Below are 57,671 nucleotides of genomic sequence, written 5' to 3'. Positions count from 1 at the left end.
GCTCCTTTTTCACTATAAGTCAATCAGAACTATGTACATATACCACAGACGTTCATCTCTATTTGTTCTCCCTCAAAAGTCCTTGAGTTGACAATTGAGTCAGAGTACTAGCCAAGCAGACTCTCCTCAAGGTACCCTCTGGAGTAAGCTTAAGAGTTCACTTACAATAATGACCCTCCCAAAGAGTTGAAGCTTATCAGTGAACCTCTCAAGCCCTTCTCTGGAGTTTGTTTTGGAGTTCCCTTCTCAGAATAAAGGATGCAAAGAGAGCGAAGAGCTTCCTCTGGAGTTAACTTATTCAAGACCATTGGAGCCAGCTTCTCTTCTAAATTACTTTTCCCCTTGATTCTGTCACCCTCTGGAGCTACCTTCTGATTTTATTCTTCTAAAAGCTCTTCTTGTTTCCCTTCTCGTTCCCTCTTCCAGAACGATTTCCACCCTAGAACACCAATCCGGAATAGTCGCTCCTGAGTCCGCTCAAGCGTTGGACGAACGAGGAGAGCCTTCCAGATTAGCGCAACTCTTATTACATAAGAGAACCCTTGTGTGGTGTGAGAATGAAGCGGAGAAGTTAATACGTATCAAGAGAGAGGAGGTTGCTCTGGAGTGAACTTACATAAAACCTTCGAGTCAGCTTTCTGTTATTTCCTTTTATCCTTTATTGAGGGAGCCACTCTGGGCCTTCCTCTGGAGCTTGCTATTGAGAGCCCTTGAGAGAGCCGCTCGGGAATAAGCCAGCAATAAAGGGGGCTATGAGTAAGCCTTCTCAGTAAAGTCATGAGAGAGCCTTCTCAGGAGCGGTTGCTCTGGAGGTAGCCATATAGACCAGCCTCAGGAGAGCCCTTATTTTAGCCGCTCTGAGTACGCCCTAGAAGAGGGCTTATGAGTATGCACTGAGGGAAGAGATAATAAATAATGATGAGGTGGCTGGGTGAGTGTACCGCATAGACCCTTATACATTACGCAAGTTAGACAGCTCAAGGGATAGAGGTCTCTAATGTATAATGTATAGCGTACTCATAGTACCACTTGACATATGGTGGATGAGGTGTGAACCATTGGTGTTACTGAATTTGTTTGTCATAAGTAGTTTACATAATTATGTTTATCGGAAGTTGATTAGACTTAAAAGAACTTGTTTTACTTATATTTATACATATTTATTGTATGTTAAGGATGGCGAAAGTATTTTTTTGAGTGTGACTAGTGAGCGCACTCGGAGAGAATAGTTAAGCGAAAATTACAAGGGGTAGGGGGTCTCTTGGAAGCGGTAGCGAATGTTTTTACAAACTATGAAAATTAAAAAAAAATTTTCTCCCTAAAAGTCACCTCTGGAGGAAGTAGTTCTGGATTTGGAGCTTCCTTCTCATGGGAAAAGGGGAGGGCGGCCCCATATAGAAGTAAAAAACCCGTTAGTTCTATAAAAAAAATCACTTAGCTGTAACTCAAATACAAATTATATTAGGCTCAAACTTATTCTTTTGTTTATTTCTTTAAGAATCAAATTAAATATTTAAAATTTAATTTTGTATTAGTATTTCGTTAAAATAGCTTTCTTTCAAAAACTTGTTTAATGTTTTATTCGAGCTAATCTTATATACTGCCTTTTCTACATAATTACTATCTAGTAATTTATTCGCTAATCCTTTAGAAACTTCCTCTTTCAAATTACATAGATTAAGTAATTCTTTATAACGGTTTTCTTCTAAATATTTATCAATTTCACTTGAAATATTTGTATATTCTTCATGAACATTAACAAGTGTATTTAGATTTTTATATTCGTTAGTAAGTTCCTCTAAAGAATTTGTGTTTTGGATCCTATAATTTTCTAATTTGGAGTCAATTATTTTTTTTATTTTGGCTACTATAATTTTTTCTTTATTTCTTTTAATTGATTTATAAAACTCTGCTTTAAATTTCTGGATCTTTTCATCAGCTGTGATTTGTCCCAGAACATCCTTAAGATAACTTTCCATCACTTCCTCTGAGAATAAAAGTATTTCAATTTCATTAAAAGGCAAAGTAAAAATATTTTCTTCCTTGTATTTGTGAATTATCTCATTAGTCAAAAGGTCTCCATCTATAATACCCACTGCTTTATTATTATGTAGGGAATTTAATTCATTGAACGCTTTAACGTACTGGATAACTTTAGTATGCCCACCCGCTGGAATAATTGTGTAATTTTCCAAAAAGATACTAGAATATATTTTAAAATCAATACTATTTTTATCATCACCTTCACAGAACAATACTCTTTTTCTGCTTCCTAACAGCTCCGCTAATATGGAAGTAGGAAGTGATGTATTATGAGGTACATATTCAATATCCCAATTATTAGGGAAGCTGAATTTTTTACTCCACACTAATGTACTATTGATTCGAGATGTGATGAAATCTACAGTGTGTGAGCAAAAAATAAATTGACAATCTTCTCTGTATTTAGATAACAGATCCCATAATTTATTGTATATTGATGGATTTAGAAAAGTCTCAGGTTCATCCACTATGATATAGCTATTTGAAGGAGCTAGTAGTATATTACCTATATAATAAAATATACACTTTTCTCCATCACTTAAAGAATTTATATTGTATTGGTTCCCATCTACAACCGGATATATTGTCCGTGATGTCGAGTCAATTTTTAAATCTATATGTGGTAATAAAATTCCCCAAATTTGTCTCAATTTATTGAAAGTAATTTTATCCTTCGGTAGAGCATCTTTATCTTGTTCAGCAATTTTCATTCCATGTTGTATATAATCGTTTGTTAAAGCAGTTACTAACACAGGAAAATTTTCTAGATACTCTTGTCTAAGAGTATATCCTTGCATATCCCCTTTAGAAAAAGAGATAAAATCTTTCCTTTGATAATTTTCGACATCCTTAATAGATGTTTTGTATAACGTATTATTAGACGCATCTGGAAAATAAAATAATGATTTTTGTGCAGGGATAACAATCATATTAGATATTGAAGAATTTAAAAGGGAACTGACAAAAGAAGATTTTCCAGATCCATTAGCACCTATAATTACTATATTATTTTTAGTCTCAGCTAGTTTATCTAGTATTTCAATTATATTGAATTTTGAATTACAGGATTTGATAGTATCCATTATTGATATTAAATTACTTAAATCAACACTTGCCAAGGAAGAATTAACTTGGTGAAATATATCATTTAAAGCTTGCATATATTGTGCGGATTTATTTTGGTTTCCTGTACTTATTTTCTCCTTATAAAGCAGAACCTTTCTTTCTAGTTTTTTTATTTCGTCTTTAAAATCACTTGTATCAAAACTAATCTCTAATCGCTCTTCGTCCGGTATATTTTTAAATTTTTGTATATTACTTATAATTACATCATAGATATTCGTATTAGTATGTAGCATCATTTGCTCCTTTATTATCGCTTAATATAATCCCTACTATATTATATCGAATAGTCACACTAATTTTACCACATTAAATAGAAATAAGTTCCAACTCTTATTGAACTAACTGCCCCGTTTCTTTTAACAGAATCAAAAAATATATTAAGGTTCCTACTGATTCACCTTGATGACTGATTCTTTTGTTCCTTCGTCCGCGGGATTCAATGGAGTTTACTTTATAGCTTACTCCCAGATACCACTCAAGAGCGTTCTCGGAATGTCCTTCCTCGGCAAAGCGAATAGAAATGGCAAGGATAGTTTACCTTAAACGAAAACTGTACCAGTTATTATTGAAATCTGTACTAGTTTTATTTCCTCTCCTGAGCCTCCTCCAAAAATGATTAATAAGTCCTGGAAGTTCCTCTCAAGTCCTTGGTGCTATTGAGTTTCCCTTCTCAGTAAAGGGCGAAAAAGACAAAAAAACATGTCGCACTCAAGGGAAAGACTAAAAGAGCTTTACTAATAAATACTACTAGTAAACACTTTCTCCAAAAGACTAAAGAGCTTTACTAATAAGCTTTACTAATAAGCCACCTCTTGTATTTATTTAAATTAAAACAAAGTATTAAAAGATAAGGTGTCTATTAGTTTACTCCAGAGCCGCCCTTTTGTTTATCCTTGAGACAGCCAAAATAAAATATAGATAAGGTTCCACTTGATTCCTTGAGGACGGATTCTTTCCAAATTGTATATAAGAGTAAGAGAAAACTTTAAGGGTTAAAGTGCCTTGGAGCTTACTCTCCCTAAGATTGAGGGCACTTTTGATACCGCTGATTTCATGGTCTCAGAGTGGCTGATACCGCTGATTTCATGGTCTCAGAGTTCAATTTGAGGACGGTTCTTTTAATCATAAGAAATAAGAGCATTTCTGAGGTGAAAACGCTTGAATCCCTTGGGGATCTAAGGCTGAGTGCTGTTTTAATTGGCGCAGGATATGATACTGAAGCTCGTGAGATTTGGAGAAATACCGGAAGTTTCGAGTGCATGTCACCAAAATCAGGATGGGGTGGGAGTGCTTTTGAGGCGGTAGCTGGCATTTTTCCAAACTATAAAATTAGAAAAATTTTTTTCTCCAGCAAAGTCCTCACTCTCTAGAAGCCCTCAGGAGGCTCTCTGAGTGTTCTTAGTCATTTTACATACAAATACCCTAGTAGGTAATTTAGTGAGCTAGGAGGACCCTTCTAGAGCTTCTCAGACCCATTCAAACTCCTCTTTGTTTTAGCATTACTCCTGAGAGGCGTTTAAATCCCTCTCTGAGCGTTCCTGGTCAATTGGAATACAAAATACCCTTGAAAGTCATTCAAAGAGCTAGGAGAGCCCTCTGAGAGCTTCTCAAGGGTATTCAGACTCCGGTGCTTCACTCTCGGTTGCACTCGGAGCAAAACATGAGGCAGTCGCTCCTCAAATAGCAGGACCTCTCTATAAGCCCTCAGAGCGCCCTCAGGGAGCTTTCAGTATGTTCGAATACAAATTATCCCTTGAAGGATAATCAAAAAGCAAGGAGACGCTATCAGATCCCTCTCAGGTTACTTAATTCGTGAAAGGAGTGATAAGGTTCATTCCTTCTCTTGAAGTTGACTCGTGAGCTTGACCTTACAAGTGAGCAAAACAGAGAAAAACCACCTGTTTGACAGCCTTTTAAAAAAGGTACAAAAGACCCATTATCTAGTCGTACCAAGGCTTGAGAGTACCTCGGAGGATAAAAGAGAGCTTTTTTATGAAAAATTATGTCTCACTCATCTAATAATGTCTAATAAGAGCTTCTTTTTTAAAACTGAGCCGGAAGCAAGAAATAAGGTTGCTCAATAGTCTCCTCGAATAGATAAAATGAGTGTGATTTTAAGAAAACTTGGAAAAAAATTTAAGCCAGTCGTACCAAGGGTTTGAGGTACTTCTGAGGACGGAAAACAGTGTTTTTCTCTCAAAAAAGGTAATCAAAGCTTGATATTATACTTATGAGAGCTTCTTTTTTAAAGTTGACAACCAAAAGCAAGGAATAAGATTTCTCCATATTCTCCTCGATTAGACAAAATGAGTGTGATTTTAAGAAAACTTGAAAAAATTTTTTTATTCAGTGATACCAAGGGTTCAAGGTACTTCTGAGGACGAAAAACAGCGGTTTTCTCTCTGGTGAGTAAACAGGGCTGGCACATAATTAATAAGAGCTTCTTTTTTAAACTTCGTTTATCTGGCTCCTAGAGCCGCTCGTACTTTTTTGCTCACCTCCTGCTGGGTGCTTCAACCAAGCTTTTCTCTTTTACTTCTGTCATTTAATACACAGGAGCTATTAATTAGCTCCACTCCATCAGTCTCCCCTCCACAGGAGACACTCAGAAATTCCTTGCCATGACCTCCCCAAGAGCGAGCGAGGGTTTCCCCTATCATTCAAACTGATACAGGCACTAAGAAACGACTAATACAGTTTGGAAGAATATCTGGTTCTCTCAATTCTTTCTTGATTTAATAAAACTCCATTTAGGGAGCTTCCAAGTGAAGCTTCTCTTTTTGGCGAGTTTGTCTTAGATGTTAGAAAGGTAATAAGAACCAAAAAAAACTGAGGAGGTAAGAACTTATGAATGGATATAGATTATATTTTGATGTATTCCAAAAGCAAAAAGGGCTTTCTGATAGTGAACTAGCTCAAAGGTTGAACAAGAGCCGCTCAAATATTAGTCACTTAAGGAATAGACGTTCAATTGATTTTGATACGCTTTACAAACTTTGTGCAATTCTTGAGGTGGAACCAAAAGATATTATTGTCGAATACGAAATTAAATGAGCTCTGATGAAAGGAGCAGGGGGAAAACAACGTGGGAAAAATAAATTTGGAGTCAACAGCTAAGGATTTACTGGAAAGTGGCTATACAATAACTTCTCCAGCACAAAAAGAAAGAAATGAGCAGTTCAAGAGGCTTCATAAGCCAAAGGAAAAGGGGTTTGTTATGTTGCAAAGAGATAATTTCAACTCAGTAAAAGGAAACTTGAAAATTGGTCAAGTCGGCATGTATTTGTTCTTAGTTAGCTACATGAAATTAAACGAGGAAGGCAAGCTTTACAAGAGCAAGACTGACAGACTTTCAATGGAGGACGTTTCCAAGTTGGTTGGAAAGAAGCCAGCTCAAGTGAGAGCGATTATTTCAGAACTAGAAGCAAACGGTTTGCTAACTCGTGAGAAAGTCGGAAAGAATGTTTATATTAACATTTCAGAAGGCTTCCTTGTATGCGGAAAGAGCCGGAATGATTCAATGTTTGTAAAAGTATTCAAGACTAGATTGAGTGAGATTGCTAAAAAATTGACAATGAACGAGTTGGGGCTGTTTATGCTGATGCTTGGTCACATGCATTATAAAACTCACATTCTTTGCGACAACCCAGACCAAGAGAAAACTAATGAGCTGGTGATTTGGAAGCGAAAAGATGTTGAAAACGAGTTTGGTCTTTCAAAGAACTTTGTTGGAACAACTATTCGGAAGCTCAGAGAGGTAAGAGCAGTTGCAGAAGTGAGAACAGTGAATGAAGCTATTGTCCTTCACCCAAGCGTTGTAAGCCGGACAGAAGCTCCTACTTGGGATAAGATTGTTGACGCAATTGACAACGGACTCACTAAGGACAACTACAAAAAATAAAAAGCAACCTTTCCAAGCGCTTAAGGCGGTTGGCTATTTGAGTTGCTCAAAAACCGGAGGTTTTATTAAATGACGAAAAATATTGAGACACACGAGAAGGGCTTTGAGTTTACTGAGAAGGTAACTGTCAGAGGGAGAGACAGGTACTTACTGAATGGCGAAATAGTTGGTCTCAGTTGTACGACTTGCAAGGAAGCTTTTGGGTTGGATGGATTCAACAAGAACAAAACTAGAGTTGCTGGAAAGGACAGTACTTGCAAAGGGTGTAATGCAAAACGATTAAGTAGCTGGGCGAAGAACAACCCTGAGAAGAGGAAGGAAGGAAACACCCGCTGGAATAACTCAGTTCAAAAGCTTGCTAGTACCCACAACTTGAGAGCAAAGCAAGCAGGCACTCAAGCTAAGCTCAAAAGTGACCATATTGACATTCTACTTGCAAGTGCTGGGCTTAAAATTGAGAACGGTAAAAAGATGGCTCGTTGTCAAGTAACTGGAAAGTGGACTAGTGATTTTCACGTTTGCCACGTTCAACCACTCAACGCTGGAGGTAATTCTGAGAACGGAAACCTCTTCATTGCAACCTGCCAAGTCAACATTCTCCAAGGAAACACTCACTTCTTTGAATGGATTGTCTCAGATAAAGCGAAAGAAATTGTCAATAAGGAATATGTTGAGTGGCTACTCACAGACCTTTCTCACAGGAACATGAAGGATTTAAAGACAATGCTTGTCGTTGAGGTGGGTCATGAGACTACTGACAAGATACTGAGAACGTATTTTCCAGAGCGCTCTAGAAACACTCTTAATATTATTAAGTAAATACCACTAAGCAAACAAGAACAAAAGGAAGCACGCTTGGAGCCACTAGCTCGAAGCTTATTTGTATTGGTCAAAAAAAAACACGCGCCCTCAAGGGGTAGCATATGGAGGTTTTACACATGGGATTATTCAAAAAAGGTAACGAGAAGGAACAACTACAAGGACAACAAGAGAAGTTAGCTCAACAAATTGCTGAGGTGCAAAACAAGCTTGCTCAAGTACAAAGTGCGAAAGTATTCGCTGACACTGATTTAATGCTTGAGGACAACGCAACAAACAAGAAAAGGGTTGATAAGTACGCAAAAGCAATTGAGGGCTTCCAAGGTGAGTTGGAGAAGCTTTCAAGCAACGCTCAAGAGGTCGCTTCTCAAATTGAAGCAATTAACCAAGCTGAGAAGCAAGCTGAAATTGATGAAGCCGCGAGCTCCATTGAACAAGAGACTTACCTAGCTCACAAACGAAGAAAAATGGAAATGAAAGCTGAGCAACTTCAAAGCCAACTCTACGGAAAGTCCGGATATGGCTACAACACTAAAATGAACCGCTTGGCTGGCTTAGGAAGCACTGACCAGCTTGACCCAACAAACCCAACTCACGAGCCATTCATTGAAGCGTCAAACAAAGCGTCAGCTTCCGGAGTGGCGAAGGCTGAGAGGGAATTTGAGAAATTGATGGCTGAAATAGAAAAATTCGTTGAAATGAAGCTGTAAGAATTAAGACATTGAGGGAGCTGAAAGGCTCCTTCTCATAAAAACGAAAAAGGGGAAACTAAAAAAATTCTGAGGTGATTTTTGTGGAGAGGAGACTGGTGGATTTTAGAAAAGAAATGTTCATTCAGCAATTACGATTCGATGAAAAAATGTTGGAGCTGACTCTTAAGCAAAACCATAATGAACGCATGATTGCCAGCATGAGAAAAGAAGTAAATAAAACCAATGAGCCGGCTTGCTGGCTCTTATTTAAATTCAAAAAATGAGGTGAGTTGCTCAATGGAGAACGTTATTGGAAATTATAAAAGTTTACTTCTGGACTACTCGGAAGCGAGTAGGATTGCACTTGAGACAGGTCGAATGGGGTTGCTTGCTCTTGTCTTGGAGAAGCTCGAAGAGTTTGAACGCTCTTTTATTAATGCCTTCTCTTTTGAGAAGCTTCTGGAGCTACAAAAAGAGCTCAACTCTCAAGGTTTACTTATTGCTTAAGAGCAAACAAAAAAATATGAGGTGATTTAATATGAAGGGTTCATTTAACAATTATTCAGAAAGATTTTCAACTGACTTCAACGGTCAGAGTTTCAGCGAAGTAATTAATGGAGCGCTTTACAAAGACGCTGAGTTGTTCTCGGTAGGTACTCACAGGGGAGTTGAATACACAGAGGAAGACCTTCAAGTCTTGGTTGATACTTTCTTCCCTGAGGATGACATTCCGGTTCAACTTGACCATTCGGACTCAGCAAAAGATACGGTTGGCTTTCTCCAAGAGGTGAGCTTGAGTGATGGAAAGCTATTCGGAAAGCTCAAGATTATTGACGAGGAAGCTCAGAAAAAGGCTAAAAACGGATTGTATAAGAAGCTGTCTATTTCCTTTTACTTGGAGAACTTCAATGGAAAAGTGAAGCCTTACCGGATTCGAGAAGTTTCCTTGGTGGCTTTCCCACAAGTGAAGAGTGCTCAGATGTTCACTGAGGATGGAAGCTTGATTTCAAACTACGAAGAAAATGGAGGGAGCAAGATGAACACTAAAACTGAAAATAAGAATTTGGAACGGTTGGGATTTTTACTAAACAAAGCTCTTAATACAAACGAGCCGCTCAGTGTAGCAGAAGTGAAAGAACTACACGCTTTGTGGGCTCTGATGGAAGAGATTGAAGAGGAAAAGAGGGAGAAAGGTGAACGAGAAGAGCTGGGTGAGAAGATTGAGAGGACGATTAATAAGTCAATGATTCAAATGGCTTTGAAAAAGAATGAGAAGGCGCAATTCGATAAGCTTCCTCTTGGAGAGAAATTCAGCAAGCTCAAGAAGGACGTTGAAAAGCTTCAGAACTCACCTTCAATGAAGGCTCTCCTTGCTAAGAAAAAGGAGCAGGAAGAGAAGGAAGCTTTCGAGCGTTTCTATGAGGAACATGCCAAGAAACATGGAAGAAGCTTGTAATGAGGAGGGAACTTTATGAGCAAAAGCACTGAGGAGGAAATGATTTCAATTCATGCGGAACTCATGGAGCTTCTAAAGTTGAAGTGTCAACTAGGGAACTATGAAGAGAAGAAGAGAGAGCTAGAGGAACGATACGACCAGCTCCAAAATAAACAGAGGTGATAAGGAATGGGGAACAAAAGAAGCAAGCTCCCAAAGGAACTGAGAGAACTCATTGCTCAGACTGAGGGGGAAACTAATGAGGACGCGGTAAAGATACTCAAGAGCAAGCTCAAGAAAGAGCCTTCAATTTGTGGAGCTAAACAGGGGAACGGTTCAATTTGTGTTCGCTCTCCTCATATTAAAGAGGACGGTTCAACAAACGGAAGGTGTAAGACCCATGGAGGCAACTCTACAGGACAAAAAACTGAGGAAGGGAGGAGAAATAGTATGAAAAACCTGAATAGCAAGGCGGCTCTAATTCATGGAATTTATAGTCAGAACTTCAAAGACCAGCTCACAAAAGAAGAGGTTGAATTTTACAATGAAACTGTCGAGTGGTTCCTTGAGGGTAACGAGATTGACCCAGTGAACCTTGCAATGCTTGACCGCTACATTTTCAACTTCATTAAACAAGCTCGAAAGGACTCAGCCGACTTCTTGAGTGAGTCTCCAAGCTACAACGATTTCGAAGTCAAAATGGTTCGACTAGCGGAAAGCTTGGGATTGAACAGGAAGTTTACCTTGAGCAAGGAGAACAAGGACAACGCTTCTATACTTTCTCTTACTGACTTATTTATGGATAACGAAGAAGACAATTAATAAATAATGAGAAGCCAAGCTTGAGAGAGCTCATGAGAAAACAACGAAGAAGGAGCTTCCTTTTGAGGACGCTTTGGAGTTGAACTCTTGGGAGCTCCTTACTCTTGGCTTCCTTATCGGTTCGACTATAAATGAAAAGGGAGCTGGTTCTTTAATGATAAAAGGTCATTTTATGATGGGTCCAAGATTGGTCATACTAATAAAGGGGATTGATATTGATTCTCCTCAGGTACTCAATGAAGTGAATAACATTGCTTTTGGTCAGTATAGTGGGAAGTTCGCTGAATTGGCTGTCATTGGGGACGACCAAAGCTCCAGACTTTTCAAAGGCATATAAATAGGAAGGACCTAGGCTGGCTCTCTGAGCTGGCTTTTTTTTGTCTATATCAGTTGGAAGAAAATGTTTAGTATTATATAATTATTAGATGTAATGAAGGGAGAAAAACCATGTCTACATATTCTATTGAACAAAGTGCTGAACAAATTTATCACCCAAACATAAAAGAGTATTTCAATGAAGTTCTTCAATCATATATAAATGGAAGCTACCGCTCAGCAGTTGTAATGCTTTACTCTGTTGTTGTTTGTGATTTAATTTATAAATTAAAAGACCTTAAAGAATTATACGATGATGCTACAGCCAAAGATATATTGACAAAAATAGAGGAAGTGCAAAAAAAAGACCCCAAAAGTGGTGGCTGGGAAGGAGTGCTTATTGAGGAAGTTAAGGAAAGAACTTTTTTATTAGAGCCCGCAGATAAAATAAGTATAGATGCTTTAAGACTTCACAGACATTTGTCAGCTCACCCAGTTCTGACTCAACAAGATTTACTCTCTACACCAAACAAAGAGACAGTAAGAGCGTTGATTAGAAATATGCTCGAAGGTTTACTTGTTAAAAACCCAGTTATGTCTAAGAAAGTTTTTTATACACTTCTGGAAGATTTAGAGCAACATAAGAATTTCTTCTCAGATGATTCATCACTTGAAAAATACATTGAGTCGAGATACTTGAAGAATACTAATGAACAAATGATAAATTCAATTTTTAAAGAACTATGGGGTATTACTTTTAATTGTACTAGTGACGAATGCAAGTCAAATAGAAAAATAAACTTTCGTACTTTAAAAATTCTTTATAAAAGATACAGAACAAGCTTATTAAACTTTATAGACCAGAATAGAATTCCTTTTAATAAGTTCGCTGAGGATGACGAAAATATTATAATAAGAATAACTGAGTTTTTTGGTGATAATGCAGAGTTGTACAGCTTTTTTGAGAGTCATAATCGTACCAGATTAAAAGAGAAGATAGAAAGTAAATGGAAGTTTAAAGTTCGTTCTCCTTTTTTACGAGAAAACATGGAAAAGCATTTCGATTACTTGATTGAAGAAATACACTGGACTGAACTTACTTCTGAAGAAAGGTTTTATGAGCAACATATACTAGATAAAGAGGAAAGAGAATTATTGCTGAAGTGGGCTACAGAGAACGATTGCGTAGATAAGTATTATGACTTGCTCATCAAACAATTTGTACATAGCAGTAATTACGATACAGCAGACCATAATTACGATGTTTTTATCCAACCAAACTTGAAGCAATTTAATCGAGAACAATTTCTTGCTATATATGAGGGTATTAACAGAAACCGTCAATGTTATGCGCATAGATTTGCCAAAAGCAACAATACAGGTATAAAAAGACAATCAGACTTAATACTCGGTTCGGAATTTGATTACAAAGGGAAATATCCATATGTTCAATTCAATGACGGTAAATAATCGTGAGAAGGTAAGATTTAGGTAACAGTCCGTTTGTTGACCTATTAAAGATTATCCATTAGAAGCCAGCTTAATGCTGGTTTTTATTTTCTCTGAATTTTATTTCATAAAAGTGAAAAACTGAGGAGGACTCATAGTGAAATTCGAAACCATTGTTTATATAAATTCCAAGGAAACTAAAGAGCCGCCATATTTCAATGTAAAGATTAAGCTCGGTGAGGAAGCTGTTCTTTTTGCAATTAACGAGAAGGAGCACCCCAAGCAATTTAAACAGCTTGAAAAGTTCTGGTTTATAAACAACCCTCCAAAGTTATACGAGGAAGAAAGCTCCTGAGGTCTCTCTGTTCGAACTGAGGAAGCGCAAGGTTGAGCCGGCACTTACGAGTGGAAATTGTCAAAAAGAAAAAACTTCTCAAGACCACTTAACGAGTATTTAATATCTTATTTTATAAAACTACTTGTCTAATTAGAAAGACCACTATATAATGAATCTTAAATTCAAAAGAGAAAAGTAGTCAACAATTAAGTAAGGCTTAAAAGTTAGCTCTAATAGCCAGATATGATACGACTTGTTAGCTCAGTGGGAGAGCACTTCCTTGACAGGGAAGGGGTCGTGGGTTCGAATCCCTCACAGGTCATCAACTGCCAAAGGCTCAAATCCTTGATATCACAGGGATTTGGGCTTTTTTTATTTATTAATACTGGATGCGATGAGAACAACTTGTAGAAATTTCAACACTTCATCATCTTCGTTTGGCATCAAATGGACGTGATTTGTTAACGTGATTGTAGAATCCGAATGTCCTAAACGTGCCACAAGACGTATCTCCCCCTTCAGAAATCAAGATGGAGTGCTGGATATCTTGAGACCTTGAAACCTAAAACTAATGGATGTACATATGCCTCTTCAAAATGAAACGTATCATTACGCGTAACATGTTCTCCGTGGATCTTGTAGGGTCCCGGTCTCCGTAAAGCTTAATCTCTTTATCTGTAAACATCTTTATACACATTGAACATTTCCCCAACTTCTATTTTCTTCATTATTAAACTACCTATAAGAAGCCTTTTTTTAGTGTCTGGACTATAAATGAGTAATGAGATGGGCTTTTCTTTTTAATTTTCCCTTTCTCTCGTTGGGTTGCAAGAAAGGAATCAAGTATTGCAGCAAAGACGATATGCTCCTTTTGATTCAAGTATCGGTGGCTTCTTTCACTATAAGCATCTGGAGGGATAGGCTTTTTTCTCCTCTTTCTCATTCCATTACATACCACGGGTTCTCAGTTCTAAAAAAGCACTTCAATTAATAAGATTTTATAGTTGTGTGTGATAAGAGGAGGGGTAAGAAGCTCACTACGATCGAAGGATTACATGACGATCCTATGCAGCATGCTTTTATTGAGAAATGGGCTTTTCAGTGCAGGTATTGTACATCAGGATTTATTTTGAAAGCTCGTGCGCTAGTGAACCAATATCCAACGTTAGTATTCCACTGGTAAAGTACATTAATTATGAAGTTAGGTTATTTGGTTCCTAAAGAATAAGGCAATGGGTGATCAGATGAGTGAATTCTATCGATATATAAAAAAACTGAATAAACAAAAAGAGGATTACTTCGTAAGGGCAACTGTCTTTGAGGTATTGGGGTCAGCCTATCGGCATAAAGGAGCAATGATGTTCTTCGGAAAAGATGGTAAACAGTATGGTACTTTAAGTGCGGGCTGTTTAGAAGAGGATTTATCTTATCATGCTACGGAAGTGATGACTACTTTACATTCTAAGATTGTTGAATATGATCTATCTTCTGATAACGACATACTGTGGGGAATTGGATCAGGCTGCAATGGGAAGATCAAGGTCCTGCTTGAACCATTTGGGTGGAGCTATGTACCACCGAACCACAATCAGCCAGCATTGCCCGTAATAGAACGGCTTCTTGATGATGGAAAATCCATTTTTATTGTTAAAAGCATAGGAGGGAAAGTAGCAGCAGGGACTATGATTTATTGTTCAAATGATGAAATGGTGACCGGTCATATGGACCAAGGCGTTCAGCAAAGATTAGTATCCCATTTAAATGAGTTTTCTGATTTAGGTACCGAATTTCAGTATACAGTTGTACAGGATTTAGAAAGTGAATTTGTTTTCGAAAGAATCAAACCTAGGGATACGTTATACATTTTTGGTGCAGGTCCAGATGTGGAGCCTGTTGTTAAACTTACCTCGGCTTTCGATTTTGAAACGATAGTTATTGATCCAAGAAGCGTTAGGTGTAATCGAAATTTCTTTCCATCTGCCGACGTTTTAATCAATGAGCATCCCGAAGTTTTTTTAAAGGAAAACAGACTACGAGAAAATAGTTATGTCATAATAATGACCCACAATTTCTCTCGGGATAAACAAATATTACCGTTATTATTGGACCAATCTCCTCCCTGCTATATTGGAATATTGGGCTCAAGAGTCAGAACAGAACGTTTACTCCCTCCAAAACAATTGCTTGATAAAATCCATTCCCCAGTGGGCCTAAATATCGGTGCAGAAGGACCAGAGGAAATTAGTATTAGTATTATGGCTCAGCTTATACAATTCAGAAAGCTTATTTGTTGAAAAATGAAAAAGGAATATCTTTAATGCCCATCTTTATTGTTGGACTATAAATCCATGGTGAAAAATTTATGAATGATAACATTAGAATTTCTGCTGTAATTCTTGCGTCAGGTATGTCAAAACGAATGGGCACCACTAAACAGCTTTTAATGTTTCAAGGAGTGCCGCTCTTGGAATATACAATTCGGAAACTCCTTTTTTTCCCCTTTATAAAAATTTATGCAATTATCGGACACAATTCGAATGAAATCATGAATTTAATTGATATAAAAGATCGGCGGTTTGAATGGATTTTTAACAATATGTATCAAGAAGGACAAAGTGCGGCTTTAAAAAAAGCCATAATGACTATAGAAGATGCGGATGGGATGATGGTGTTCTTGGCGGATCAGCCATTGATTCTTGACGAAACAATCAGGCAAGTATTTAATGAAGCTGCAAAACGAATGAAAAAACAGGAACCGAAATGTGTCGTACAGCCTTCCTTTTCCGGAAAAAAGGGACATCCGGTGTTCTTTTCAACTACATTGTTTCCTTTTTTTAAGATGCTGCAAGGTGATGAAGGTGGTAAACGTATCATAAACCACTCCAAAAACCACCATATTATAACAGTAAGTGATCCAGGGATTTTGTTCGACATCGATACTCCGGAAGATTATCAGATCCTATTAAGTAAGGATAGTTCAGCACCCTTTCCTGAATAGAGGGATAATTTTTTTTTCTATTGGAATGTAGTCATTGTATAGGTTAATTGTTTACGTTGGAAGTACTGTATATGTATAGATCTATCGCAATTCAAATTTCATGCTAGATTCTTGAATTCTTAAATAGAGTCCGCTTTGGCTTCTAATGGCTGGCCGCCGTTTCTGATCCAATTCCACCTCTCTGTCCGCGATTTTCAACATAAGCATAAGGTGACATCATATCTTCGGGGCCTGCCATTTATGAAATATGACACGTATACAAACGAAAATCCCTGTTAATGAAAACGTATACGATGAATGTTACGGAAACAAGAAAATGTGGTCATTTAGGGCTTTGTAAGGTCTTTGGTTACGGTCTTCGGTCTTAACGGGATTTCTTTTTAAAAAAACAGGACCTTATGAAATGGTCCAAGTTCTTCTGTAGTAAATTGGAATAGTTCCTATTGGAGTAATCTGGATTGGAGAAGGGTCCAATACAACAGGTACAGGAGGAAGATGAGAAGGACCAACTTTTTTACATCTTAGACTTTGTTTATTTCTTTGACCATTATCTAATTTTGGAACGTGTTCGTTAAAGTAGTGGCTCTGATATTGAATGCCATCAATTTCATCATTACGACCCAATAAAAAATCATCAAATTTCCTTTTAGAAGTCATTTCGTCACTCCTGATTAAAAGTTTTTCAATTTGTATACCCGATATATACAAAAAATCGATTAATTGATTGGGCCAGATGGAGAAACTATTAAGAGTGTTTTCAGTTTTTAAACGTTTTAACAGGGAAAGGGCCGTGGGTTCGGGTCCCTCACAGTTCATCAACTGCCAAAGGGCTTAAATCCTTGATATAACAGGGATTTGGGCTTTTTTTCTGAATTTCCATCGATTTATTCCTTTATGTTTATGCATTGACCAAAGACTTCACAGTATCGGCAGGTGACGGTAAATCGTTCGTTGCGTGACGTTAGCCTCTTTGGTACACTATGCAGAAGTACATTTCACTTCGATTGCTAGGATTTGCTATCGAATGGCATAAATATGATGGATGATCTTTACATAAATCATGGTCCTTGTTAGCAGAGGGGTGCCCCCAAACAAAACCTGAAAGTGGGGAGCATATTATCCGGTTACTGCATTCGCTCTTAACTTGTGGAACTAGTAATGAAGTGCAGTTTAATCTGATATTCAAAGAGGAATGATGGGGCAAAAAAAACATTAATACAAATCCAATCTTACCTTAAACAAAACGTGTTTGGTAAGAAACAACCATATCTTCCCTCATACAGCAGGAGTTGTATGGGGGCTTGTATTATATGAGGAATTTTCTGTTTAGATACTATAGGAGGAAGCAATGAACAATTATAAATTGACCATTCAATATGATGGCGGGCGCTATAAAGGCTGGCAACGACTCGGTAATAGTGATGATACGATACAAGGGAAAATAGAAAATGTATTAACGGAAATGGCAGGGGAAAAAATTGAAATCATTGGTTGCAGCAGAACGGATGCCGGTGTACATGCCTTTGCTCAAATCGCCAATTTTAAGATCGGTGAAAATCTGACTGAAGCTGAAATCATGAATTATTTGAATAGATATTTACCAAGAGATATCAGCATTGTCGAGGTTAGGCTTGTTCCTGATCGTTTCCATGCCCGTTATAATGCTAAGGATAAAACTTATTTGTATAAAATCTGGAACGAGCCATATACAAATCCTTTCATGCGAAAGTACAGTATGCATGTAGAGGAAAAGCTGGATATCACAAGAATGAAAAAAGCATGTCAATATTTTATAGGTGAACATGATTTTACTTCTTTTTCAAATGCAAAGTCCAAGAAAAAATCCATGGTGCGTGAAATATATTCCATTGATATAGAAGAAAATGCCGGTTTCATCGAAATTACAGTGAGAGGTGATGGATTTCTTTATAATATGGTTAGAAAGATTGTCGGGACATTGATTGAAGTTGGGTTGGGTGAAATCGATGCTGAAAATATACCGAGTATTTTAGAGTCAAAAGAAAGAATCCAAACGGGCCGTATGGCGGAGGCAGCTGGGTTGTACTTGGTGAAGGTTGATTTTTAGACTAAATATTGCTGCATCGGTTAATGTATGTAAAGTGGGCAGGTAGTTGAAATTACGAAAGAAGGGGAGATTCGATGAGGTTAGCAGGAAAGAAAATTATCAGTCTTGTGCACCATGATTTTGAAGATTTAGAGCTCTGGTATCCGATCTTACGATTAAAAGAAGAGGGAGCGATCGTTCACCTCGCTGGAGAAAAGGCGAATGAAACATACATTGGAAAATATGGTGTACCAGCCGTATCCGATTATGAGTATGGCAGTATTAAAGCTGAAGAATATGATGCCATTCTTGTACCGGGGGGGTGGGCACCTGACAAAATTCGTAGATTTCCTGAAGTGATATCACTTATCCAAAGCATGGAAGAAAATAAAAAACCCATCGGGCAAATTTGTCACGCTGGTTGGGTATTGATTTCCGCTAAAATTTTACAAGGGAAAAATGTAACGAGTACACCTGGGATTAAAGATGATATGGAAAATGCAGGAGCAACTTGGATAGATAAGCCCGTCGTAGTTGATGGAAACCTTGTATCAAGCAGACGTCCGCCTGATCTACCGGACTATTTAAGGGAATTGATAACCGTGATTGAAAAACGTTAAAACATATTAGGGTGAAAAAGTGGTTTTTTCCTTCTGGAAAGACCACTTTTAATTATTCCTGCCCCGATATTAAGGAGTATTTTCACTCATTCAATCCGATTAACCAGCTTAATGCCAATTATTAATTTTTTCATTTTAAAAATCCTTCCCCTTCGAATGCATTGCACAAAGACTGCACAGAAACTCCACGAGTCGGTCAATTTGTCTTATTGCTTGCTGTTAAGTTCCTTCATGGGCGCGCATTTGGACTCAGCAATTGTTTACTTATATGATATTAGTCGAAAGTATTACCTTAATTGATCCTTAATCAAATCAATGTACAAATTTCCTTTTGTCCCTACGACAGCATATGAGATGTCAAAAACAGCAAGGTTTCTTTTTTTGAGTTCAGCCTTTAACCATTCGTCATCGTATGTATGTTTGGATAAGTTGTCATATAAGATCTTCCCATCATAGATCAGTTCTAATGGTACTGTTCCTACTGAGGGCAGTAGAGGCAAATCCTGCTTGGTGGCATTTTGGTATTGGTTTTTTTTTAATACAGAGAGGGATCCATTTATCTCTAAAATGGCACATTCCACTTCTTCTATGTTGAAGATATCTTTTCCTCGCAAAGCCTGTTTAAGAGAATCCAGTGAATACCCCAGTCGCTCCATTGACCCTTCAAGAATTTCTCCCTTTTGTATTAAGATTGCAGGTTCTCCAGCAATCCATTTCCCGAAGCGCGGATTTCGAACTGCTAGAAGATTCAGCATAAAAACGACGGTACCCATAATAATAAGTGCAATGATAAAATACAGGAATTTAATTTTAATATTGAATGCTAGATTCCCTGCAATTGTTCCCATCGTAATTGAAGCGATATAAAGGTGATAGGTTCTCTGGGCAATCGTCTGTTTACCGAGCAGCTGGACAAATACCCATAATAAAATAAATGAGGTAAAGGTTCGAAAGATGATTTCAATAAATCCTGACATGACTATTTCTCCCTTACAAAACTCCTGACAGTTCATTTTTGATAGTGTGTTCTTACAGCAAACCTTTTATTCTGTAACTAAAAAAGGAAAAAGACAAGAAACCGTCTTGAAATGGGGGCCCATCTAACATAAGTTGATAGATTTATTCCATTGGTGTGAGGTTAAGAAGAATTAATCAAATTATGAAACATACTTCCTTTTAAGAAGCAAGTGGCTCGCTACATGCTTTTTTTATTTGATTTGAATAATCCATGGATATGTTTACTTAGTATTGAATAAGAAATTTCTTCGAATAATAGTATCAAAATACGTTTGTACGGGGGTATGTTTTGAGAAATATTCGGGAAATTTTTATTGACGATTTAAAGAGCATTTATAAAAACTTCTTTGTTTGGATCGTTGTTATTTTTCTTATGTTCATCCCGTCCATTTATGCATGGTTTAATATTGTCGCATCTTGGGACCCATATGCAAACACGGAAGGGATCCTCGTCGGTGTTTCCAATAATGATAAAGGTGCGGAGCTAAATGGTAAAACGGTGAATTTAGGAAAGGAAGTCATAGAGGGTTTAAAGGGGAATAAAGATTTAGGCTGGAGATTCACAACTGAAAAAGATGCGATTGCAAAGGTGGAAAAGGGGGATTATTACGCAACTATCATTATTCCAGAGAATTTTTCGGAGCATATCGCGACCATCATGACGGATGACCCTATGAAAGCGGAGATTGATTACTATGTGAATGAAAAAATCAATTCCATTGCTCCTAAAATTACGGCAGCAGGAGCCAACAGCATTGTAGACAATGTGAGCAAAAGCTTTATTAAATCAGCTAGTGGGAGTATCCTTGCCATCTTTAATGAACTGGGTATCACGTTGCAAAATGAGTTGCCAACCATTCAAAAAATGAAAAATATGGTGTATTTATTAGAGGGGGAGCTGCCTGAGATAGAAAAAAATATCAAAACTGTTCAAAAACATGTAAAAAGGGCAGAGGATATCATTAAAATGGTAAATGATGGTCTCGGTGCGATAGAAGGAATAACGTCGCAGAAAGATAAATTGGTGTCTGACGTTTCTAGTTATGTAGATTCAACAAGGCAGGCTTTCGAAGAAATGAATCCACTCTTGCAAAATGATATTGCGAATTTAAGGAGTGATAATGAATCCATATTAGTGCTGGCAAACCGGTTAACGGCTCAGGATTTGCTGGGCAACGAGGCGGATCAGCTAGTTGATCAAGGGATAACGAGGATAAATAAAGAGTTGTATCTTTTGGACAGCATGTTTAACTTATTGGTGAGAGTCAATCAATTTAGTGCAAAAAACGGGCTACAACCAGAAATACAGCTAGTCGATGATCTTCGGGATAACGTTTCGAAACAACTTCAAGCGCTGAATAATCGCTCCTTCGGCTCACTTATAAATCTTGGTGAGAACAATGATCAAGTCTTGGCAAGCTTCCAGGATAACTATTCAAGTGATACAGGTCCAAAATTCAATGCAATATGGAATGAAACGGATTCCATATTGCAGAAAGTTCAGCTTACGATGACGGAGGGCAGCCAGGTTCTTCCAGAAGTGAAGACACTATTGAATGAGACCAATCGGACGTTGGAAACACGTACAGGAGAAATCGATAAATTACAGGAAAAGTTTCCGGAAATAGAATCGAAAATAACGGCACTAGCATCTAAAATGAGAGAAATCGATAAGTCTTATAATATGGAAGAAGTGATTGCGTTCCTGAGGAATGACATTGAACAAGAAAGTGACTTTTTTTCAGAACCAGTACTGCTCAATAAACACAGTTTATTTCCAATCCCAAACTATGGATCTGCCATGTCTCCTTTCTTCACGGCACTATCCCTATGGGTTGGCGGCACAATTTTGATTTCCATGCTTAGCGTTGGTGTTTCTCATAAAGTTTACAGCCCGTATCAAGTTTATATTGGGCGGTACCTTATATTCTTCATCATTGGATTAATGCAGGCACTTAGTGTTTCCATTGGAAATATTATTCTGATTGATGTGTATGTAGCGGATAAATTTGAGTACATCATGTTTTCTGTCTTGATAAGTACAGTATTTACACTGATTGTGTATACATTGGTTTCGGTTCTAGGGAATGTTGGAAAAGGGTTGAGTGTAGTCTTGATGGTCCTTCAAATATCAAGTTCAGGCGGCACCTTCCCCATTCAAGTGACACCGCCCTTTTTCCAACATATCAACCCCTTTTTGCCATTCACCTATGCCGTTGGCTTACTTCGTGAATCGGTGGGTGGAATAACTTGGAGTGTTGCTGGCAAGGATATTTTCATCTTGTTTCTCTTTTTATTAATCGCGTTCCTTATAGGTATCATTTTGAAAAAGCCATTGCATGCTAGGACGCAAAAGATGAAGGGTAAATTGTATGGAAGCAGGATTTTCTAGACACTCAATGTTTATGGGGCACCTTGAAATGCAAGGCACTCAAGGTGCTTCAAAAAATTATAAAATCAGCCTGAGCCTTAATAAAAGGGCTCAGGCCTTTTGTATGAAGTCAGGAATTTGTCAAGTGAGTTTTTTGATATGGTCATTGAATTGACAGCTAAATAGAAAGATATCAAAAAATTAGAATTTTTGCATTTTTATAGTTGACAAAAACCATTGGATTAATCATTATTAAGAAATAATGTTTTGTGAATCGATGCGATATAAAAGTGGGGTGACTTTATGTATTTAACAATAGATGGCATTGTAAAAAGTTTTTCGAATGAACATAAAGAACGCACAAAGGTACTCGACGAGATTAACATAGAGGTCGAGAAAGGAAGTTTCGTTTCGATCGTTGGACCATCGGGATGCGGGAAATCGACACTCCTTTATCTAATCGCCGGCCTTGATAAGGCTGATAAAGGTGAAATACGTGTAGCTGGAAAAAAGGTGATGAAGCCAGGACCGGAACGGGTGGTAGTTTTTCAAGAGGCGGGGTTATTTCCCTGGTTAACGGTACTTGAAAATGTTACATACGGCTTGAAGTTAAAGAAAATGCCTAAAGAAGAGGCTAAATCGAAGGCAATGGACATTTTAAAAATGGTTCATCTCAGCCGTTATGTGGACTCCTATCCACATCAACTATCAGGGGGCATGAAACAGAGGGTAGCCATCGCAAGAGCGCTGGTGATGGAACCGGATATTCTATTGATGGATGAGCCATTTTCTGCGCTAGATGAGCAAACGAGGATGGTCTTGCATAAAGAGTTGCTCGAAATCTGGAGAAAAACAAAGGTGACAATCTTTTTCGTTACCCATAATATTCGTGAGGCCGTTCAGCTTTCCGAAAAAATTATCGTCTTTGCAACCCGTCCCGGGAAAATTAAAGAGACGATTTCCGTCCCTTCCATGAAAGATGGAGTTATGCCAGATAGTGTCACTTTACATACTGAACAAAGGGTTCTATCTATCTTGCAGGAGGAAATTGAAAAAGTGTTGAAGGAGGAAATGGGGAATGATTACAGCTTTAAGACGAATCATATTCATCGCGATGATAGCGGGGATATGGGAAGTCACATCTAGATTATCCAGTCTTCCGGATTTCATGTTCCCAAGCCTGACTCAGGTTTTGGAAACTTTGTTTAAAGGGCTAGTAAGCGGACAAATAACCGAAGCTATCGGGAAAAGCCTCGGCCGTATCCTGATCGGCTTTACGATTGCCATTATAGTAGGTCTGATATTAGGCTATTTCATTTGGCGCTTCAAACTGGTTGAAGATACTTTAGGATTCGTCGTGACGGCCTTACAGTCCATCCCGAGTATCGTTTGGTTCCCTTTAGCGATCATTTGGTTTGGGTTGAATGATTTCTCGATTCTCTTTATCGTCACCATCGGTGCAACATGGACGATGACAGTTAATGCAACCAGCGGATTCCGAAATGTGCCCCAGTTGTATCAACGGGTTGCCAAAACATATGGATCGACAGGTTTTCACTTTCTGCGCACCGTGATTTTACCAGCTTCCGTCCCGCAAATAATTTCCGGACTTCGAATTGCGTGGGCATTTTCTTGGCGCGCATTGATGGCCGGTGAACTGCTTGGCGGAGGAGGCGGTCTTGGACAATTGCTTGAAATGGGCAGATCATTGGGTCAAATGGATTTGGTCATCTCCGTAATGATCATTATCGCAATTATCGGAACAATCGTCGATAATGTAGTCTTCTCCCGTCTCGAACGGAGTGTTCAACTTAAATGGGGAGTGAATCATCGGTAGTTTTATAAGATCATAGTTAAAAAGGAGAGAAAAATATGAAAAAATCATTTTTTGCCCTTATTTTGTCTGTATTGTTCATCGGAATAGTAAGCGGGTGCGCCCAGTCCACCAGTGAAGACGAGGGAAAGGGTTCTGGGAAACAAACCGTGAAAATCGGATATTTTCCTAATTTAACTCATAGTGCAACGATCATTGCGCTTGAAAAAGGCTATTTTGAAGAAGAGTTCGGTGAAGATGTTAAGATAGAAACCAAAACGGTGGCAAATGGCGGATTATTTATGGAAGCAATGGCTACAAACGCTATTGACGTCGGAACCGTCGGACCTGGTCCATTGCTTAACTTTTACGTTAAAAACCCGGAATACCACCTAATCTCTGGAGCTGTTAATGGCGGTGCCGTTCTTGTGGCAAGCGAGGGAAGCAAGGTTACGGATTTAAAAGATTTGGATGGTAAAAAGGTAGCGATTCCCGTCATAGGTAGTACACAGGATGTCATGCTTAGAAAAGCACTTCAAGATGTTGACTTAAAACCGACAACAAATGGGGGAACAGTTGAGCTATATGCATCAGCACCTGCTGATACAACTGCTCTTTTTGTCCAAAAATCAGTCGATGCAGCAGCGACCCAGGAACCATGGGGATATGTATTGGAAAACCAGGCAAAGGGAAAGTTAGTGCTTGACTGGGATCAGTTTGCATGGGGAAAAGATTCACCAAACACGGTAGTGGCTGCAAGCCAGAAGTTCTTGGATAAAAAAGGTCTCGCTGCTTCCTATTTGAAAGCGCATAAGAAAGCGGTGGATTTTATTCAAAAAAATCCTGAAGAAAGCCAAGAACTAGTTATTAAGCATTTGAAGAAACTGACCGGAAAAGAATTAAGTAAAGAAGAAGTTGCCTCGGCATTTTCACGCCTGGAAGTGACAACTGATGTGAATGAGCAAGTCATTCAGGAAATGGCTGATATAAGCAAAGAGACGGGTTATATTCCTAGCAGTGATATAAAAGGCCTGATCGATTTATCCATTCTTGGAGAAGTGACCAAGTAACTTGAAATAAGAAGGCGCCTCAGCCGTTCGGGCTTGGGCGTCTTTTTGTGATGAAGTTAGGAATTTTTATTTCTACTGCAAACAATGACTCCCCACTATGGACAGACTTGATCCAATGCTTGAATAACTTGATCAACCTCTTCCCAGGAATGGATGGTTGCACCTGAAGCCAGTGAATGTCCGCCTCCATTGAATTGACGGGCTACGGAATCGATGGGAATATTCCGTGAACGAATCCTGACACGGATTTCCTTAGGATATTCAATGAAAAACGCCCAGATCTTGTTGCCTCTAACGCTTGAAAGCGTATTGATTAAATTCGAAGCTTCGACTCGGTCTACTCCATACATATTGAACAGATCCTCCGTAATAATGAAGTAAGCTACCCCTTTGTTGGTTACCTTGTAGCTCATGAGTATGTCTTTTTGAAGCCTTGAAGAGTTTTTCGTTTTTAAATTAAGAAAGTTATGGATTCTTTCTGGCTGAAAACGATAAGTTCTTAAATGCGAAACCATTTTTAATGTTCTAGGAGTGATATTCCCATTCATGAAATTCCCTGTATCACTAAGTATCCCTGCATAAAGTGCTTTAGCCGTTTCTTTATTCAGGGTAAAGTCTTCATGAAATTCCATACTTAATTCAACAAGCATTTCGCATGTAGAGCTATAAGTAGGGTCGGCCCAAGAAATGTCGCCAAATAATTCATATTCGGGATGGTGGTCAATTTTGATCAGCATATCCCCGAGTTCATGGCGGGGATCACTGATTCGTGAAATGTTGGCAGTATCACACACAATGACTAAAGCCCCTTTATATTGGTTATCGGTAATGACATCCATTTCACCAATGAATAAAAGCCTATCCACTTCATCGCCTACCACAAAAACTTCCTTGGAAGGGAAAGAGTGCTTCAATAGCCGTTGTAAGCCGATTTGTGATCCCAATGCATCAGGGTCCGGATTAACATGGCGGTGAATGATTATCGTTGGGTATTTCTTGATCGCTTCGATTATTTCCTTTTTTTTATTGACCATATTGCCATCTCCCTTTGAATCTTTCCTTGCCTGTCGAGCGTTAATGGATCGAACGAATCATTTAAGTATCTCCAATCATCACATTTAACACGAATAAAGGCAATTTCAAATACTGTGTATTGTATAAGAATATTTAAGCATTATCAATCGACCGTCAAACAAAGTTATTGCAAAATTCAAACAATGGATTTATACTTAATTTACCAAACCGATGACAGCAAGTTACCTTGCTGCATGGCCGGCTTGTTATAAATCTGGAATTCATAAAAATTGACTTGGTTCACTTGATCTTCCTTTGCAGGAAGACAGTGCGTGGATAAGGGTCAGTGAAACGTTCAATGTATTAACATTGTTTGTTTTACTGGCTCTTTTTTTGTATCGCGATAGTTTGAAAGGGGTGATGATATGAATGGAGCTTTGGAAGGAGTCAGGGTCATTGATGTATCCCGTGTTTTGGCAGGGCCGTTTTGTACAATGATTCTTGGTGATTTGGGTGCCGATGTTATTAAAATCGAACATCATGAATCAGGTGATGAAACGAGAGGATGGGGCCCGCCTTTCGCCCAAGGAGAAAGCGCTTACTATTTATGTGCGAATCGAAATAAGCAAAGCATGACCCTGAATTTAAAGTCGGAACAAGGGAAAGAGATTTTCCGAAAGTTGGTGTCTTCCGGGGATATAGTGATTCAAAATTTTAAGACGGGTACCTTGGAAAAAATGGGATTAGGTTATGAGGAATTAAAGGAATTCAACCCCAAACTGATCATGGCCTCGATTACTGGATTCGGTTTAACCGGTCCTTATAAAGATTTACCTGGCTATGATTATATCATTCAAGCGATGAGTGGTTTGATGAGCATTACAGGAGAAAAGGATGGGAGCCCCGTAAAAGTCGGTGTGGCCATAGCTGACATATTGACTGGCTTATATACATGCATTGGCATTTTATCAGCTTTACATCATAGGGATAAAGCGGGGGAAGGACAGGAAATAGATATTTCGTTAATGGATTGTCAGGTATCTTCACTAGTGAATGTCGCCAGCAACTATTTATTCAACGGTTTGACTCCTGAACGGATGGGAAACCAACACCCAAATATCGTTCCATATCAAACATTTCGTACAAGCGATGGAGAGCTCGTGGTGGCTGTAGGGAATGATGAGCAGTTCAGGCGATTCACAACTGTTATCGGCAAACCCGATTTAGCGGAGCGGGAACAGTTTAAGCATAACGAAAATCGTTTGCTGAACAAGGAAGAATTAATATCTCTAATAGAGGATTCATTGAAAGGAAAGACAAAGAAAGAGTGGAAAATGATGTTTGATGATGCAGGGATACCGAATGGTCCGATTAATGATATTGCAGAGATGTTCGAAGATCCACAAATCATTGCAAGGGGCATGTTGGTGAAAATGGAACATCCTACAATCCAAGACCTTAGAATGACAGGATCGCCCCTTAACCTTTCAAAAACGCCTGTCACGATGAGAAACCACCCACCGCTGTATGGAGAGCACACCGATTCCATCTTGGCTGAAATAGGGTATGACCCGGACCAAATAATCAAATTTAAGCAAAATAAAATTATTTAGGAGGAATTTTGATGATGAATTTCGAATTAACAGAAGAGCAGCAAAGCGTGAAAAAAGTGGTAAGGAAATTTGTCGATAAGGAAATTATCCCATATATTCAAGAATGGGATAGGCAAGGTCAATTTCAACCCCATATTTTAAAAAGACTAGCCGAATTACAATTGATGGGCGTCTGTATACCCGAAGAGTATGGCGGGGTCGGAATGGATTATAATACCCTGGCAATCGTTTGTGAAGAGTTGGAGAGAGGCGATACGGCTTACCGAACTGCAGTGTCTGTACATACAGGCTTGAATAGCATGACTCTGTTGCAATGGGGGACGGAAGAACAAAAACAGAAATATTTAGTTCCGCAAGCAAAAGGGACCAAGATTGGTGCTTTTGGTCTGACTGAACCGAATGCAGGGTCTGATGTAGCGGCCATGAAGTCAACGGCAAAGCGTGTTGGGGATCATTATATTTTAAATGGATCTAAAACATGGATTTCACTCTGTGATTATGCGGATCATTTCCTCATATTTGCCAAGACCGATCATGATCTTGGTTCAAAGGGAATTACTGCTTTCATTGTAGAAAGAACTTTTGAGGGAGTGGAGTCGAAAGCCATTAAAGGTAAATTAGGGATTCGTGCAGGGAATACAGGCGAAATCTTTTTAACGGATGTAAAAGTTCCGGTGGAGAATAGGCTTGGTGAAGAGGGAGAAGGCTTCAAAATTTCCATGTCGGCATTGGACAGTGGTCGGTTTACAGTGGCCGCTGGTGCTGTAGGATTAATTGAAGCAAGCCTGGAAGCAAGCTTGAAGTATTGCCATGAACGAAGTACATTTGGAAAAGAGATTGGCAGGCATCAGCTAGTTCAACAGATGATCGCCAAGATGACTGCAAATTTAGAGATATCAAGATTACTTGTCTTTAAAGCGGGGACTTTAAAAAACCAAGGAAAACGGAATACGAAGGAAACATCGCTTGCTAAGTGGGTTTCATGTAATGCTGCTAACGAAGCAGCCAATGATGCCGTTCAAATCCATGGCGCCTATGGCTACTCTGATGAATATCCGGTCGAACGTTTTCTGCGGAATTCAAAAGCTCCTGTCATTTACGAGGGAACCCGTGAAATTCATACTATGATGCAGGGTGAATACGCACTTGGCTACAGAAAAGATAAAGAGCTTCGAAAGCAATTGCCTGCATGGCCCTTCGAGCAAGTTTCCGTACATTAAATATATAGAGGAGATCAGATGATGAACACATATTTAATTGCAGGGCATGCAAAACTTCCACAAGGTATGGCAGCGAGAAATATATATGATTCCATCACGATAACTGTAGAACTGGACTTTAAATATGGTGTTATCGTCGAGGCATCCTGTACACTTGCCACAGAACATGGCAGGGAATTCATTCGTCAATTGCTGCGCGGTTACTGTCTGAAAGATGGGATCGAAGAACTAATTGATCGCGTACAAATGTATTATCGTGGAAAGGCTGGCCAAGCCATACAAGCCGGGCTGAAAGATGTGTATGCACAATTCGAACTGGTCTCCGTTAAATAAAGAAAAATAGAAGGATCCTACCGATATGTAAGAGGGTAGGATCTTTTTTTGAGGATCTTAATTATAATAATCCTTCATTTTTCGGGATATAAAAAAGAGGTGTTGAAGAAAACACCTCTTTGCCCTTCAGTATATTTTTGTACAAATACATTAAAAGGGTTCGTGAACCTAGAAGCCCCAATTCCATTTCCTACGGAAGTTTCTGCTGCTGCCGTGGCATCTGCAGTTGTGAGAAGAACACCGATTTCTGCTAGTGCGCCTTTGGGTGCTGCAAGTGGACCTCCTCCTGCTAGTGCGCCTTTGGGTGCTGCAAGTGGACCTCCTCCTGCTAGTGCGCCTTTGGGTGCTGCAAGTGGACCTCCTCCTGCTAGTGTGCCTTTGGGTGCTGCATGTAGATCTCCGTTTCCAGCAGGAGCGTCTTTGCGTGCCGGAAGTGGACCTCCTCCTGCTAGTGCAACGTTGAGTTCTTCTGCGGGAAGTTCGTCTATTATTGTTGTTTTTACGTGAAGAACGGCCTTTTGAACATGGGTCATTATACATGAAATCGCCTAAGCCGAAGGAATTGGCTCTATCCACCGCATTTTGTATATTTTGAATGATGTCAGACATATTTATATATCCCCCTTTCTATACGTTAAACTATGCCCTTGTACGTAATATGCCAGAGGTAATAGCACAATTTTATTTAAAAATTTGTTTTGGGTGACACCTCTTGCTTTTTTTCCATAATTTAATATGAAAGTGAAAGGGAAGGGTTAGGTTATATGAATGCTGACAAGAAGCTGCCTGTGTATCAGCTTTTTATTCCACCTGTAAATTTAAAGGATCTTCGCAGCGATATATGGTGTAATGATCCTGTACCTGCAAAGTTAACCATCAACAAAAAAAAACTGGATATTGATATTGTTTACCGTGGCTCACATATCCGAAGTTTTCGGAAAAAGTCTTATAATGTAGTTTTTTATAAACCTAATACATTTAGGAACGCCAAGGAAATTCATTTAAATGGAGAGTATAAGGATAGATCTTTACTAAGAAATAAATTATCTTTGGATTTTTTTGCGGATATAGGGACCTTATCACCGAAATCCCAGTTCGTTTTCCTGAATCTGAACGGAAAGGACGAGGGAATATATCTAGAATTGGAATCAGTGGATGAATATTATTTGAGGAAAAGGGATTTACCAAAAGGGTCCATTTTCTATGCAGTGGACGGTGATGCCAATTTCTCATTAATGAGCGATTTGGATAAAGGAATCAAAAAATCATTGGAGATGGGATATCAAAAAAAATGCGGCGCAGCAAAAGATGAATTATATTTACAAGAATTGATTATGCAAATCAATACAATTCCAAGGGTGGATTTTGAAAAGGAAATTGTAAAATATGTCGATGTGGAAAAGTATCTGCGGTGGCTTGCTGGTGTCATATTGACGCAAAACTATGATGGGTTCGTTCATAACTATGCCTTATATCGGAATGGAAATACAGGACTCTTTGAAATCATACCCTGGGACTATGATGCGACATGGGGTAGGGATGTCAATGGGAAAGTGATGGAAGAGGACTATGTGGGAATCGAGGGGTTTAATACATTGACTGCTAGAATACTGGATATAAGGACATTTCGTGTTCGATATCAAAGTCTTCTAATGGAGATTTTGAACACCCAGTTTAACGTTAAGTATATGAAACCTATCATTTCTGGAATGCATGATCAAATAAGACCTTATGTTTCAAAAGATCCATATATCAAGGATGAAAAGGAGAAATTTGACAATGAGCCCGATTTTATCCTGAAATTCATAAAGGCCCGTGCAAAGTATATAAATAGTCGGCTATATAAATTGGATTAATAATTTCCCTTACTTTAGATGGAGAGTATGATTGGACAATGAAAAAAACAGCAGGAGTGTTGAAATAATAACACTCCCTGCTGTTTTCCGCTCGATTCCATTTGCTTTTCTAACCTATTACAGCTATGTTTGATAGAAAGATATAATCTAAAGTAAAATGAAGGATGGGAATGGATTGACTAATCACAGCCGTATACCGGCATATATATATACCTTTACCTGCAGCCCTGACGAACGCTCATTATCTAAAATGGAGATGCGCTCGTTTTTTGGCTTTGAGACTACGGAAAATATTTTGAAAAGTGATATAGAAATTGAGCCGAGCAGAAGTCCTTTTATTAAAGGGCGGGTCGATGTCATGTTTGAAGGGGATAGCATATCCGACATTGTTGAGCAAGTAAAGGATATTCAATTGCCTAATTCAACATTCAAAGTATTATTCGTAAAAATTAATGATTTGAATAAAGAAGCAAAAATAGATTATGATGGACAGCGTGAAATTGAACGGGAGATTGGCTGGCACATTCAAGGAAATGCGGATGTGCGTAATCCTGATCAGGTCTTTGGAATAGTGACCTTAGGAGGCCGTTGGTATTTTGGGAAGTATGTCAAACCCGAAGCGGTTTGGTTACATCATATGAAGAAGCCGCGTGAATATTCCACAGCACTTAGCACAAGAGTTGCGAGAGCCATTGCCAACATTGCCGTTCCACATCCAGATGGAATCAAAGCCATTGATCCATGCTGCGGAATCGGTACGGTATTGGTAGAAGCACTATCAATGGGGATAAATATTGTTGGCCGAGATATCAACCCACTTGTTACTGATGGCTCTAGAGAGAACATTGCCTATTTCGGACTAGAAGGTGATGTAACTACTGGTCCGATTTCGGAGGTCACCAATAACTATGATGTAGCGATTATCGATATGCCTTACAACTTATATACACATGCGACACCGGATGATCAACTCTCTATCCTTAAACATGCGAGGCGCTTTGCAGACAAGGTCGTTGTCGTAACGATTGACACGATGGATCATATGATTTGTGAAGCGGGTTTTGAAATTGCTGATCGCTGTGTAGCCAAGAAAGGAATTTTTTCCAGACAAGTTGTAGTTTGTGTGTGAATTTGGTCAGGGATTGGAAAAGGCTGAAATCTAAAATGGATTTCAGCCTTTTTGATTGTTACATAGCTTGATAATGAACTACATTTTCGATGGTTTGTTTCTTGACCTTTCCCTTATATTCTAAGTAATCCAATTGACCGATGATTTCTGACATGACAAGCGGGAACTCTGTTACATACTTTTGTTTGTAAAATTCCTTTGCTAGTTCATTGCCTGTAGAAATTCCAGATTCTATCATTGCCAAGATTTTTTGTGATTTTCTCTCAATGCTATTGAGTCTTTTTTCAATCAAAGGACCAGGCTGTTCAATGATGTTACCATGACCAGGTAAGAGGAGTTTCACCTGTAAAGCTAAACACCGCTTTAATGAGTCGATATGATCCACAAGAGTCAGCATTCGATTGCCGTTTTCATCAGGTTCGATCAAAGCATTACTTGATATATGTTCAATCAATAAATCACCGGCAAGAAGCTGTTTCTCCTTTTTGTCAAGGAAGGCAATTTGATCCGGGGCATGTCCGGGAAATTCGATCACTTCGAAATTCAGCATTTGTTTTTCCGTGATTTCGAGGATGTCACAATTCAGTTTTTGGTCTTTGTTATTATCGACTGCATTGAATAGGTATGCTACTTGTTTTTCACCAAGTTCACCACAGCCCATCTCAAGATAAAGCTGCTTATAAAATTCAATTCTCATACTTAAGAAGTCAGGATCCCGTTTTAAACGAGGAACGGATTTAGTATGGGCATAAACGGGAATCGGATAAAGTGATGTAATCCGGTTTACCAAACCTACATGGTCTCCATGGTGGTGGGTTAACAAAATTTCCGTTATGTCCTTAAGGGTATAACCATTTTTCTTTAATGTTTCCTGCAATGCATTCCAGCAAATGTCATCATTCATACCAGCATCGACTAATGTTAAGGATTCATCCTGTTTAACTAAATAAAAGTTTATGCTTTTTAAAGATAAAGCACTTGGAGCCATAATTGGAAAAATTTTAATTTTTGTATTAGTTTTCATGAATGTCCCATATCCTCCTAAATTGAGATAACCTTCATTGGAAAAATTGCATTTGACTAAATATTGAAATTTAAAGGGTTATTATTCTATGATTAGTTAAATGGAATGAAACTGTCAAGCTGAAATTTCCAGGATCCAGAGAATTTAATAGACAGAACGCGTGGAAATGAAGGGTCTTATCATTAATCATTGAAAGCTAAAAGGCGTAAAGTACAATTGCTGAATGAATAAAGCTGTATAGGAGGATATAGAATGAAGCCAAGGATCTATATTACAAGGAAATTGCCAGAACAAATCATCGATGGTCTATGTAAGAATTATGATGTAAGGATGTGGGACCAGGAGGATATACCGGTTCCTAGAGAAGTCCTTGAAGAAGAAATGAAAGAAGTCGAGGGGCTGCTTTGCTTGTTGACGGAACAAATCGATGAGTCACTGATTGAAAAGGCCACTAATCTGAAAATCATCGCGAATATGGCAGTTGGCCATAATAACATTGATGTTATTAGTGCCACAAAAAGGGGCGTCATGGTAACGAACACACCTGGTGTTTTAACGGAAACGACTGCTGATTTAACCTTCGGCTTGCTGCTTGCAACCGCAAGAAGGCTGATGGAGGCGGAAGATTATTTAAAGAGTGGAAAATGGGAAACGTGGTCCCCAATGCAGCTGACCGGACAAGATGTGTACGGTGCAACGATGGGTATCATCGGGTTAGGGAGAATTGGTGAAGCCCTTGCTAAAAGAGCAAAGGGCTTTGATATGAACTTAGTTTATTTTAATCGCAGCCGTAAATACGAACAGGAAAAAGAATTAGGAATCGAATATCTGCCACTTGAAAAATTGCTACAAATCTCTGATTTTGTTTGCGTCATGCTGCCGCTCACACAGGAAACCGCTTATATGATCGGCAAGGAGCAGCTGGAATTAATGAAAGGGACCGCTGTGCTCATTAATACGGCAAGAGGTGGGATTATTGATGAAAAGGCGTTATACAAGGCGCTGAAGAATCGTGAGATTTGGGCGGCAGGATTGGATGTATTTGAAGAGGAACCAATTCCCGTGGATCACCCGCTGCTTACATTGCCCAATGTAGTTACATTACCTCATATCGGGAGTGCAAGCATCGCCACAAGATTGAAAATGGCAACTCTCGCTGTGCAAAACTTGATGGAGGGATTAGCTGGTGATACTCCCCGTAATTTAGTTGTGGTGAATAAAAGTAAATGACCCCCTTAGGGTGTCGTTTTTTAAAATTGAACTTTATAATCATTTTTATTAATGAGCAGGTGAGGGAATTATTCATTAACATCATTGATACCCCATGTCATTTTATCTGGAGTTGGAGGATTGCTTGGTCCTTTAATGGTGAATCGAATAAATGTTTCTAGTGATGATGACCACCTCATTGTTTAGTTTCGCAGTATGATAATGAAATAGACGTTTTAGCTTGGAAAACAAGTTTGAATTTCCGGTAGGGGTAGATATTCGGTGACGTGCACTAGAAAAGGGTGCTGCCAGGAAGCATACTTATCGTAAATTGACAGGTTTTTTTGTAAAATAAAGAAAGTCAAGTGTATTTAGGAACAACAACTAGTTGAAAGGGATAGGGGCAATAATGATTGAAATGAAGGAAAAAATATCATCACACAACGAAATGACAAAATCCAAACGACTGCTGCTGGCACTTATGCTAGGGTCTTTTGCAGCGATTGGACCACTGTCACTTGATATGTATTTACCGGGACTCCCAACACTGGCAGTTGATCTGAAAAGCAGTACGTCTTTAGCCCAGCTGAGTTTGACAGCCTGCTTGTTAGGATTGGCTTTAGGCCAAATTTATTTAGGGCCACTAAGTGATGCTAAAGGAAGACGGACACCGTTAATCATATCGTTATCCATTTATTGCATTTCATCACTGTTATGTGCTTTTGCTCCAACTATTGAATTGCTTTTATTATTACGTTTTATCCAAGGGATTGCAGGAGCAGGTGGCATCGTCATTTCAAGGGCCATCGTTCGTGACCTTTTTTCAGGAACGGATTTGACCAAGTTCTTCTCCATGTTAATGCTGGTAAATGGTGCGGCGCCGATCTTGGCTCCAGTTTTTGGTGGTCAACTTTTGCAGTTCACTTCTTGGCGGGGAGTTTTTATCGTCATTTCAATATTAAGTGTCCTTATGGTTGCGGCCGCATTTTTGGGGATAAAGGAAACGCTATCTCCTAACCTCAGGAGTGCCGGGGGAGTAAGCGATACAATCATGACCTTTGGGAACTTATTGAAGGACCGCATATTCATGGGCTATGCTTTTTCACAAGGATTTATAAGTGCCGCTATGTTCGCTTATATTTCCGGCTCGCCTTTTGTTCTCCAGAACATTTATGGGGTCTCCCCACAGACATTCAGCCTGATCTTTGCCATAAACGGAATTGGCATCATCATTGCTTCCCAAGTGGCCGGAAAGCTGGCAGGAAAGGTTAAAGAAGAAAAGCTGCTTCAAATAGGATTATGTCTTGCTTTGTTTGGAGGAATGCTCCTTCTTTTTTCAGTCCTTCTCGAAATTGGGTTAGCGGGAATCTTGGTCGCTTTGTTCCTTTCGGTTTCCAGCGTCGGTATTGTCGGTACAACGAGTTTTTCTTTAGCGATGCAAAATCAGAAAAAAACAGCAGGCAGTGCTTCGGCCTTAATTGGACTGCTTCCTTTCATATTAGGATCACTGATGGCTCCGCTGGTAGGCTTAGGCTCAGGTGATTCCCCCTTGCCGATGGGAATGGTCATGATAGGTTGTCATATCCTGGCCATGTCCGCTTATTTAATACTTGCCCGCAGTGGCTTAAGGCGAGTTGCTTAAAAAAAGAAAAAGCTGAAGTCCCATTAGAGGATTTCAGCTTTTTTCTTTAATGGATTCTTTCGATCCTTATGGCTGTATGAATCACAATAGTGATTCTGCTCCATCGATATAAACTTCCGTGCCTGTAATATGGGAAGACATGTCTGAAGCGAGGAATAATACTAGATCACCTGCTTGCTCGGTAGTTCCTGCTTTCTTAGCCAAGGGTTGTGAGCCTTGCGGATATTCAATGGGTATCCTGATTTTTTTTAAGTTTTCATCTTCCGGGAAAGTGTTATCGTGTATATTCGTATCGATTGAGCCTGGACAAATGGTATTGACCCTGATTTTATATTTTGCCAATTCGAGTGCAGCCATTTTACCAAAAGCGACTTGACCAGCTTTGGATGAACTATAAGCGGAAAAACCAAAATTTTTGAAAAATCGGTTTCCGTTGATGGAGCTGTTGATTACGATGCTGCCACCCGTTTCCTTCATATATGGAATGGCGTATTTGATGGTGAGAAAGGTGCCTTTGAGGTTGATGGTATGTGTTTGATCCCAATCTTCTGGCTTTATATCTTCTATAGGGGCGATCACTCCGTTGATGCCTGCGTTGGCGAATACAAAATCAATTTTTCCAAAATGATCGTAGGCGGCCTTGTAGGCATGTTCAACTTGATCGGCCTTTGATACATCCGTTTTAATGATTAAAGCCTCTCGACCGAGGTTTTCAACTTCTTCCTTCACTTTTTCTGCATTTTCGACTGTACGGTCAAAAAAGATGATGTTCGCGCCGTTTTCAGCTAGTTTCAGTGCAGCACCCCGGCCAATTCCCGATCCTCCACCGGTAATGATGGCCACTTTGTTTTTCATTAAATCTGTCATAAACTTCACACGCTCCTTTTTTAGTTTTCTTTCCCGTTTAGGGAGTATGTAGAAACATCATGGCAGTGGTAATACAGGAAAATTATAAACGAATATTGCCTAAAAAATCCAATTTAAACCGTTGCTCGTGTTCATTTTACTTTGTTTTTCAGTGAAATGTCTGTATATTGAGGACATGATTAGTTAGCTTGAAAGGGGATAGGGTGTTGATACGATTAGGTGTAATAGGAACAAATTGGATAACGGAACGATTTTTGGAGGCTGCAAAGCATATAGAGGATCTATCGTTAACGGCTGTGTATTCACGTACAGAAGAGAAAGCCAAGGAATTTGCGAGTAAATATGAAGTACATACAATTTTTACAAATTTAGAAGAAATGGCCGCAAGCGATGAAATCGACGCTGTATATATAGCCAGTCCTAACTCCCATCATTGCAGGCAAGCGGTGTTGTTTTTACAAAATAAAAAACATGTATTATGTGAAAAACCTATGGCCTCAAATGCGTCCGAAGTGAAGGAAATGATAGAGGCTGCCCAACAAAATGGAGTGCTATTGATGGAAGCGATGAAATCGACCCTCATGCCGAATTTCGAAAGTGTAAGAAGCAATCTAGGTAAAATCGGTAAAATACGACGTTTTACAGGGAGCTTTTGTCAATATTCATCACGCTATGATGCGTATAAACAAGGCACTGTGCTCAATGCGTTCAATCCTGAATTCTCCAGTGGTTCTTTAATGGATTTAGGGATTTACGTCCTATATCCGCTTGTTGCACTGTTTGGTAAACCAAACAAGGTGCAGGCATCGGGAACAATGCTTGAATCAGGAGTTGACGGACAGGGTACGATCTTGCTTTCCTATGATGAAATGGAGGCAGTCGTCATGTTTTCTAAGATTACTGAATCGAATCAGCCAGCGGAAATTCAAGGCGAACTTGGGAGTATCCTAATAAAGAAAATTTCAGGACCGCAAGCGGTGGATATTCAGTATCGGGATGGAACGGCTGATAATGTTTCGGTTAAACAGGACATGCCTTCTATGTATTATGAAGCGAAAGAATTTGTTGAATTGATACAGCAGGGAAAAACGGAGTCTGATATAAATTCATTTTCAAATTCACTTTTGACTATGGAAATCATGGATGAAGCAAGAAGGCAAATAGGCACTGTCTTTCCGGCAGACCGATTATAATTGGTCATCGCCAAGTAGGAAGGGGATAAATGGATGTTACTGATACCCTTTAATTGGGTAGAATTTATACATGGATAATTTTATTTTTGGAGGAATGGACATGAAATGCAAAATTAATCGTAATGCAGCAAAGGTTTTACAAAATATGCTGAGCACTGAAGAAGCCGAAGGGAAAATGATACGTGTATATATCACGCATATGCATGGCGATCATGCTCATTATGAGATGAAATTAGATACACCGACAGAGCATGATGAAATTGTCAAAACAGATAAAGATATAGATATTTTACTCGATTCACGTGAGGAATTTCTGGATGGTGTCTGGATTAAATATTTTTACGTACCTCAAGAAGGCTTTGAAATTACGAACCCTTCTAAAGAACCGCACGGACATCATCACCATTAAGAAAAAAAGGGGGAGAATTGGCATGAATCAAAAATACGAAAAGATCTTTCAACCATATAAATTTTCATCAGGTGTAGAAGTGAAAAATCGTATCATGATGGCTCCGATGACCACCTATTCTTCAGATGATCAAGGGCTGATAACCGATGATGAACTGGCTTATTACGCGGAACGCGCGGCAGGTGTAGGTGCCGTTATTACGGCATGTGCCTATGTAACTGCCGGAGGAAAGGGGTTTCCAGGTCAATTTAGTGCAGCTGACGATTCCTTTATCCCATCTTTGAGAAAATTAGCGGAAGCGATTCAATCTAACGGGTCAAAAGCGATTCTACAAATATATCATGGTGGTCGCCAAAGCCCGCCGGAATTATTACCTGATAACCAGCCAGTTTCTGCAAGTGCCATTGCTTCAAGCGAGAATGAACCGGTACCTCGGGAAATGAGTGAAGACGAAATTCAAGACGTTATTAAGGCATTTGGTGAAGCAACAAGAAGGGCCATCGAAGCAGGATTTGATGGTGTTGAAATACATGGTGCCAATACGTACTTGCTTCAACAGTTCTTCTCGCCACACTCGAACCGACGTACTGATAAATGGGGGGGAACACTAGGGAAACGATTGATTTTTCCGCTCACCGTTGTGAATGAAGTGGAGAAAACAGTGACCGAGCATGCCCAAAAGCCTTTTATGATTGGTTACCGCATATCTCCAGAAGAAGGAAGCAACCCGGGAATCACTTTAGATGATACGCTACAGTTTGTTGATAGATTAGCGAACCAAAACCTGGATTATCTACATATCTCGGTAGGTCACTTCTGGAATGGATCATTCCGTGAGAGTGATAGGACGAAGTCGCGCATCGTTAAAATTTACGACAAAGTAGGCAATCGTGTTCCGGTCGTCGGTGTAGGGTCTCTGCACAGTCCAGATGAAGTGGCAGAAGCGATGGAAACGGGCGTCCCATTTATCGCCATGGGCCGTGAACTTCTTATGGAACCGCATTGGATTGAAAAAATCAGGGCCGGAAAAGAATCCGAAATACGGACAACCCTTTCCAAAAAAGATCAGGAGGAACTTGTCATACCAGATCAGCTTTGGCAAAAATTGATTCAGATAAAAGGTTGGCTCCCGGTAGTGGAGTGAAGTGAAAGTTTTTGAATAAATGGGTAACCCGTCCTCTTTTTATCGGAGGACGGGTATTGTTAGTGATGTTTATACGATTGTTGTGAAGTATGGTGGAAGTGCTAAGTGATAAGATCATAAAGGGTTAATCATTCCATTACTGTAGATACTATCTTTACACCTTTTACGAAGTTTAAGTAGTTAATATCCAAAAAAACTAGATAATCACAGTACTATTTGTACACATAAATAAAGCTGGTATAAAGACGGAGGGTTTATAATGCAGTTTCCACATGATTTTTTATTCGGAGCGGCTTCTGCTTCTTTTCAAATAGAAGGGGCATGGGATGAAGATGGTAAAGGTATAACGAATTGGGATGTTTTTTCAAAGATTCCGGGGAAGACATATGATGGTACAAATGGAGATGTAGCCATAGACCATTATCATCGTTATAAAGAGGATATTAAATTAATGGCAGAAATGGGACTCGAATCGTACCGGTTTTCCATTTCGTGGGCGCGTATCTTGCCTACAGGTGACGGAGATGTAAACGAAAAGGGCTTGGAGTTTTATAATAATATTATTGATGAATGTTTAAAATATGGGATTGTTCCATTTGTTACGCTGTATCATTGGGATCTGCCTTTGACGCTTGAAGAAGATGGTGGATGGACGAATAAGCGAACAGCTGAAGCCTTCGTCAAGTATGCGGAAATTTGTTTTCGAGCATTCGGAGACCGCGTCAAACATTGGATTACGTTTAACGAAACGGTAATGTTTTGCGGATTAGGCTATTTAAAAGGAGCGCATCCGCCTGGTATACAAAACGATGAGATTAAATATTTTCAAGCGACACATTACGTGTTTTATGCACATGCAAAAGCCGTAGAAGTCTATAAGGCACTAAAATCTTACGGCGAAATTGGTATTACCCATGTGTTCTTACCAGCTTACAGCATAGATGATAAACATGAGAATGCATTAGCTGCTCGACATGCTAATGAATATGAAACCTTTTGGTATTATGACCCAATTTTAAAAGGTGAATATCCATCTTATGTGGTTGAGCAATTAAAGGAAAATGGCTGGACTCCAAGTTGGACTGAAGATGAACTAGATACGTTAAAAAGGAATGCGGAAAAAAATGATTTTATTGGACTTAATTATTACCAGCCCATTCGCGTGGAAAAAAACCAAGAAGTATTTTCAGCCCTGGAGCATTCACGAGAAACTTCTACTCTAGCTCCAGGAAACCCATCTTTTGATGGCTATTATCGGACTGTGAAAATGGAAGATAAAACCTATACTAAATGGGGATGGGAAATCTCACCTCAAGGATTTTTAGACGGGCTGCATATGTTAAAAGAGCGTTATGGTGATATTAAAATGTATGTTACAGAAAACGGACTTGGTGATGAGGATCCGATCATTGATGGTGAGGTAGTAGATGTTCCTCGTATTAAATATATTGAGGAACATTTAAAAGTGATTAAGCGTGCGATTAAAGAAGGCATTCATTTAAAAGGGTATTATGCATGGTCTGTCATTGACCTATTAAGTTGGTTAAACGGGTATAAAAAGCAATACGGATTTATTTACGTGGATCATCAAGATCATTTAAATCGAAAAAAGAAGCTGTCGTTTCATTGGTATAAGCATATTATTGAGACGAGAGGAGAAGAGCTCTAAATAAAAAGAAACCTCTTATTAATCAAGAGGTTTCTTTTTATTTAGGTTTTTATAATATGACCGTTGATTTCCACTCCAGGCACTCGCTTTCCGAGGGCGGCCCGCCCTCGGCGCCTTTGCGCCAGCGGGGTCTTCCTTGGACGCGAATTCCCGCAGGAGTCTCGCACATCTGTTCCAATCAAATTTGTTTTAATAGATAGAAACTCTTTTGTCTACTGTCTTTTTTGTTTTAAAAATAGAAGTATTTGATAAGGATGCTTCCGAACATGATTCCATTCAGCGAGATCAACTTGAATTGAAGGGAAAAATTATTAAACTGTGTTATAAAAGCATCAATCCATCTAATAAGTTGAGAGCATGTTTTGAGTAACTTTTTTCAAAACATGCTCTTTTTATTTTTCTAAAGTTTCTTGTTTGAGTTTGGACAAATTTGCTTCAAGACTACATTACGGAATGGATAGGGAAATAGTCGAAAGTTCAAACCTCCTGTTTCATAGTCAATAGTTCCGGCTTCAAAATAACTAGTCTGGAAGTATCGTCCTAGATTGTAATCCAAACGTAAATATATGTAAACAAATGTTAACATTTCTAGTAATGTACAGTTTTACGTTTTACTGTATAATGTTGAAGCGAAGTAGAAAACCATGTCACATAACTTAACAAAAGGAGATTATATATGACGAGTATATTTTAGTTTGTATGAGCCCTCGCATTTTTTATTGTAAACAAATATTTAGCTTACACTTCACTAGTAATTGATCGAAAAACTCCTCTAAGAATCTATTTTCCTGATGTTCGTACGTTCCAAACATAAAAATGATTAAGGATGTGAGAAGGATAATAATGATAAAAGATACTAGATTTCAAGGATATAACATGAAGGGTGTTCAAAAAGATGTAACGGCAGGATTGGTTGTAGGTGTGGTGGCCATCCCTTTAGGATTGGCTTTTGCAATTGCTTCAGGGGTCGAACCGATATATGGGTTATATACGACGATCATCGCTGGAATCCTCATTTCCCTTCTGGGTGGATCCAAGTATCAAATTGGAGGGCCGACTGGAGCGTTTGTTCCTTTATTATTTGGGATCGTTATGCAATATGGATATGAAAGTCTGCTCATTGCCGGTTTTTTGGCGGGGATGATATTAGTCTTGATGGGTCTTCTTAAGCTAGGGGATTTGATGAAGTTCATTCCCCGTCCTGTCATCATCGGGTTTACCACAGGGATAGCGATAATAATCTTCTCGGGGCAGATTGCCAGCTTCTTTGGTATGAAGGTGGAAAAACATGAAGCGTTTATAGATAACATGAAGGAACTGGTGATTAAAGCGGATACGATCAATATATATAGTGTGGGTGTTGCGGTTATATGTTTTATCGTCATTCTGTTCGCACCAAGAATTCTGCCACGGGTACCAGGGCCACTTCTGGGTCTGCTCGTATCAACGATCGCAGCCTACTTTTTATTTCCCGATAAGGTGGCTACAATTGGTTCCACGTATGGAGCGATTCCGAAAGGATTTCCTGAATTTAAAGTGCCGGAGCTTTCGGTGGAAATCATTATCACCCTCCTTCCTGTTGCGGTCATGATTGCCTTGTTAGGCGGTGTCGAGTCTTTGTTATCCGCTACCGTTGCCGATAACATGGGGGGGACCAAGCATGATAGTAATAAGGAATTGGTTGGACAAGGAATCGCGAACATCGCGACTCCATTTTTCGGCGGGATACCGGCAACAGGTGCCATTGCCAGGACAGCTACCAATATAAAAAGCGGTGCAGCCTCACCGATGTCTGGGATCATTCATGGAATTGTCGTGTTGTTGGTTTTGCTTGTACTATCTCCATATGCAGCGCATATACCTTTGGCAAGCATGGCACCCATATTGATGTTTGTAGCCTGGAATATGAGCGAAAGAAAGGAATTCGCACATGTACTGAAAACGAAGACAGCGGATTCCATCGTTTTGCTAGTCACCTTTCTCGTCACGGTCTTCACTGATTTAATCATGGGGGTAGGAATTGGTTTATTGATTGCATTCGTGACTTTCATTACAAAAATGAGCCATACGTTAAAGGTTAGAGAAAGAAGTCATGAGATTACAGAGATTGTTCCAATTGATAATTCGGATTCAATGATCAATGTGTATAACTTGGAAGGCCCTCTGTTCTTTGGTTCAATAGATGTCCTGGAGTCATCGATATTAGCGAACCTGGATCATAAGACGAAAGTTTTGGTATTAAGCATGCGCCGTGTAACATATATGGATACGTCAGCAGAGGCAGCACTTTTGGCGATTGTTAATCGAATCGGAAAATATAAAGGGAAATTGATCATTTCTGGAATCCAGCAGCAACCAAAGGAATTGCTTCTCAGCACTGGGTTGTATCATAAAATAGAAAAACAGCATTTCTTTAAATCGAGGGAAGATGCCCTGTACTTTGCCAAGAAACAGTTGAATGGTAATTCGGATAAAGTAGTCTAATAGATTCATTCTCGAAGTCACCTTATTGGATTGTTATGTTATAGTATCGTTAACAGTAGATTTTAAAAGAAGGTGACTATCTGGGTGAAAATCTATCGGATTGGCCAGCTTGCTGAACTTGCGAATGTTTCGAAGAGAACCATCGACTATTACACACAATTAGGAATGCTGAACTATGAAAAAATGGGGTCAAGATATCGTTATTACACCGAAGATGCTCTAAATCGTCTTCAAATGATTAATCTGTATAAAGAACAAAATATGCCGTTGACGGAAATCAAAGAACGGTTGCTTGTATGGTCGGACACCAACGTGGATTCGAAGCAAGTGCTCTTGTTGGTGGACAAGATATCTACGGACCTTAAAGAACTGGAAAATGAACTGCTGGAATTAAAGCCTTTACTTGATCAGCTCGATGAACAGCAGCTGACATATGCTGCACAACAGCTTTCCGTTCGGGGCGGGTCGTTACTGAGCATCATTGCCATGCTCTCCTAAGCAGGCTGCCGCGTTCAACAAAAAAAGACCAGATTGGGTCTTTTTTTGTTGTCTTGGTCATTTAATAATACCTACTAAACAATGGCTTTCATTGTGAAGGGGGTATTCATGTTGGCACCCCTAAAGTGGTATATGCCCAATTTGCGTTTCTGTCCATTAAGCATGACCTGAACTTGTATATATGGTAGTAAAACTTGATTTTATTTGAAATGCCTGATAAATCTTTTTTCGATAAAGTTGAAGGATATAAGGGAATGGAAAAAGAAGAACTTAAGTAACTACAACTATTTGTGAGGTGGGAGTGAATGATTGGGTCAATCGTAACGACGGCAAAAGGACATCTTCAAGGTACTATGGAAAACGATATATACGTTTGGCGTGGAGTCAGGTATGCGAAAGCCCCTATTGAAGCTTTGCGTTTCCGTTCACCTGAAGAGGTTGAAAATTGGAGCGGAGTCTTGGATGCAGTGGATTTCGGTGCCATTCCGCCACAGCCGATGGATCGGGCAGTCAGAACCGGACTGGCAGGCAATGAAAAAATGGATGAGGATTGCTTGTTCCTGAATATTTGGTCGCCAAGAGCTGATGATAAAAAGCGTCCGGTCATGGTTTGGATTCCTGGTGGAGCATATGTAACAGGAGCTGGATCTATTGATATGTACAACGGACACTTATTGGCTAAGAATGGAGACGTAGTCGTTGTAAGCATCAACTATAGGTTAGGGGCATTGGGATATTTGGATTTTACAGAGTTGGCAGCAGATGGGGAAATGTTTGAAACCAATTTGGGTTTACGTGATCAAGTGGCGTCCCTGAAATGGGTCAAAGAGAATATAGAAGCGTTTGGCGGTGACCCTGAAAATGTTACGATATTTGGAGAATCGGCTGGAGGGAATGCCGTAACGACCTTACTAACCGTACCTTCGGCGAGGGGGCTTTTTAAACAGGCCATTGCAGAAAGTCCCGCTCCTACATCTGTTTATGGAAAAGGATTTGCGCAGCAATTCAGTGAAAGGTTCCTTAATATCTTAGGGATTGGCAAAAATGATATCCATCGGTTAAAAACACTTCCAGTCCAAGAGATTGTCACAGCGTCCTACCAACTCCTACAGGAAAACTCACAAGCCATGCCAGGCTCCCTTTCATTTGGACCGGTCGTCGACGGTGACTTCCTGCCTGATTATCCACTTGAATCGATTCGATCCGGTAGTGCTAAAGGGATTTCCTTGCTTATTGGAACAAATAGGGACGAAGCGACGTTATTCGATCAGATGGATCCCCCTTTAATCCCGACTAATGCAGAGATGATCCATAAAATGTTTGAAAATACTGACCCGGAGGCAAAAGAGAGAATTACGAATGCTTATTGGAACTTCCCTGAAAAGGGGGCGGTCCTCGGCATTGGCCGTGATGCAACTTTCCATATTCCTTCGGTTTGGTATGCGGAGGCATACAGTCGCTTTGAAAAAACATGGATGTACCGTTTTGACTATAAAACGCCGGCAATGCGCCTAAGTAAATTAGGGGCGACACATGGTATGGAAATTCCATTTGCCTTCCAGACTCTCGACTCGGCACTGGGCAAATGGATCACTTCCTATGGTTGCAGGCCAGCAGCGCTTAAGGTTTCCCATAGAATACAGGGTCATTGGGTTAACTTTGCGAAATATGGGAACCCCAATCCCCCAGAAGGGGAAATCTGGCCGAGATATGATGAAACCAACCACTACACGATGATTTTTGATAAAAAAGATTATATTGAAAAGGATCCCAACAAAATGATAAGGCTGGCATGGGAAGGCGTAGGGATTTATAAGTAAAATGTAAATATTGGAATAACGCGAGGGGGACATGGATATATATAATGGCTCACTTGAATTGTTTGCAGAAGTGAAAATGTAAAAAAATAGGAGTGTGTTATTGAGGCTGACGCAATATCTAATGGATTTATTCGAATCGGAGTTGTCTGAACCTGGATTTGAAATGGGCAGTCCAAAGGATGATTCGAAAAGGGGCGAGCCTATCATTCCTGAACATCAAGAGTATGCTAGAATATGTAAGGCGGTGAATCTAGAAGATCATTCCTGATCATCGTGAGCCGAACATGATTCGTTTAGCATCTGTTCCACTTTACACCTCTTTTCAGGAAGTGTATGAAATGGTACAGGTCCTTAAAAAGATCATGGAGGGTAGGTTATATGAAAATAAAAGGGGAATCATTGCCTAGGATGGGAGCAACATATGGAGAAAAATAAGCTGCGTCGTGAATTATCAACGAATCAAATAACAATGATTGCAATGGGATGTGCAATTGGTACCGGATTATTTCTGGGCAGCGGCCTTGCGATTTCGACGGCAGGTCCCAGTGTACTGATCAGCTATGCATTGGGTGCATTCATTGTCCTTCTTTTGATGGGCTGTTTGGCGGAAATGACTGTTGCTTATCCAACGTCGGGATCTTTTGGAACCATTGCCGAAATATATATAAGTCCATTTGCCGGTTTTGTTGTGAGATATTCATATTGGATAGCGAATGTCCTTGCAATTGGCGTCGAGGTGAGCGCCATCGCTGTTTATATGAAATATTGGTTCCCGGATGTACCTGGAAGTGTTTGGATCTTCCTTTTTGCTGCCTTGCTTATCTATGTAAATGCAACGAGTGTCAATGCATTCGGGAATTTTGAGTATATTTTTTCCATGATCAAAATAAGCGCCATTGTCATTTTCATTTTACTGGGTGCTTACGTGGTGATTGGAGCCGAACCTTCAAGCGGAATCGGTTTAGAGAATTATGCCAATGATGGAGGCTTTATGCCATTTGGGTTTTGGGGGCTATGGATCGCTATATTTATTTCTCTCTTCAGCTTTTTGGGAACAGAGTTGATTGCGGTGACGGCGGGAGAAGCAAAGGACCCTGATATTGCTGTACCTAAAGCTTTGAAGGCAACTGTTTTCAGACTTGCCACTTTTTATGTACTGACAATCGGAATCATGTTAATGATTGTTCCCTGGCAATCCGCTGGGATTGATAAAAGCCCATTTGTTAGGGTAATGGAGATCCTCAATATTCCTTTTGCATCAGGGATCATGAATTTCATTATATTAACTGCAGCTTTATCTGCAATGAATAGTCAATTATATGCCTCCACCAGAATGATATTTTCTTTATCCGAGGGGAAGCAGGCACCCGCCTTATTTCAAAAAGTGAGCCGGAAAGGGGTCCCGATAAGGGCACTGCTCATTTCCTCTTTAGGCATATTTCTTGCTGCGGGTGTAAAGGTCCTGCTCCCGGATACTTCGTATGCATTCATGATGGGGATATCGATGTTCGGAGCCATTTTTACCTGGTTCATGGTGTTCATCTCCCATTTATATTTCAGGAAAGGCTGGGAGAAATCAGGAGGACGTAAATTACCGGTTAAAATGTACGGTTTTCCGTATTTAACGATTCTTGGTGCGTTCCTTTTGTTTGCTTTGACTGTATCTACTTGGTTCACTGGTCCATTTAAAATCGTCCTTCAGTTCGGTGTTCCTTGGCTGATCTTTCTGTGCATCGTTTATTTATTCATGTCGAAAATGAAAAGAACGTAAGGGAGGATTGGGATAGCATGGATAAGGAATCAATGGATAAACATCGATTGGAAGAAGGTATGGTAACTGATTTTGAAAAGGAAATGTCCTATGGCGACTACCTGCATTTAGATCAAATATTATCAAGTCAGCATCTGCTTTCTGGTCATCACGATGAAATGTTGTTCATTGTGATTCACCAAACCAGTGAATTATGGATGAAGCTAATCCTCCATGAAATGACTGCAGCGACGGACCATATTCAATCAGGGTGTTTGGAGCCTTCCTTTAAAATGCTATCAAGAGTGGCCAGGATCCAACAACAACTTATTCAATCTTGGAATGTACTTTCGACTTTAACTCCCTCGGATTATATGGAATTCCGCGAGAAACTAGGAAACTCTTCCGGATTTCAATCATCTCAAAATAGGTTGATAGAATTTGCAATGGGTCAAAAGAATAGGCAAATAGTAGCCGTTTTCCGTCATCAGCCTGAGCTTTATGAGAAGATGATGGCTGCTTTGAATCAACCAAGCATTTATGATGCGGCTATTGGGGCATTGGCACAAAGGGGGCTCCCTGTTGATGAATCGGTTTTGAACAGGGATTGGTCTGAATCCTATCGGATAAATACCAGTGTTGAAAGTGCGTGGCTGACGGTTTACCGTGATGTCCATAAATACTGGGACTTGTATGAGTTAGCCGAAAAACTCGTTGATATTGGCAGTCAGCAACAATTCTGGAGATTCAATCATATGAGCACCGTAGAACGGATCATCGGCCAAAGAAAGGGAACCGGTGGATCGTCCGGTGTTAGCTATCTGAAGAAAGTGGTCGATCAGCCTTTTTTTCCAGAGCTTTGGACATTAAGAACGAAACTGTAAACAATGACTGGAGAGAAAAAATATATGAATCAATGGTTAGATATTTCTCAGAGGCTGAATGAAAATACGCCATCTTGGCCAGGTGACACAAAGTATTCATATTCCCTGAATTCATCAATAGAGAAAGGATCATCTGTAAATGTAGGGGAAATTCGGATGAGTACCCATATAGGAACACATATTGATGCTCCCTTTCATTTTGATGGAAATGGAAAAAAAGTCATTGAACTTGATCTTGATTTATATATGGGCACTGCACTTGTAGTAAAGGTGGACGCTACAGAAAGTATCAGCATTGAATCCTTCAAAGGCATCGAATTGACAGGAGTCCAACGATTGTTGCTGGCAACAGGACAATGGAAGGACCTCAGCCGTTTTCCGGATTGGATTCCACCTGTTGAACCAGAATTAGCGCCTTTCCTTGCAAATAAAGGGGTGAGGCTGTTAGGCCTGGATTTACCTTCCGTTGACTATCTCGACAGCAAGGAATTGCCGGCCCACCATGCCATGTCAGACTGCGGCATTCATATCTTGGAAGGCCTGGTCCTTGAAGGTTTGGAGCCAGGGCTGTACGACCTGGCTGCATTGCCCCTTGCTTTAGAGGCAGGGGACGGAAGCCCCGTCAGGGCAGTAGTGAAAAAGAAGGGCTGATGAGGGGGATATAGGGGATGGGCAAAATTGGAGTTTATGGATCTTCCTTCGATCCAGTCACAAATGTACATTTATGGACAGCATCCACCATCGCGCATCGTGCTAAGCTAGACAAGGTGATTTTTTTGCCTTGCGCAAATGGGCGCATCGATAAACAGATGAAAACGAGCAATGAACACCGTTGGGATATGCTTGGATTGGCAATAAGGGGCAACCCGATATTCGAAGTTAGTGATTATGAAATTAATGAACGGGCTGGGACGAGTAAACAATATACTTGGTATACGATGGAATACTTTAAATCACGATACCCAAAGGATGAAGTTTATTTTATAATGGGTGCCGATTTACTTGAAGATATTGATAATCAGGAGTTACCGGTACACCTGCGATGGAAATTCAGGGAAAAATTGATTGCTAATCATAAATTCATCGTTATGGCACGGGACGGGATAGATATGTTGAGAATCATATCCAGAAGTCCATTGCTTAGGAATTATGATGATGGCAATACATTTCACCTTATCGATAAAGGCCTTTCCATGGAAATTAGTTCAACATATATAAGAGATGAATTCGCGATGGGCGGGGAACCAAGATATTTACTGCCTGATCAATGTTATCAGTATATTTTAGACAATAAGCTGTATCAAAAAGAATCAAAGCCTTAATGGCTTGGTTAGGTAATTAAAGGGCTCGATCTCTCCGTTGAGATTGAGCTCTTTTCATTTCAATAAATTCTTTCGCCTTATATATGAGAATAAGTTTAAAAAAAGGACATATTCATTAATGAAAACACAGTTGACAACTTGGTATACTTTGTTTTATGTTAGTGATACATAAAATCAGAATATTCTCTGATCAGAAAACTGAAGGCATACTATCTCCTTGAATAAAAGTATAAAGTAGGAAATAGTATGCCTTTTTTGTTGCAAAAAAGTGAAAAACAGGGGGAAGTCCATGAAAAAGTTGATGGTATTGTCAAGTTTGATTTTAGCCTTCGGAGTACTGGCAGGATGCAATTCGGAAAAAACGGGAGGAGAAGAGAAAGGGAAATCAAAGTCTGTCGAGTTATTGAATGTGTCATATGATCCGACACGCGAACTGTATCAGGAATTCAATGAAGCGTTTGTGAAGCATTGGAAAGAAGAATCGGGTCAGGATGTAACCATTAAACAATCCCATGGCGGTTCTGGTAAACAAGGCCGGGCTGTTATTGACGGATTGGAAGCGGATGTCGTTACATTGGCATTGGCCTATGATATTGATGCAATACACGAAGCTAGTAACCTATTAGCGGCGGATTGGCAGAAACGCTTACCGGAAAACTCTACACCTTACACATCAACCATTGTGTTTTTGGTAAAAAAAGATAACCCAAAAGGAATTAAAGATTGGGATGATTTAATCAAAAAGAATGTATCCGTCATTACACCAAATCCAAAGACAAGCGGAGGGGCAAGGTGGAATTATCTGGCTGCCTGGGCATATGCAGAGAAGAAGTATGATAATGACGAAGCAAAAGTGAAGGATTTCATGAAAAAACTATATCAAAATGTGGAGGTTTTGGATTCGGGAGCACGTGGTGCCACGACCACTTTTGTGGAAAGGGGAATTGGTGACGTGCTTATAGCTTGGGAGAATGAAGCCTATTTAACACTGGAAGAATTCGGTGATGATAAATATGAAATCGTCAATCCTTCCATCAGTATATTAGCTGAGCCTCCTGTAGCCGTAGTCGATGAAGTGGTCAAGAAAAAAGGAACCAAGGAAGTGGCCGAAGCCTATCTGGAATATCTATACACCGATGCCGGACAAGAAATTGCCGCGAAAAACTTCTATCGTCCGAGGGATGAGAAGATACTCGCTAAATATGAAGATCAATTTGCAAATATCGATATGGTGACTGTTGATGATAAGTTTGGCGGGTGGAAAAAAGCCCAAGAAACACATTTCAATGACGGTGGTACATTTGACGAAATTTATCAACCGAAATAAGCATGGGGGAGAAGGTGTATGTTTACATCTTCTCCTTCATAAATCATAAGAAAGAGCTGGGGCGAAGCGATGAATATAGTGACAGAAGGTAAACGAAAGAAAAAGAGGACCATACCCGGTTTTGGATTGACGATGGGTTTTACGCTGCTGTATCTCACCATCATCGTTTTGATCCCATTATCCATGGTTTTTCTAAACACATTTTCAATGGGATTTCAGGATTTCTGGGCGACCATAACAGAACCAAGGGTGATCGCTTCGTATAAATTAAGTTTTATGACAGCGTTAACTGCGGCCTTTGTGAACGCAGTTTTTGGCGTTTTAATTGCTTGGGTGCTTACTCGTTATGAGTTTCCTGGCAAACGGATCATCGACGGACTGGTTGATTTGCCTTTTGCCCTCCCGACTGCCGTGGCAGGGATTACTTTGACCACATTGTACTCACCGAATGGATGGATCGGCCAACTTTTTAGCTTTAAGATCGCTTACACTCCTGCCGGGATCATCATCGCCCTTATATTTATCGGTCTTCCATTCGTGGTGCGGATGGTTCAACCAGTGCTTGAAAATATTGAAAAAGGAATGGAAGAAGCATCTGCTTCATTAGGAGCGAATCGAATGCAGACATTCATTAAAATTATCTTTCCGGAATTGGTTCCAGCGATATTGACGGGTTTTGCCCTTTCTTTTGCAAGGGCACTTGGAGAGTATGGATCCGTTGTCTTCATTGCAGGAAATATGCCGTTTAAAACGGAAATTTCCCCGCTCATCATCATGACAAAGCTCGAACAATATGATTATGAAGGGGCAACCGCTGTAGCAGCCGTCATGCTTATTATTACATTTCTAATTTTGTTCACCATCAATATCTTACAATGGTGGACTGGCAAAAGATTTTCTGGGAAGTAGGAGGGGACATGATGGAACATGAACATACAGTGGTTGGAAAAACGAATGACCCAGTCATTATAACGAGAAACGCGACAAAAGAGCCTAAATCCATACAATGGATCCTTATTTCCATTGTGTTGTTATTCCTGACTTTGTTTTTAGTTGTCCCATTAGTCGCGATCTTTGTAAAGGCCTTTGAAAAAGGTGCCGAAGCTTATTTTGCCGCCATTGCCCATCCGGATTCCTTGGCTTCCATTAAATTAACATTGATCGTTGTCCTCATCACCGTACCCCTCAATGCCATATTTGGGGTAGTGGCTGCATGGACCATAACAAAATATGATTTTAAGGGAAAAAACTTCTTAATAACGTTGATTGATTTACCCTTTTCGGTTTCACCCGTCATTGCCGGTTTGATTTTTGTCCTTCTGTTCGGCTTACATGGGGCACTTGGTCCGATGTTGCAATCCTTTGATATTAAAGTGATCTTTTCGATACCAGGGATTGTCATCGCCTCCATTTTCATTACTTTCCCATTCATTGCGCGTGAATTGATCCCGCTCATGCAAAGTCAGGGGACGTCTGAAGAAGAAGCCTCTCTCACACTAGGTGCAGGAGGGTTTAAGACATTTTGGTACGTAACGCTTCCTAATATTAAATGGGGATTATTATATGGGATCATACTTTGCAATGCAAGAACAATCGGGGAATTCGGAGCTGTATCGGTCGTATCGGGCCATATACGGGGGATGACCAACACCATGCCGCTTCATATTGAAATCTTATATAATGAATATCAATTTTCAGCAGCCTTTGCCGTTGCATCCTTGATGTCCATTTTTGCAATCATCACCTTGATCATTAAAAGTTTCATAGAATGGAAAACTGACTATAAATCAACAAAAGCGAGTTAGGAGGGAAAGAAATGAGTATCATCATTGAAAATATTACAAAATATTACGGTTCTTATGAGGCTCTTCAAAACATCAATTTGGAAATAAAAAGCGGGGAACTCGTAGCTCTTCTCGGCCCTTCCGGATCGGGAAAGACGTCATTGTTACGTATCATTGCGGGGCTTGAACAGGCAGAGAACGGAAATATCCTGTTCAATGAAGAGAATTACACGCATAAGCATGTAAAAGATCGAAATGTCGGTTTTGTCTTTCAGCATTATGCCCTTTTTCGTAATATGACCATCTTTGATAATATTGCCTATGGATTAAAGGTCCGGCCAAGAAAAATAAGGCCCAATAAAAAGGTGATTGAAGAAAAAGTTACCGAATTGCTTCAACTCGTAAAGTTGGAAGGATATAAAGATCGTTATCCATCCCAATTATCAGGCGGCCAGCGTCAGCGTGTGGCATTGGCAAGGGCACTTGCGGTTGAACCGAACATTCTTTTACTTGATGAACCATTCGGGGCATTGGATGCAAAAGTTCGGAAGGAACTTCGGCGTTGGCTAAGAAGGCTACATGATGAATTCAATGTTACGAGTGTGTTCGTGACGCATGATCAAGAAGAGGCGATGGATGTTGCTGATCGGGTCGTTATCATGAATGAAGGGAAAATTGAACAGATCGGAACTCCTGAAGAAGTATATGAACAACCGAAAAATCCATTTGTTTATGATTTTCTCGGGAGTGTCAATCTTTTCAAGGGTAACGTACAGCAAGGGAAATTGGTAACGGGAAATGTAGAAATGAATGCCCCTGACAGTGAAGATGGAGTGAGTACAGGTTATGTAAGGGCCCATAATTTTATCATTGAAAGAGAATCATCTGAAAAGGATTCGATTGCATCCATTATTGACCACATTCATGCAATTGGTCCCATTGTCCGTATAGAAGTAATTCGTCAGGATACAAACGAACCGCTTGAAATCGAACTGACGAAAGAACAATATATGAATCTGGAATTAAGGAAAGGTGAAGAAGTGTTTGTTCGACCAAAAGAATTGAGAGTCTTTGTCGACTATATGGCTGGAATTTAAACATAGGTCGAAAATTGACGAAAAAACCGCTGATGAGCGGTTTTTTGTTTTTTCCGAGATGGGAATATTACTAGCTTTCCTTAAAAGAACGGTAATAAGCTGTCGATTGCTTTAAAATGTGCTGCTATGCTTTCGAAATAGAATGTATGACCTGCCAATGGTCTGTAGCCCTTAGGTGCTAAACACTAGATAGAAAGTCTTGTATAAAGTTATGAAGAGGCACATGTAAAATAATGGTCCTAATATCACGTGAAAAAGTCGAATTTTTACGTTTAATGTTAAAAATGAAATGTAATTGTAACATTGTTATCACGTATTTGACAAAATGTGATGATATACTACGAATTAAGTAAAAACATAGTGAAATTTTAGAAATGTATTTAATATAGTTACAACCTTAGAAGATTACATAACGAATAAAAAAATAGAGAAGAGTTCCCAGCAATTTATTTTGACTAATCATTTTTCATAGAGAAAAAGAAGTGGGTCGATGGAAATGCAAGGGGAGGAAAGCAGGGGAAATGAGTTTGAAGAAAAAACTTATCATATTGAACACGACAATTATGCTCGGATTAGGAAGTGCTTTTGCCATACCGTCAGTAAAGGCTGAATCATCTATCTCGGATATTCAATCAGAACGTACAGGAGTACAATCAGATATTTCAGAGGCAAATCAAGTTATTCAGGAACTGAAAAAAGAACAATCGAAAATGAATTCCCAAATTGCCCAGATCGAAACGGCAATGAAAGAAAATGATGAAAAAATTAAAGATACTAAACAAGAAATTACAGACACGGAAAAAGATATAGATTCATTAAAGAAAGAAATTAAAGCGTTGGAAGAAAGAATCGCAAAACGCGAAGAAGTATTGAAAGAGCGCGCCCGTTCATTCCAAGAGAGCGGTGGAGACGTTGAGTACCTGGAAGTTGTTTTAGGTTCTAAAAGCTTTGGTGAATTTGTTAATCGTGTTGGAGCGGTAGCAACTATTGTGGAAGCGGACCAACAGATTCTAAGTGAACAGGAAGCGGATAAAGCCGACTTAGAAAAAAAACAAGCAACTGTAGAGAAAAAATTGCAAAGCCTAAAAGATATGGAAGTAGAACTTAAAGGCATGCAATCTCAAATTGAAGATCAAAAAGCAGAAATGGTTAATATGAAGGCAAAGATTGAAAAGAAAGAATCAGAAACAGAGGCCCTTAAACAATCTTTAGAGAATAAAGATGCAGGGTTAGAAGCGCAAATTGCATCAATTCGTGAAAACATCAAAAAAGAGGAAGAACGTAAAGCATCTGAAAAAGCGGAACTTGACCGTGCTGCGGATGAAGTGAAATCATCTTCAAATTCTTCTAGTAACGAATCATCAAGCTCGTCTAAAGGAGAAGCGTCAGCAACAAGTTCGTCTAAAGGTGAATCATCTTCAAATTCATCTAAAAACAGTTCTGCTGATAAACCTAAAGCCAGTAAAACTGAAACATCAAGCAAGCCAAGCAGTGCAAATACAGGCTCTGCCATTACAGCAGGCTATAAATATATCGGTAACTCCACATATAAATTTGGTGGCGGAAGAACGGCATCCGACATTGCGAACGGTCGTTTCGATTGTTCAGCGTTCGTTGCATGGGCATATAAACAAGCTGGTGTGAATCTCCCAGCTAGTACGGGAGCATTGACAAGTGCAGGACGTCAAGTATCTAAAAGCCAAATGCAACCTGGAGATCTAGTATTTTTCAATACCTATAAAACGGATGGACATGTTGGTATTTATGTTGGTGGCAACAAGTTTATCGGTTCTCAAAGTTCAACAGGTGTTGCCATTGCTAATATGGGAAGCGGATATTGGGCAGAAAAATTTAATGGCCGTGTTGTTCGTGTAAACTAATAGTTAAGAAATAAGCAGGGAAGCAAATGCCCTGCTTATTTTTTTTGAAAAAAAATCGAAAAAAGTGAAACTTATTTTGATATTCAACGTAAATACTATAAGATAAAACAAGGATAGGTGATGTGGACTTTCAGTAAAGTTAGGAAAACATATAATGAAACAGCATTCCATACTATTAAACGGAGGCAAAAAAACATGATGAAAAAATTTATGGCTGCATTACTTACGATTACACTAGCATTCTCGCCAGTCGGCACCTATGTATTCCAAGATCATTCTGAGTCAGTCGATGCAAGAGGCTACAAATCAGGTAAAAGAAGTTTTAATAGCAACAACAATAATAATTCGAATTTCCAAAATAAACAAACGAACAAATCAGATGCTACTACTAAAGCAAAGACGGATACGAAAAGTGGAAGCTCATTTGCTAAAGGCGGCTTAATGAAAGGAATTATGCTAGGAGGACTGGCAGGTTTACTTTTTGGTGGCCTATTCGCCAATATGGGAGCGCTTGGTTCCATTCTTGGTCTATTAATCAACGTGTTAGCGGTTGTTATATTAGTGGTTGTAATCCGTAAAATATTCACATATTTCAAAGATAAGAAGAAGAAAGAGGATACAAACCCATGGAGAGGCTAAAGATTTCCGAACAGGATATCATCAATGCCGTTTGTGTCTACATTGCTCGTAAAAAGCAGGTAGAACCTAATGAGGTAGAAGTTGAGTTAATGTATGATGATGATTATGGTTTTTCGGCTGAAACGTTTGTCGATGGCCGGAAACAAGTTTTAATTACCATCAACTTGATTGAAGCGCTTCGCTTATGGCTTGATGAATATTTGAATAAAGATCCATATTCGGGTATTGAGCTTGTTTTGGATGATGAAGAAGGCATAGTCGCTTTAATAACTGAAAGTAATCGATAAATAAAAAAAGGGTGCCGTATAGGCACCCTTTTTTTATTTTGTAGGTTAGTCGCTTTGTAATAAGGGAGTTTATTAAGAAAGTAGAATAATAGTCAAAACTACTAAAAAACTCGGCATCAGATAGGCTGCCCTTTATTCAGTAGGATATAGCAACATCGTCTCACCACTTATTTTGTATTAATGGAATAGTTTTATAAGCATAGTCGCGTTTTGATTCATTTATATTCCATTTGTTGCAAAACATGGTCGGTGGAAGTAGGATGGATATATGCTCAATCCAAAGGGGGAGAATGTGTGACAAGTTATATAGAAGATATAACTTTCTTGAATGAGAAGGCCATAAAATTCGGTAATGAAGAAGTGGAGGCGATACTTGTACCGGAATTAGGAAGCAATCTTATTTCGTTGAAGTTCAAGAGAAAGGATGTTGAAGTGCTGCGTACACCTGATAGTTTGGAAGACTATAGAAAAGTGCCCATTTTATTCGGAATGCCCATCTTGTTTCCTCCCAATCGGATTGAAGATGGCCAATTTACATATAAGCACACCGTTTATAAATATCCAATCAATGAAAAGGAAAAATCCAATCATATCCATGGCTTTTTGCATGATAAGCCATGGCAAGTCGTTAAAAAGGAAGTGGAAGGGGATCAAATCTTTATAAAGACTGAATTTTCAAGCAATG

57 protein-coding genes, 1 tRNA gene and 1 pseudogene (1 of these 59 cut by a window edge) are annotated in these 57,671 nt (G+C 39.4%); 50 read left to right on the top strand and 9 right to left on the bottom strand.

From position 1 onward, the window contains the following. Window positions 1-1,520 precede the first annotated feature (1,520 nt). Window positions 1,521-3,404, bottom strand: a complete 1,884-nt coding sequence (locus ACQKMH_RS13535; RefSeq protein ID WP_427587998.1) for an AAA family ATPase — start codon at window positions 3,402-3,404, stop codon at window positions 1,521-1,523. A 2,611-nt stretch (window positions 3,405-6,015) separates the two neighbouring features. Here ACQKMH_RS13535 and ACQKMH_RS13530 point away from each other — a divergent pair. The 13 genes from ACQKMH_RS13530 to ACQKMH_RS13470 all read left to right on the top strand — a co-directional run bounded on the left by ACQKMH_RS13530 (window position 6,016) and on the right by ACQKMH_RS13470 (window position 13,260). Then, window positions 6,016-6,222 (top strand): helix-turn-helix domain-containing protein, encoded by a 207-nt coding sequence (locus tag ACQKMH_RS13530; RefSeq protein WP_054397758.1) that lies wholly within the window; start codon window positions 6,016-6,018, stop codon window positions 6,220-6,222. A 31-nt stretch (window positions 6,223-6,253) separates the two neighbouring features. Continuing rightward, entirely contained in the window at window positions 6,254-7,069 is an 816-nt protein-coding gene (locus tag ACQKMH_RS13525) for a hypothetical protein (RefSeq protein ID WP_427587996.1), read from the top strand. 69 nt (window positions 7,070-7,138) lie between these two features. After that, window positions 7,139-7,888: a hypothetical protein gene (locus tag ACQKMH_RS13520; RefSeq protein ID WP_427587995.1), complete on the top strand. Its 750-nt coding sequence runs from the start codon at window positions 7,139-7,141 to the stop codon at window positions 7,886-7,888. A 119-nt stretch (window positions 7,889-8,007) separates the two neighbouring features. Next, the gene (locus ACQKMH_RS13515; RefSeq protein ID WP_427587994.1) at window positions 8,008-8,598 is read left to right on the top strand and encodes a hypothetical protein; all 591 of its coding nucleotides are present in this window, start codon (window positions 8,008-8,010) and stop codon (window positions 8,596-8,598) included. Window positions 8,599-8,696: 98 nt separating this feature from the next. Further along, on the top strand, window positions 8,697-8,864 hold the full coding sequence (locus ACQKMH_RS13510) for a hypothetical protein (protein WP_427587993.1): 168 nt from the start codon (window positions 8,697-8,699) through the stop codon (window positions 8,862-8,864). Window positions 8,865-8,877: 13 nt separating this feature from the next. Further along, window positions 8,878-9,087: a hypothetical protein gene (locus ACQKMH_RS13505; RefSeq protein WP_427587992.1), complete on the top strand. Its 210-nt coding sequence runs from the start codon at window positions 8,878-8,880 to the stop codon at window positions 9,085-9,087. A 31-nt stretch (window positions 9,088-9,118) separates the two neighbouring features. After that, window positions 9,119-10,036 carry a hypothetical protein gene (locus ACQKMH_RS13500; protein WP_427587990.1) on the top strand — a complete coding sequence of 306 codons (918 nt, stop codon included), beginning with the start codon at window positions 9,119-9,121 and terminating at the stop codon, window positions 10,034-10,036. A 15-nt stretch (window positions 10,037-10,051) separates the two neighbouring features. After that, complete coding sequence (locus ACQKMH_RS13495) at window positions 10,052-10,198, top strand: hypothetical protein (protein ID WP_427587988.1); 147 nt, start codon at window positions 10,052-10,054, stop codon at window positions 10,196-10,198. 6 nt (window positions 10,199-10,204) lie between these two features. Continuing rightward, window positions 10,205-10,837, top strand: coding sequence for an HGGxSTG domain-containing protein (locus ACQKMH_RS13490; RefSeq protein ID WP_427587987.1), 633 nt, complete (start codon window positions 10,205-10,207; stop codon window positions 10,835-10,837). Window positions 10,838-10,916: 79 nt separating this feature from the next. After that, window positions 10,917-11,174, top strand: a complete 258-nt coding sequence (locus ACQKMH_RS13485) for a hypothetical protein (protein ID WP_427587985.1) — start codon at window positions 10,917-10,919, stop codon at window positions 11,172-11,174. Window positions 11,175-11,284: 110 nt separating this feature from the next. Then, window positions 11,285-12,622 carry a hypothetical protein gene (locus ACQKMH_RS13480; protein ID WP_427587983.1) on the top strand — a complete coding sequence of 446 codons (1,338 nt, stop codon included), beginning with the start codon at window positions 11,285-11,287 and terminating at the stop codon, window positions 12,620-12,622. A 136-nt stretch (window positions 12,623-12,758) separates the two neighbouring features. After that, window positions 12,759-12,956 (top strand): hypothetical protein, encoded by a 198-nt coding sequence (locus ACQKMH_RS13475; protein ID WP_427587981.1) that lies wholly within the window; start codon window positions 12,759-12,761, stop codon window positions 12,954-12,956. Window positions 12,957-13,188: 232 nt separating this feature from the next. Continuing rightward, window positions 13,189-13,260 (top strand) — tRNA-Val (locus ACQKMH_RS13470). Between the two features lie 50 nt (window positions 13,261-13,310). Here the strand turns inward: ACQKMH_RS13470 and ACQKMH_RS13465 are convergent. Beyond that, window positions 13,311-13,439: a hypothetical protein gene (locus ACQKMH_RS13465; protein ID WP_427587980.1), complete on the bottom strand. Its 129-nt coding sequence runs from the start codon at window positions 13,437-13,439 to the stop codon at window positions 13,311-13,313. A gap of 505 nt (window positions 13,440-13,944) precedes the next feature. On the opposite strand from ACQKMH_RS13465, the gene ACQKMH_RS13460 reads away from it, so the two are divergent. The 3 genes from ACQKMH_RS13460 to ACQKMH_RS13450 all read left to right on the top strand — a co-directional run bounded on the left by ACQKMH_RS13460 (window position 13,945) and on the right by ACQKMH_RS13450 (window position 15,936). Further along, a complete protein-coding gene (locus ACQKMH_RS13460) occupies window positions 13,945-14,121 on the top strand; it encodes a 2Fe-2S iron-sulfur cluster-binding protein (protein WP_427587978.1) in 177 nt (58 codons plus the stop codon). 61 nt (window positions 14,122-14,182) lie between these two features. Next, window positions 14,183-15,232 carry an XdhC family protein gene (locus ACQKMH_RS13455; protein WP_427587976.1) on the top strand — a complete coding sequence of 350 codons (1,050 nt, stop codon included), beginning with the start codon at window positions 14,183-14,185 and terminating at the stop codon, window positions 15,230-15,232. Between the two features lie 68 nt (window positions 15,233-15,300). Next, entirely contained in the window at window positions 15,301-15,936 is a 636-nt protein-coding gene (locus ACQKMH_RS13450) for a nucleotidyltransferase family protein (protein WP_427587975.1), read from the top strand. 396 nt (window positions 15,937-16,332) lie between these two features. Here ACQKMH_RS13450 and ACQKMH_RS13445 read toward each other — a convergent pair whose 3' ends face one another. Continuing rightward, window positions 16,333-16,593: a hypothetical protein gene (locus ACQKMH_RS13445; RefSeq protein WP_427587973.1), complete on the bottom strand. Its 261-nt coding sequence runs from the start codon at window positions 16,591-16,593 to the stop codon at window positions 16,333-16,335. A 691-nt stretch (window positions 16,594-17,284) separates the two neighbouring features. On the opposite strand from ACQKMH_RS13445, the gene truA reads away from it, so the two are divergent. Further along, complete coding sequence (truA, locus tag ACQKMH_RS13440) at window positions 17,285-18,022, top strand: tRNA pseudouridine(38-40) synthase TruA (protein WP_427587972.1); 738 nt, start codon at window positions 17,285-17,287, stop codon at window positions 18,020-18,022. Between the two features lie 74 nt (window positions 18,023-18,096). Then, window positions 18,097-18,621: a type 1 glutamine amidotransferase domain-containing protein gene (locus ACQKMH_RS13435; protein ID WP_427587971.1), complete on the top strand. Its 525-nt coding sequence runs from the start codon at window positions 18,097-18,099 to the stop codon at window positions 18,619-18,621. Between the two features lie 287 nt (window positions 18,622-18,908). On the opposite strand, the gene ACQKMH_RS13430 is transcribed toward ACQKMH_RS13435, so the two are convergent. Further along, complete coding sequence (locus tag ACQKMH_RS13430; protein ID WP_427587970.1) at window positions 18,909-19,598, bottom strand: DUF421 domain-containing protein; 690 nt, start codon at window positions 19,596-19,598, stop codon at window positions 18,909-18,911. 329 nt (window positions 19,599-19,927) lie between these two features. Here ACQKMH_RS13430 and ACQKMH_RS13425 point away from each other — a divergent pair, with 329 nt between their 5' ends. From ACQKMH_RS13425 to ACQKMH_RS13410, 4 genes are all read left to right on the top strand, one after another. After that, window positions 19,928-22,030: a YhgE/Pip family protein gene (locus ACQKMH_RS13425; RefSeq protein ID WP_427587968.1), complete on the top strand. Its 2,103-nt coding sequence runs from the start codon at window positions 19,928-19,930 to the stop codon at window positions 22,028-22,030. Window positions 22,031-22,312: 282 nt separating this feature from the next. Further along, window positions 22,313-23,155: an ABC transporter ATP-binding protein gene (locus tag ACQKMH_RS13420; protein WP_427587966.1), complete on the top strand. Its 843-nt coding sequence runs from the start codon at window positions 22,313-22,315 to the stop codon at window positions 23,153-23,155. After that, window positions 23,088-23,846: an ABC transporter permease gene (locus ACQKMH_RS13415; RefSeq protein ID WP_427587965.1), complete on the top strand. Its 759-nt coding sequence runs from the start codon at window positions 23,088-23,090 to the stop codon at window positions 23,844-23,846. The genes ACQKMH_RS13420 and ACQKMH_RS13415 overlap by 68 nt, the downstream gene beginning before the upstream one ends. A 35-nt stretch (window positions 23,847-23,881) precedes the next feature. Beyond that, complete coding sequence (locus ACQKMH_RS13410; RefSeq protein ID WP_427587964.1) at window positions 23,882-24,892, top strand: aliphatic sulfonate ABC transporter substrate-binding protein; 1,011 nt, start codon at window positions 23,882-23,884, stop codon at window positions 24,890-24,892. A 95-nt stretch (window positions 24,893-24,987) separates the two neighbouring features. Here the strand turns inward: ACQKMH_RS13410 and ACQKMH_RS13405 are convergent, their stop codons facing one another. Continuing rightward, window positions 24,988-25,926, bottom strand: coding sequence for a DHH family phosphoesterase (locus ACQKMH_RS13405; protein ID WP_427587962.1), 939 nt, complete (start codon window positions 25,924-25,926; stop codon window positions 24,988-24,990). Window positions 25,927-26,331: 405 nt separating this feature from the next. Between ACQKMH_RS13405 and ACQKMH_RS13400 the strand changes: the two genes are divergently transcribed. From ACQKMH_RS13400 to ACQKMH_RS13390, 3 genes are read left to right on the top strand one after another with little or no spacing between them, the layout of a single operon-like run. Next, a complete protein-coding gene (locus ACQKMH_RS13400; protein ID WP_427587961.1) occupies window positions 26,332-27,519 on the top strand; it encodes a CaiB/BaiF CoA transferase family protein in 1,188 nt (395 codons plus the stop codon). A gap of 14 nt (window positions 27,520-27,533) precedes the next feature. After that, on the top strand, window positions 27,534-28,739 hold the full coding sequence (locus ACQKMH_RS13395) for an acyl-CoA dehydrogenase family protein (RefSeq protein ID WP_427588509.1): 1,206 nt from the start codon (window positions 27,534-27,536) through the stop codon (window positions 28,737-28,739). A 21-nt stretch (window positions 28,740-28,760) separates the two neighbouring features. Further along, window positions 28,761-29,072, top strand: coding sequence for a DUF3870 domain-containing protein (locus ACQKMH_RS13390; protein ID WP_427588508.1), 312 nt, complete (start codon window positions 28,761-28,763; stop codon window positions 29,070-29,072). Between the two features lie 74 nt (window positions 29,073-29,146). On the opposite strand, the gene ACQKMH_RS13385 is transcribed toward ACQKMH_RS13390, so the two are convergent. Together ACQKMH_RS13385 and ACQKMH_RS13380 are read right to left on the bottom strand one after the other, a co-directional pair. After that, on the bottom strand, window positions 29,147-29,605 hold the full coding sequence (locus ACQKMH_RS13385; protein ID WP_427588539.1) for a hypothetical protein: 459 nt from the start codon (window positions 29,603-29,605) through the stop codon (window positions 29,147-29,149). A gap of 19 nt (window positions 29,606-29,624) precedes the next feature. Then, a pseudogene (locus ACQKMH_RS13380) lies at window positions 29,625-29,681 on the bottom strand (hypothetical protein); the annotation flags it as partial. 155 nt (window positions 29,682-29,836) lie between these two features. Between ACQKMH_RS13380 and ACQKMH_RS13375 the strand changes: the two are divergent. After that, a complete protein-coding gene (locus ACQKMH_RS13375; protein WP_427587960.1) occupies window positions 29,837-30,928 on the top strand; it encodes a CotH kinase family protein in 1,092 nt (363 codons plus the stop codon). 157 nt (window positions 30,929-31,085) lie between these two features. Beyond that, a complete protein-coding gene (locus ACQKMH_RS13370) occupies window positions 31,086-32,057 on the top strand; it encodes a TRM11 family SAM-dependent methyltransferase (RefSeq protein WP_427587959.1) in 972 nt (323 codons plus the stop codon). Between the two features lie 58 nt (window positions 32,058-32,115). Here the strand turns inward: ACQKMH_RS13370 and ACQKMH_RS13365 are convergent, their stop codons facing one another. Next, window positions 32,116-33,081 (bottom strand): MBL fold metallo-hydrolase, encoded by a 966-nt coding sequence (locus ACQKMH_RS13365; protein ID WP_427587958.1) that lies wholly within the window; start codon window positions 33,079-33,081, stop codon window positions 32,116-32,118. 252 nt (window positions 33,082-33,333) lie between these two features. Between ACQKMH_RS13365 and ACQKMH_RS13360 the strand changes: the two genes are divergently transcribed. After that, entirely contained in the window at window positions 33,334-34,311 is a 978-nt protein-coding gene (locus ACQKMH_RS13360; RefSeq protein ID WP_427587957.1) for a 2-hydroxyacid dehydrogenase, read from the top strand. Window positions 34,312-34,708: 397 nt separating this feature from the next. Beyond that, a complete protein-coding gene (locus tag ACQKMH_RS13355; RefSeq protein ID WP_427588507.1) occupies window positions 34,709-35,932 on the top strand; it encodes a multidrug effflux MFS transporter in 1,224 nt (407 codons plus the stop codon). An 81-nt stretch (window positions 35,933-36,013) separates the two neighbouring features. Here the strand turns inward: ACQKMH_RS13355 and ACQKMH_RS13350 are convergent, their stop codons facing one another. Then, window positions 36,014-36,799 (bottom strand): SDR family oxidoreductase, encoded by a 786-nt coding sequence (locus tag ACQKMH_RS13350; RefSeq protein ID WP_427587955.1) that lies wholly within the window; start codon window positions 36,797-36,799, stop codon window positions 36,014-36,016. A 206-nt stretch (window positions 36,800-37,005) separates the two neighbouring features. Here ACQKMH_RS13350 and ACQKMH_RS13345 point away from each other — a divergent pair, with 206 nt between their 5' ends. The 21 genes from ACQKMH_RS13345 to ACQKMH_RS13245 all read left to right on the top strand — a co-directional run. Beyond that, entirely contained in the window at window positions 37,006-37,992 is a 987-nt protein-coding gene (locus ACQKMH_RS13345) for a Gfo/Idh/MocA family protein (protein ID WP_427587954.1), read from the top strand. A gap of 100 nt (window positions 37,993-38,092) precedes the next feature. Then, window positions 38,093-38,401, top strand: coding sequence for an iron-sulfur cluster assembly accessory protein (locus tag ACQKMH_RS13340; RefSeq protein ID WP_427587953.1), 309 nt, complete (start codon window positions 38,093-38,095; stop codon window positions 38,399-38,401). Between the two features lie 22 nt (window positions 38,402-38,423). After that, window positions 38,424-39,545 (top strand): NADH-dependent flavin oxidoreductase, encoded by a 1,122-nt coding sequence (locus tag ACQKMH_RS13335; RefSeq protein WP_427587952.1) that lies wholly within the window; start codon window positions 38,424-38,426, stop codon window positions 39,543-39,545. Between the two features lie 259 nt (window positions 39,546-39,804). Continuing rightward, on the top strand, window positions 39,805-41,214 hold the full coding sequence (locus tag ACQKMH_RS13330) for a GH1 family beta-glucosidase (RefSeq protein ID WP_427587951.1): 1,410 nt from the start codon (window positions 39,805-39,807) through the stop codon (window positions 41,212-41,214). Between the two features lie 843 nt (window positions 41,215-42,057). Further along, entirely contained in the window at window positions 42,058-43,698 is a 1,641-nt protein-coding gene (locus ACQKMH_RS13325; protein WP_427587949.1) for a SulP family inorganic anion transporter, read from the top strand. Between the two features lie 84 nt (window positions 43,699-43,782). Beyond that, complete coding sequence (locus ACQKMH_RS13320; protein WP_427587948.1) at window positions 43,783-44,196, top strand: MerR family transcriptional regulator; 414 nt, start codon at window positions 43,783-43,785, stop codon at window positions 44,194-44,196. 305 nt (window positions 44,197-44,501) lie between these two features. Continuing rightward, a complete protein-coding gene (locus ACQKMH_RS13315) occupies window positions 44,502-46,016 on the top strand; it encodes a carboxylesterase/lipase family protein (protein WP_427587947.1) in 1,515 nt (504 codons plus the stop codon). Window positions 46,017-46,116: 100 nt separating this feature from the next. Then, entirely contained in the window at window positions 46,117-46,284 is a 168-nt protein-coding gene (locus tag ACQKMH_RS13310) for a hypothetical protein (RefSeq protein WP_427587945.1), read from the top strand. A 16-nt stretch (window positions 46,285-46,300) separates the two neighbouring features. Further along, window positions 46,301-46,423 (top strand): hypothetical protein, encoded by a 123-nt coding sequence (locus ACQKMH_RS13305; protein ID WP_427587944.1) that lies wholly within the window; start codon window positions 46,301-46,303, stop codon window positions 46,421-46,423. Window positions 46,424-46,437: 14 nt separating this feature from the next. Next, window positions 46,438-47,787: an amino acid permease gene (locus ACQKMH_RS13300; RefSeq protein ID WP_427587942.1), complete on the top strand. Its 1,350-nt coding sequence runs from the start codon at window positions 46,438-46,440 to the stop codon at window positions 47,785-47,787. Window positions 47,788-47,804: 17 nt separating this feature from the next. After that, complete coding sequence (gene kynA / locus ACQKMH_RS13295) at window positions 47,805-48,650, top strand: tryptophan 2,3-dioxygenase (protein WP_427587940.1); 846 nt, start codon at window positions 47,805-47,807, stop codon at window positions 48,648-48,650. Between the two features lie 24 nt (window positions 48,651-48,674). Continuing rightward, window positions 48,675-49,301 carry an arylformamidase gene (kynB, locus tag ACQKMH_RS13290; protein WP_427587939.1) on the top strand — a complete coding sequence of 209 codons (627 nt, stop codon included), beginning with the start codon at window positions 48,675-48,677 and terminating at the stop codon, window positions 49,299-49,301. Between the two features lie 17 nt (window positions 49,302-49,318). Next, window positions 49,319-49,972 (top strand): nicotinate (nicotinamide) nucleotide adenylyltransferase, encoded by a 654-nt coding sequence (gene nadD, locus ACQKMH_RS13285; RefSeq protein WP_427587938.1) that lies wholly within the window; start codon window positions 49,319-49,321, stop codon window positions 49,970-49,972. A gap of 268 nt (window positions 49,973-50,240) precedes the next feature. Then, window positions 50,241-51,299 carry a sulfate ABC transporter substrate-binding protein gene (locus ACQKMH_RS13280; protein WP_427587936.1) on the top strand — a complete coding sequence of 353 codons (1,059 nt, stop codon included), beginning with the start codon at window positions 50,241-50,243 and terminating at the stop codon, window positions 51,297-51,299. Window positions 51,300-51,368: 69 nt separating this feature from the next. After that, a complete protein-coding gene (gene cysT / locus ACQKMH_RS13275) occupies window positions 51,369-52,208 on the top strand; it encodes a sulfate ABC transporter permease subunit CysT (protein ID WP_427587935.1) in 840 nt (279 codons plus the stop codon). Between the two features lie 11 nt (window positions 52,209-52,219). Then, window positions 52,220-53,104 (top strand): sulfate ABC transporter permease subunit CysW, encoded by an 885-nt coding sequence (gene cysW, locus ACQKMH_RS13270; protein ID WP_427588506.1) that lies wholly within the window; start codon window positions 52,220-52,222, stop codon window positions 53,102-53,104. An 11-nt stretch (window positions 53,105-53,115) separates the two neighbouring features. After that, on the top strand, window positions 53,116-54,180 hold the full coding sequence (locus ACQKMH_RS13265) for a sulfate/molybdate ABC transporter ATP-binding protein (protein ID WP_427587934.1): 1,065 nt from the start codon (window positions 53,116-53,118) through the stop codon (window positions 54,178-54,180). 521 nt (window positions 54,181-54,701) lie between these two features. Next, window positions 54,702-56,060 carry a PcsB-like coiled-coil domain-containing protein gene (locus tag ACQKMH_RS13260; RefSeq protein WP_427587932.1) on the top strand — a complete coding sequence of 453 codons (1,359 nt, stop codon included), beginning with the start codon at window positions 54,702-54,704 and terminating at the stop codon, window positions 56,058-56,060. 198 nt (window positions 56,061-56,258) lie between these two features. Beyond that, complete coding sequence (locus tag ACQKMH_RS13255; RefSeq protein ID WP_427588505.1) at window positions 56,259-56,699, top strand: hypothetical protein; 441 nt, start codon at window positions 56,259-56,261, stop codon at window positions 56,697-56,699. After that, on the top strand, window positions 56,687-56,986 hold the full coding sequence (locus ACQKMH_RS13250) for a YxcD family protein (RefSeq protein WP_427587931.1): 300 nt from the start codon (window positions 56,687-56,689) through the stop codon (window positions 56,984-56,986). The genes ACQKMH_RS13255 and ACQKMH_RS13250 overlap by 13 nt, the downstream gene beginning before the upstream one ends. A gap of 294 nt (window positions 56,987-57,280) precedes the next feature. Further along, window positions 57,281-57,671, top strand: partial view of an aldose 1-epimerase gene (locus ACQKMH_RS13245; protein ID WP_427587930.1) — the beginning only. Its footprint extends 581 nt past the window's final position; the window shows 391 of its 972 coding nt (coding positions 1-391); its start codon is at window positions 57,281-57,283; its stop codon lies beyond the right edge, outside the window.

Source organism: Peribacillus sp. NPDC097895 (assembly GCF_050277555.1).
In the GTDB taxonomy this organism is placed as follows: Bacteria; Bacillota; Bacilli; order Bacillales; family DSM-1321; genus Peribacillus.
The sequence above is the reverse complement of the archived record's forward strand: the minus strand, read 5'-3'. Positions and strand labels throughout refer to the sequence as shown.

Coding starts and splice junctions, on each gene's coding strand:
- ACQKMH_RS13355 (WP_427588507.1), top strand. CDS start 34,709: ATGAAGGAAAAAATATCATCACACAACGAAATGACAAAATCCAAACGA.
- ACQKMH_RS13385 (WP_427588539.1), bottom strand. CDS start 29,605: ATGACCCATGTTCAAAAGGCCGTTCTTCACGTAAAAACAACAATAATA.
- truA (WP_427587972.1), top strand. CDS start 17,285: ATGAACAATTATAAATTGACCATTCAATATGATGGCGGGCGCTATAAA.
- ACQKMH_RS13435 (WP_427587971.1), top strand. CDS start 18,097: ATGAGGTTAGCAGGAAAGAAAATTATCAGTCTTGTGCACCATGATTTT.
- ACQKMH_RS13515 (WP_427587994.1), top strand. CDS start 8,008: ATGGGATTATTCAAAAAAGGTAACGAGAAGGAACAACTACAAGGACAA.
- ACQKMH_RS13340 (WP_427587953.1), top strand. CDS start 38,093: ATGAAATGCAAAATTAATCGTAATGCAGCAAAGGTTTTACAAAATATG.
- ACQKMH_RS13535 (WP_427587998.1), bottom strand. CDS start 3,404: ATGATGCTACATACTAATACGAATATCTATGATGTAATTATAAGTAAT.
- ACQKMH_RS13420 (WP_427587966.1), top strand. CDS start 22,313: ATGTATTTAACAATAGATGGCATTGTAAAAAGTTTTTCGAATGAACAT.
- ACQKMH_RS13300 (WP_427587942.1), top strand. CDS start 46,438: ATGGAGAAAAATAAGCTGCGTCGTGAATTATCAACGAATCAAATAACA.
- ACQKMH_RS13490 (WP_427587987.1), top strand. CDS start 10,205: ATGGGGAACAAAAGAAGCAAGCTCCCAAAGGAACTGAGAGAACTCATT.
- ACQKMH_RS13370 (WP_427587959.1), top strand. CDS start 31,086: ATGAAGGATGGGAATGGATTGACTAATCACAGCCGTATACCGGCATAT.
- kynA (WP_427587940.1), top strand. CDS start 47,805: ATGGATAAGGAATCAATGGATAAACATCGATTGGAAGAAGGTATGGTA.
- nadD (WP_427587938.1), top strand. CDS start 49,319: ATGGGCAAAATTGGAGTTTATGGATCTTCCTTCGATCCAGTCACAAAT.
- ACQKMH_RS13450 (WP_427587975.1), top strand. CDS start 15,301: ATGAATGATAACATTAGAATTTCTGCTGTAATTCTTGCGTCAGGTATG.
- ACQKMH_RS13335 (WP_427587952.1), top strand. CDS start 38,424: ATGAATCAAAAATACGAAAAGATCTTTCAACCATATAAATTTTCATCA.
- ACQKMH_RS13400 (WP_427587961.1), top strand. CDS start 26,332: ATGAATGGAGCTTTGGAAGGAGTCAGGGTCATTGATGTATCCCGTGTT.
- ACQKMH_RS13375 (WP_427587960.1), top strand. CDS start 29,837: ATGAATGCTGACAAGAAGCTGCCTGTGTATCAGCTTTTTATTCCACCT.
- kynB (WP_427587939.1), top strand. CDS start 48,675: ATGAATCAATGGTTAGATATTTCTCAGAGGCTGAATGAAAATACGCCA.
- ACQKMH_RS13395 (WP_427588509.1), top strand. CDS start 27,534: ATGAATTTCGAATTAACAGAAGAGCAGCAAAGCGTGAAAAAAGTGGTA.
- ACQKMH_RS13430 (WP_427587970.1), bottom strand. CDS start 19,598: ATGTCAGGATTTATTGAAATCATCTTTCGAACCTTTACCTCATTTATT.
- ACQKMH_RS13265 (WP_427587934.1), top strand. CDS start 53,116: ATGAGTATCATCATTGAAAATATTACAAAATATTACGGTTCTTATGAG.
- ACQKMH_RS13330 (WP_427587951.1), top strand. CDS start 39,805: ATGCAGTTTCCACATGATTTTTTATTCGGAGCGGCTTCTGCTTCTTTT.
- ACQKMH_RS13350 (WP_427587955.1), bottom strand. CDS start 36,799: ATGACAGATTTAATGAAAAACAAAGTGGCCATCATTACCGGTGGAGGA.
- ACQKMH_RS13445 (WP_427587973.1), bottom strand. CDS start 16,593: ATGACTTCTAAAAGGAAATTTGATGATTTTTTATTGGGTCGTAATGAT.
- ACQKMH_RS13250 (WP_427587931.1), top strand. CDS start 56,687: ATGGAGAGGCTAAAGATTTCCGAACAGGATATCATCAATGCCGTTTGT.
- ACQKMH_RS13360 (WP_427587957.1), top strand. CDS start 33,334: ATGAAGCCAAGGATCTATATTACAAGGAAATTGCCAGAACAAATCATC.
- ACQKMH_RS13480 (WP_427587983.1), top strand. CDS start 11,285: ATGTCTACATATTCTATTGAACAAAGTGCTGAACAAATTTATCACCCA.
- cysW (WP_427588506.1), top strand. CDS start 52,220: ATGGAACATGAACATACAGTGGTTGGAAAAACGAATGACCCAGTCATT.
- ACQKMH_RS13365 (WP_427587958.1), bottom strand. CDS start 33,081: ATGAAAACTAATACAAAAATTAAAATTTTTCCAATTATGGCTCCAAGT.
- ACQKMH_RS13505 (WP_427587992.1), top strand. CDS start 8,878: ATGGAGAACGTTATTGGAAATTATAAAAGTTTACTTCTGGACTACTCG.
- ACQKMH_RS13495 (WP_427587988.1), top strand. CDS start 10,052: ATGAGCAAAAGCACTGAGGAGGAAATGATTTCAATTCATGCGGAACTC.
- ACQKMH_RS13455 (WP_427587976.1), top strand. CDS start 14,183: ATGAGTGAATTCTATCGATATATAAAAAAACTGAATAAACAAAAAGAG.
- ACQKMH_RS13530 (WP_054397758.1), top strand. CDS start 6,016: ATGAATGGATATAGATTATATTTTGATGTATTCCAAAAGCAAAAAGGG.
- cysT (WP_427587935.1), top strand. CDS start 51,369: ATGAATATAGTGACAGAAGGTAAACGAAAGAAAAAGAGGACCATACCC.
- ACQKMH_RS13255 (WP_427588505.1), top strand. CDS start 56,259: ATGAAAAAATTTATGGCTGCATTACTTACGATTACACTAGCATTCTCG.
- ACQKMH_RS13415 (WP_427587965.1), top strand. CDS start 23,088: ATGATTACAGCTTTAAGACGAATCATATTCATCGCGATGATAGCGGGG.
- ACQKMH_RS13325 (WP_427587949.1), top strand. CDS start 42,058: ATGATAAAAGATACTAGATTTCAAGGATATAACATGAAGGGTGTTCAA.
- ACQKMH_RS13315 (WP_427587947.1), top strand. CDS start 44,502: ATGATTGGGTCAATCGTAACGACGGCAAAAGGACATCTTCAAGGTACT.
- ACQKMH_RS13410 (WP_427587964.1), top strand. CDS start 23,882: ATGAAAAAATCATTTTTTGCCCTTATTTTGTCTGTATTGTTCATCGGA.
- ACQKMH_RS13405 (WP_427587962.1), bottom strand. CDS start 25,926: ATGGTCAATAAAAAAAAGGAAATAATCGAAGCGATCAAGAAATACCCA.
- ACQKMH_RS13305 (WP_427587944.1), top strand. CDS start 46,301: ATGATTCGTTTAGCATCTGTTCCACTTTACACCTCTTTTCAGGAAGTG.
- ACQKMH_RS13390 (WP_427588508.1), top strand. CDS start 28,761: ATGAACACATATTTAATTGCAGGGCATGCAAAACTTCCACAAGGTATG.
- ACQKMH_RS13260 (WP_427587932.1), top strand. CDS start 54,702: ATGAGTTTGAAGAAAAAACTTATCATATTGAACACGACAATTATGCTC.
- ACQKMH_RS13500 (WP_427587990.1), top strand. CDS start 9,119: ATGAAGGGTTCATTTAACAATTATTCAGAAAGATTTTCAACTGACTTC.
- ACQKMH_RS13520 (WP_427587995.1), top strand. CDS start 7,139: ATGACGAAAAATATTGAGACACACGAGAAGGGCTTTGAGTTTACTGAG.